The organism is Cellulosimicrobium sp. AB352, assembly GCF_049538415.1.
GTDB lineage: Bacteria > Actinomycetota > Actinomycetes > Actinomycetales > Cellulomonadaceae > Cellulosimicrobium > Cellulosimicrobium funkei.
The window spans coordinates 1-56837 of sequence record NZ_JBMVFX010000011.1; the positions used below are offsets into that span (position 1 = coordinate 1).

General features: G+C 75.3%; 54 protein-coding genes and 1 riboswitch (1 of these 55 running past the window's edge). Of the genes, 44 read left to right on the forward strand and 10 right to left on the reverse strand.

The genetic code is table 11. The features are described from left to right. Together ACPCUX_RS09595 and ACPCUX_RS09600 are read right to left on the reverse strand one after the other, a co-directional pair. Nucleotides 1-1899, reverse strand: a 1899-nt coding sequence (locus tag ACPCUX_RS09595; RefSeq protein WP_423388620.1) for a DUF349 domain-containing protein, incomplete at its 3' end; no start/stop codon positions are given. Then, nucleotides 1896-2645 carry a peptidylprolyl isomerase gene (locus tag ACPCUX_RS09600; RefSeq protein ID WP_144682666.1) on the reverse strand — a complete coding sequence of 250 codons (750 nt, stop codon included), beginning with the start codon at nucleotides 2643-2645 and terminating at the stop codon, nucleotides 1896-1898. The genes ACPCUX_RS09595 and ACPCUX_RS09600, both read right to left, overlap by 4 nt. A 212-nt stretch (nucleotides 2646-2857) precedes the next feature. On the opposite strand from ACPCUX_RS09600, the gene ACPCUX_RS09605 reads away from it, so the two are divergent. From ACPCUX_RS09605 to ACPCUX_RS09615, 3 genes are all read left to right on the forward strand, one after another. Continuing rightward, nucleotides 2858-3640 carry an MBL fold metallo-hydrolase gene (locus tag ACPCUX_RS09605; RefSeq protein ID WP_423388621.1) on the forward strand — a complete coding sequence of 261 codons (783 nt, stop codon included), beginning with the start codon at nucleotides 2858-2860 and terminating at the stop codon, nucleotides 3638-3640. A 61-nt stretch (nucleotides 3641-3701) separates the two neighbouring features. Beyond that, complete coding sequence (gene hisS / locus ACPCUX_RS09610; protein ID WP_423388622.1) at nucleotides 3702-5099, forward strand: histidine--tRNA ligase; 1398 nt, start codon at nucleotides 3702-3704, stop codon at nucleotides 5097-5099. A gap of 28 nt (nucleotides 5100-5127) precedes the next feature. Then, nucleotides 5128-5796, forward strand: a complete 669-nt coding sequence (locus tag ACPCUX_RS09615; RefSeq protein WP_423388623.1) for a M23 family metallopeptidase — start codon at nucleotides 5128-5130, stop codon at nucleotides 5794-5796. Nucleotides 5797-5813: 17 nt separating this feature from the next. On the opposite strand, the gene ACPCUX_RS09620 is transcribed toward ACPCUX_RS09615, so the two are convergent. From ACPCUX_RS09620 to ACPCUX_RS09630, 3 genes are read right to left on the reverse strand one after another with little or no spacing between them, the layout of a single operon-like run. Next, the gene (locus tag ACPCUX_RS09620) at nucleotides 5814-6602 is read right to left on the reverse strand and encodes an energy-coupling factor transporter transmembrane component T family protein (RefSeq protein WP_076404909.1); all 789 of its coding nucleotides are present in this window, start codon (nucleotides 6600-6602) and stop codon (nucleotides 5814-5816) included. Next, complete coding sequence (locus tag ACPCUX_RS09625; protein WP_423388624.1) at nucleotides 6599-8416, reverse strand: ABC transporter ATP-binding protein; 1818 nt, start codon at nucleotides 8414-8416, stop codon at nucleotides 6599-6601. The genes ACPCUX_RS09620 and ACPCUX_RS09625 overlap by 4 nt, the downstream gene beginning before the upstream one ends. Then, complete coding sequence (locus tag ACPCUX_RS09630; RefSeq protein WP_423388625.1) at nucleotides 8409-9122, reverse strand: ECF transporter S component; 714 nt, start codon at nucleotides 9120-9122, stop codon at nucleotides 8409-8411. The genes ACPCUX_RS09625 and ACPCUX_RS09630 overlap by 8 nt, the downstream gene beginning before the upstream one ends. A 103-nt stretch (nucleotides 9123-9225) precedes the next feature. Continuing rightward, a riboswitch (TPP riboswitch) is annotated at nucleotides 9226-9345 on the reverse strand. A 144-nt stretch (nucleotides 9346-9489) separates the two neighbouring features. Between ACPCUX_RS09630 and ACPCUX_RS09635 the strand changes: the two genes are divergently transcribed. Together ACPCUX_RS09635 and ACPCUX_RS09640 are read left to right on the forward strand one after the other, a co-directional pair. Further along, entirely contained in the window at nucleotides 9490-9927 is a 438-nt protein-coding gene (locus ACPCUX_RS09635; RefSeq protein ID WP_034650696.1) for a hypothetical protein, read from the forward strand. Between the two features lie 43 nt (nucleotides 9928-9970). After that, nucleotides 9971-11626 (forward strand): Rv2578c family radical SAM protein, encoded by a 1656-nt coding sequence (locus ACPCUX_RS09640; protein WP_144723136.1) that lies wholly within the window; start codon nucleotides 9971-9973, stop codon nucleotides 11624-11626. Between the two features lie 6 nt (nucleotides 11627-11632). On the opposite strand, the gene ACPCUX_RS09645 is transcribed toward ACPCUX_RS09640, so the two are convergent. After that, the gene (locus tag ACPCUX_RS09645) at nucleotides 11633-12100 is read right to left on the reverse strand and encodes a PPOX class F420-dependent oxidoreductase (RefSeq protein ID WP_423388626.1); all 468 of its coding nucleotides are present in this window, start codon (nucleotides 12098-12100) and stop codon (nucleotides 11633-11635) included. A 283-nt stretch (nucleotides 12101-12383) separates the two neighbouring features. Between ACPCUX_RS09645 and aspS the strand changes: the two genes are divergently transcribed. The 3 genes from aspS to ACPCUX_RS09660 all read left to right on the forward strand — a co-directional run bounded on the left by aspS (nucleotide 12384) and on the right by ACPCUX_RS09660 (nucleotide 14943). Beyond that, a complete protein-coding gene (gene aspS / locus ACPCUX_RS09650) occupies nucleotides 12384-14219 on the forward strand; it encodes an aspartate--tRNA ligase (RefSeq protein ID WP_409141751.1) in 1836 nt (611 codons plus the stop codon). A gap of 197 nt (nucleotides 14220-14416) precedes the next feature. Then, nucleotides 14417-14554: a hypothetical protein gene (locus tag ACPCUX_RS09655; RefSeq protein ID WP_158097192.1), complete on the forward strand. Its 138-nt coding sequence runs from the start codon at nucleotides 14417-14419 to the stop codon at nucleotides 14552-14554. After that, a complete protein-coding gene (locus ACPCUX_RS09660) occupies nucleotides 14551-14943 on the forward strand; it encodes a hypothetical protein (protein WP_085387988.1) in 393 nt (130 codons plus the stop codon). The genes ACPCUX_RS09655 and ACPCUX_RS09660 overlap by 4 nt, the downstream gene beginning before the upstream one ends. On the opposite strand, the gene ACPCUX_RS09665 is transcribed toward ACPCUX_RS09660, so the two are convergent. Both ACPCUX_RS09665 and ACPCUX_RS09670 read right to left on the reverse strand, forming a co-directional pair. Then, complete coding sequence (locus ACPCUX_RS09665) at nucleotides 14919-15677, reverse strand: response regulator transcription factor (RefSeq protein WP_061267267.1); 759 nt, start codon at nucleotides 15675-15677, stop codon at nucleotides 14919-14921. The genes ACPCUX_RS09660 and ACPCUX_RS09665 overlap by 25 nt on opposite strands. Before the next feature lie 90 nt (nucleotides 15678-15767). Beyond that, on the reverse strand, nucleotides 15768-18014 hold the full coding sequence (locus tag ACPCUX_RS09670; RefSeq protein ID WP_423388627.1) for an MMPL family transporter: 2247 nt from the start codon (nucleotides 18012-18014) through the stop codon (nucleotides 15768-15770). A gap of 121 nt (nucleotides 18015-18135) precedes the next feature. Here ACPCUX_RS09670 and ACPCUX_RS09675 point away from each other — a divergent pair, with 121 nt between their 5' ends. The 8 genes from ACPCUX_RS09675 (at nucleotide 18136) to ACPCUX_RS09710 (ending at nucleotide 26799) form a co-directional block, all read left to right on the forward strand. Further along, complete coding sequence (locus ACPCUX_RS09675) at nucleotides 18136-19629, forward strand: replication-associated recombination protein A (protein ID WP_043657024.1); 1494 nt, start codon at nucleotides 18136-18138, stop codon at nucleotides 19627-19629. A gap of 198 nt (nucleotides 19630-19827) precedes the next feature. Continuing rightward, nucleotides 19828-20454 (forward strand): 30S ribosomal protein S4, encoded by a 627-nt coding sequence (rpsD, locus tag ACPCUX_RS09680; protein ID WP_021483439.1) that lies wholly within the window; start codon nucleotides 19828-19830, stop codon nucleotides 20452-20454. Between the two features lie 247 nt (nucleotides 20455-20701). Further along, nucleotides 20702-21100: a DUF948 domain-containing protein gene (locus ACPCUX_RS09685; RefSeq protein WP_034650677.1), complete on the forward strand. Its 399-nt coding sequence runs from the start codon at nucleotides 20702-20704 to the stop codon at nucleotides 21098-21100. Next, nucleotides 21100-21459, forward strand: coding sequence for a hypothetical protein (locus ACPCUX_RS09690; protein WP_043657021.1), 360 nt, complete (start codon nucleotides 21100-21102; stop codon nucleotides 21457-21459). The genes ACPCUX_RS09685 and ACPCUX_RS09690 overlap by 1 nt, the downstream gene beginning before the upstream one ends. Nucleotides 21460-21525: 66 nt before the next feature. Continuing rightward, nucleotides 21526-24213 (forward strand): alanine--tRNA ligase, encoded by a 2688-nt coding sequence (gene alaS, locus ACPCUX_RS09695; protein WP_423388628.1) that lies wholly within the window; start codon nucleotides 21526-21528, stop codon nucleotides 24211-24213. Then, on the forward strand, nucleotides 24210-24746 hold the full coding sequence (gene ruvX / locus ACPCUX_RS09700) for a Holliday junction resolvase RuvX (RefSeq protein WP_423388629.1): 537 nt from the start codon (nucleotides 24210-24212) through the stop codon (nucleotides 24744-24746). Before alaS ends, ruvX begins: the two co-directional genes overlap by 4 nt. Beyond that, nucleotides 24743-25897 carry an endolytic transglycosylase MltG gene (gene mltG / locus ACPCUX_RS09705; RefSeq protein ID WP_423388630.1) on the forward strand — a complete coding sequence of 385 codons (1155 nt, stop codon included), beginning with the start codon at nucleotides 24743-24745 and terminating at the stop codon, nucleotides 25895-25897. The genes ruvX and mltG overlap by 4 nt, the downstream gene beginning before the upstream one ends. Beyond that, nucleotides 25894-26799 (forward strand): shikimate dehydrogenase, encoded by a 906-nt coding sequence (locus tag ACPCUX_RS09710; RefSeq protein ID WP_423388631.1) that lies wholly within the window; start codon nucleotides 25894-25896, stop codon nucleotides 26797-26799. Before mltG ends, ACPCUX_RS09710 begins: the two co-directional genes overlap by 4 nt. Before the next feature lie 567 nt (nucleotides 26800-27366). Here ACPCUX_RS09710 and ACPCUX_RS09715 read toward each other — a convergent pair. Next, entirely contained in the window at nucleotides 27367-28053 is a 687-nt protein-coding gene (locus ACPCUX_RS09715) for a prepilin peptidase (RefSeq protein ID WP_423388632.1), read from the reverse strand. A gap of 113 nt (nucleotides 28054-28166) precedes the next feature. On the opposite strand from ACPCUX_RS09715, the gene aroC reads away from it, so the two are divergent. Genes aroC through aroB form a run of 3 tightly spaced genes read left to right on the forward strand, consistent with a single transcriptional unit; the run spans nucleotide 28167 to nucleotide 31182 of the window. Continuing rightward, nucleotides 28167-29384 carry a chorismate synthase gene (gene aroC, locus ACPCUX_RS09720; RefSeq protein ID WP_085388771.1) on the forward strand — a complete coding sequence of 406 codons (1218 nt, stop codon included), beginning with the start codon at nucleotides 28167-28169 and terminating at the stop codon, nucleotides 29382-29384. Further along, nucleotides 29384-30010: a shikimate kinase gene (locus ACPCUX_RS09725; RefSeq protein ID WP_423388633.1), complete on the forward strand. Its 627-nt coding sequence runs from the start codon at nucleotides 29384-29386 to the stop codon at nucleotides 30008-30010. The genes aroC and ACPCUX_RS09725 overlap by 1 nt, the downstream gene beginning before the upstream one ends. After that, nucleotides 30007-31182 (forward strand): 3-dehydroquinate synthase, encoded by a 1176-nt coding sequence (aroB, locus tag ACPCUX_RS09730; RefSeq protein WP_423388634.1) that lies wholly within the window; start codon nucleotides 30007-30009, stop codon nucleotides 31180-31182. The genes ACPCUX_RS09725 and aroB overlap by 4 nt, the downstream gene beginning before the upstream one ends. A 16-nt stretch (nucleotides 31183-31198) precedes the next feature. On the opposite strand, the gene ACPCUX_RS09735 is transcribed toward aroB, so the two are convergent. Continuing rightward, nucleotides 31199-31966, reverse strand: coding sequence for a glycerophosphodiester phosphodiesterase family protein (locus ACPCUX_RS09735; protein ID WP_423388635.1), 768 nt, complete (start codon nucleotides 31964-31966; stop codon nucleotides 31199-31201). Nucleotides 31967-32163: 197 nt separating this feature from the next. Between ACPCUX_RS09735 and ACPCUX_RS09740 the strand changes: the two genes are divergently transcribed. The 25 genes from ACPCUX_RS09740 to ACPCUX_RS09860 form a co-directional block, all read left to right on the forward strand. Continuing rightward, a complete protein-coding gene (locus ACPCUX_RS09740) occupies nucleotides 32164-32619 on the forward strand; it encodes a type II 3-dehydroquinate dehydratase (RefSeq protein WP_423388636.1) in 456 nt (151 codons plus the stop codon). 60 nt (nucleotides 32620-32679) lie between these two features. Further along, complete coding sequence (locus tag ACPCUX_RS09745) at nucleotides 32680-33318, forward strand: hypothetical protein (RefSeq protein ID WP_211933582.1); 639 nt, start codon at nucleotides 32680-32682, stop codon at nucleotides 33316-33318. Continuing rightward, complete coding sequence (locus tag ACPCUX_RS09750) at nucleotides 33315-33797, forward strand: hypothetical protein (protein WP_206153989.1); 483 nt, start codon at nucleotides 33315-33317, stop codon at nucleotides 33795-33797. The genes ACPCUX_RS09745 and ACPCUX_RS09750 overlap by 4 nt, the downstream gene beginning before the upstream one ends. Before the next feature lie 107 nt (nucleotides 33798-33904). After that, nucleotides 33905-34468, forward strand: a complete 564-nt coding sequence (efp, locus tag ACPCUX_RS09755; protein ID WP_021482610.1) for an elongation factor P — start codon at nucleotides 33905-33907, stop codon at nucleotides 34466-34468. A gap of 33 nt (nucleotides 34469-34501) precedes the next feature. Continuing rightward, nucleotides 34502-34921, forward strand: a complete 420-nt coding sequence (gene nusB, locus ACPCUX_RS09760; RefSeq protein WP_021482611.1) for a transcription antitermination factor NusB — start codon at nucleotides 34502-34504, stop codon at nucleotides 34919-34921. Nucleotides 34922-35100: 179 nt separating this feature from the next. Continuing rightward, nucleotides 35101-35784, forward strand: a complete 684-nt coding sequence (gene pyrR / locus ACPCUX_RS09765) for a bifunctional pyr operon transcriptional regulator/uracil phosphoribosyltransferase PyrR (RefSeq protein ID WP_085387982.1) — start codon at nucleotides 35101-35103, stop codon at nucleotides 35782-35784. Beyond that, a complete protein-coding gene (locus tag ACPCUX_RS09770) occupies nucleotides 35781-36872 on the forward strand; it encodes an aspartate carbamoyltransferase catalytic subunit (protein ID WP_061267283.1) in 1092 nt (363 codons plus the stop codon). The genes pyrR and ACPCUX_RS09770 overlap by 4 nt, the downstream gene beginning before the upstream one ends. Then, complete coding sequence (locus tag ACPCUX_RS09775) at nucleotides 36869-38230, forward strand: dihydroorotase (protein ID WP_423388637.1); 1362 nt, start codon at nucleotides 36869-36871, stop codon at nucleotides 38228-38230. Before ACPCUX_RS09770 ends, ACPCUX_RS09775 begins: the two co-directional genes overlap by 4 nt. Next, the gene (locus tag ACPCUX_RS09780) at nucleotides 38227-38925 is read left to right on the forward strand and encodes a hypothetical protein (protein ID WP_423388638.1); all 699 of its coding nucleotides are present in this window, start codon (nucleotides 38227-38229) and stop codon (nucleotides 38923-38925) included. The genes ACPCUX_RS09775 and ACPCUX_RS09780 overlap by 4 nt, the downstream gene beginning before the upstream one ends. A gap of 44 nt (nucleotides 38926-38969) precedes the next feature. After that, a complete protein-coding gene (gene carA / locus ACPCUX_RS09785) occupies nucleotides 38970-40208 on the forward strand; it encodes a glutamine-hydrolyzing carbamoyl-phosphate synthase small subunit (protein WP_423388639.1) in 1239 nt (412 codons plus the stop codon). Nucleotides 40209-40210: 2 nt separating this feature from the next. Then, a complete protein-coding gene (carB, locus tag ACPCUX_RS09790) occupies nucleotides 40211-43582 on the forward strand; it encodes a carbamoyl-phosphate synthase large subunit (protein WP_423388640.1) in 3372 nt (1123 codons plus the stop codon). Further along, nucleotides 43579-44448 (forward strand): orotidine-5'-phosphate decarboxylase, encoded by an 870-nt coding sequence (gene pyrF, locus ACPCUX_RS09795; protein ID WP_085387981.1) that lies wholly within the window; start codon nucleotides 43579-43581, stop codon nucleotides 44446-44448. Before carB ends, pyrF begins: the two co-directional genes overlap by 4 nt. Before the next feature lie 89 nt (nucleotides 44449-44537). Next, entirely contained in the window at nucleotides 44538-45413 is an 876-nt protein-coding gene (locus ACPCUX_RS09800) for a tyrosine-protein phosphatase (protein WP_034653072.1), read from the forward strand. 266 nt (nucleotides 45414-45679) lie between these two features. After that, nucleotides 45680-45991: an integration host factor, actinobacterial type gene (mihF, locus tag ACPCUX_RS09805; RefSeq protein WP_021482878.1), complete on the forward strand. Its 312-nt coding sequence runs from the start codon at nucleotides 45680-45682 to the stop codon at nucleotides 45989-45991. Between the two features lie 25 nt (nucleotides 45992-46016). Continuing rightward, entirely contained in the window at nucleotides 46017-46706 is a 690-nt protein-coding gene (gene gmk, locus ACPCUX_RS09810) for a guanylate kinase (protein WP_423388679.1), read from the forward strand. 175 nt (nucleotides 46707-46881) lie between these two features. Further along, nucleotides 46882-47160, forward strand: a complete 279-nt coding sequence (gene rpoZ, locus ACPCUX_RS09815; protein WP_031316460.1) for a DNA-directed RNA polymerase subunit omega — start codon at nucleotides 46882-46884, stop codon at nucleotides 47158-47160. A 122-nt stretch (nucleotides 47161-47282) separates the two neighbouring features. Beyond that, on the forward strand, nucleotides 47283-48596 hold the full coding sequence (locus ACPCUX_RS09820; protein WP_423388641.1) for a bifunctional phosphopantothenoylcysteine decarboxylase/phosphopantothenate synthase: 1314 nt from the start codon (nucleotides 47283-47285) through the stop codon (nucleotides 48594-48596). 63 nt (nucleotides 48597-48659) lie between these two features. After that, nucleotides 48660-49856, forward strand: a complete 1197-nt coding sequence (metK, locus tag ACPCUX_RS09825; protein WP_034653075.1) for a methionine adenosyltransferase — start codon at nucleotides 48660-48662, stop codon at nucleotides 49854-49856. 145 nt (nucleotides 49857-50001) lie between these two features. After that, nucleotides 50002-52377: a primosomal protein N' gene (locus ACPCUX_RS09830; RefSeq protein ID WP_423388642.1), complete on the forward strand. Its 2376-nt coding sequence runs from the start codon at nucleotides 50002-50004 to the stop codon at nucleotides 52375-52377. Continuing rightward, nucleotides 52374-53093, forward strand: coding sequence for an HAD family hydrolase (locus ACPCUX_RS09835; RefSeq protein ID WP_423388643.1), 720 nt, complete (start codon nucleotides 52374-52376; stop codon nucleotides 53091-53093). The genes ACPCUX_RS09830 and ACPCUX_RS09835 overlap by 4 nt, the downstream gene beginning before the upstream one ends. 28 nt (nucleotides 53094-53121) lie before the next feature. Then, nucleotides 53122-53481, forward strand: coding sequence for a hypothetical protein (locus ACPCUX_RS09840; RefSeq protein WP_423388644.1), 360 nt, complete (start codon nucleotides 53122-53124; stop codon nucleotides 53479-53481). Nucleotides 53482-53583: 102 nt separating this feature from the next. Then, nucleotides 53584-54537, forward strand: coding sequence for a methionyl-tRNA formyltransferase (fmt, locus tag ACPCUX_RS09845; RefSeq protein WP_423388645.1), 954 nt, complete (start codon nucleotides 53584-53586; stop codon nucleotides 54535-54537). Beyond that, nucleotides 54534-56216, forward strand: a complete 1683-nt coding sequence (locus ACPCUX_RS09850; RefSeq protein ID WP_423388646.1) for an RsmB/NOP family class I SAM-dependent RNA methyltransferase — start codon at nucleotides 54534-54536, stop codon at nucleotides 56214-56216. The genes fmt and ACPCUX_RS09850 overlap by 4 nt, the downstream gene beginning before the upstream one ends. A 131-nt stretch (nucleotides 56217-56347) precedes the next feature. After that, on the forward strand, nucleotides 56348-56575 hold the full coding sequence (locus tag ACPCUX_RS09855; protein ID WP_031316417.1) for a helix-turn-helix domain-containing protein: 228 nt from the start codon (nucleotides 56348-56350) through the stop codon (nucleotides 56573-56575). Further along, a protein-coding gene (locus ACPCUX_RS09860; protein ID WP_423388647.1) for a type II toxin-antitoxin system HipA family toxin crosses the window boundary here: on the forward strand, nucleotides 56572-56837 show its 5' end (the start). It continues 1021 nt past the right edge of the window; the window shows 266 of its 1287 coding nt (coding positions 1-266); its start codon is at nucleotides 56572-56574; its stop codon lies beyond the right edge, outside the window. Before ACPCUX_RS09855 ends, ACPCUX_RS09860 begins: the two co-directional genes overlap by 4 nt.

Here is a 56837-nt window from a genome sequence, read left to right on the forward strand (position 1 = left end):
GTCCTCCGCCGCGCGGACGACCTGCTCGAGCCAGGAGCGCCGCGCGGCGAGCGCCGTCTCGGCCTCCTTGACCGCGCGCGCGTCCCCGCGGCTCTGCGCGGCGGCGAGGTCGGCCTCGAGCGCCTCGATCGCGGCCTCGAGCTGTGCCGCCGCACCCTCCGCGCGGGCGCGCGTCTCGGGGTTGCTCCGCGTCCACTGCGCCTGCTCGGCGTCGCGGACCGCGTTCTCGACGGCACGCAGGCGGCCCTCGACGCGCTGCAGGTCGCCGCGCGGCACGCGGCCGGCCTCCTCCCAGCGCTCCTGGAGGTCGCGCAGCGCAGCCTTGGCCGCGGCGAGGTCCTTGACGGGCACGAGCGCCTCCGCCTCGGTGAGCAGCGCCTCCTTGACCTCGAGGTTCGCCGCGTACTCGGCGTCCGTCGCGGAGTTCACCGCGTCGCGCGCCTGGAAGAACGTGTCCTGGGCGGCGCGGAAGCGGGCCCACAGCGCGTCGTCGTCCTTGCGGCTCGCCCGGCCCGCGGCCTTCCAGCGCGCCATGAGGTCGCGGTACGCGCCCGCCGTCGGGCCCCAGTCGGTGCTCGACGACAGCGCCTCGGCCTCTGCGACCAGCTTCTCCTTCGCGGCCTTGGCGGAGGCGTTGCGCTGCTCGAGCTCGGCGAAGTAGTGCCGGCGCTCGCGGTCGAACGCGGTGCGCGCGTGGCTGAACCGCTTCCACAGCGCCTCCTCGCTCGCGCGGTCGATGCGCGGTCCCGAGCGCTGGGCCTCCTTCCAGCGCTCCAGCAGCCCGCGCAGCTCCTCGCCCGCGGGCCGCCACTGCATGCGGCTCGGGTCGGTCGCGGCGATCTTCTCCGCAGCCTCGATGATCTCCGTGCGGGCCTCGAGAGCCGCGGCCTTCGCCGCGGCGCGCTCCGCCTCGAGCTGTGCGCGACGCTCGGCAGCGGCGCCGCGCAGCGACTCGACCTGCGCCCGGAGCCCGTCGAGGTCGCCGACCGCGGAGGGCTCCGCGGTCTCCTCGGTGAGCCGGGCGATCGTCTGGTCGATCTCCTTGACCGACAGGTCTGTGCTCGTCAGCCGCGCCTCGAACAGCGCGACCTTCGCCTGGAGGTCGAGGTAGCGGCGCACGTACAGCGTGAGGGCCTCGTCGGCGCCGACGCCCGGGAACTGCCCGACGGAGCGCTCGCCCGCGCTCTCGCGGACGTACACCGTGCCGTCCTCGTCGACCCGACCGAACGCGGCGGCGGCCTTGGCGGCGGCCGAGTCGTCGGCCAGCGCCGGGACGGCCGGGACCTCCGGCACGACGGCCGCTGCGGCGGGAGCGCCCGCGGCCGGGGCGGCCGGCTTGCGCGGTGGGTGCGGGAGCGCCGACGGCTTGGGCCGCGGCCCGGGACGCGGGGCGGCGGGCCGGGGTGCCGCCCCGGCGGGTGCCGTCGTCTCAGCGGGTGCCGTCGCCCCGGTGGTGGGAGCTGCGTCGTCGGCTGCGTCGGCGGCAGGCGCCTCCGCTGCCGCGGCAGCGGGCGTGTCGGTCTCGGCCTCGGCGGCGGGAGCGTCGTCGGCCGCGGGGGCCCCGGTCTGCTCGGCCGCGGGGGCGGTCTCGGCCTCCGCTGCCGGTGCGTCGGTCGCCTCGGCCTGGGCGGCAGGCGTGGCCTCCACCTGCTCGGCCGGGGCGGCGACCTCGGCCGCGGCGGAGGCGGGACCCTCGTCGGTGGCCTCGGTGGCCTCGGTGGCCTCGGTGGCCTCGGTGGCCTCGGTGGCCTCGGTGGCCTCGGTGGCCGAGGTGGCCTCGGTGGCCGAGGTGGCCTCCGGCGTCGGCTCCACGTCTGTCGCGTCGACCCGTCCGGTCTCGCTCGCCTCCGCGGGCTCCGGTGCCGGTGCGCTCGCCTGGTTCTGGGCGGGATCGCTCACTGGGTCTCAACTCCTTCGATGGTGACCGGGGTGGCGGGGGACCCGTCGCCGGATCCGTCCTGCGTCCCCGCGTCAGCGACTGCCTGGACGACGTCCAGGCCGGACGTGATGGTGCCGAACACCGTGTAACCACCCGCTGCGTCGGACGGGATGGTCGAGTCCTCGTAGACGAGGAAGAACTGCGAGCCCATCGAGTCGGCGTCCCCGCCCTGGCGGGCCATGGCGACGGTCCCCGCGGGGTAGACGTCGTCGGTGGGGGCGTTCTCGACGGGGCCGAACTTGTAGCCCGGGTCGCCCGTGCCGGTGCCCGTCGGGTCGCCGCACTGGAGCACGTAGATGCCCGACGTCGTGAGGCGGTGGCACGACGTGCCGTCGAAGTACCCGGACTCGGCGAGGGACACGAAGCTCGCGACCGCCTGCGGGGCGGCCGCGCCGTCGAGCGTGAGCGTGAGGTCGCCCGCGCTCGTGGTGAGCGTGGTGGTCCAGTCACGGCCCTCGGCGGCGGACGCGGGCGGCAGGGTGTGCTCGCCCGAGGGCGCCGCGCCCGTGTCGCCGCCCGGGTCGGTGCCGGGATCCTGGGTGGCGGCGAGCGCCCACCAGACGGCGACGCCGATCACGACGAGCGCGACGACGACGCCCACGATCGACCACGTGCGCTGGCGCTTCGCCCGGAGCTGGGCCACGTGACGGTCCCACTTCTCCTCACGACGACGCGCCTGCTCGCGCTCGCGACTCTTCGTCGACACCCCAGCTCCTTCGTCCGGCGCCGCGACGGCGCGCACGGTCGACCCCGGTGCTGCCGTGGTCGGTACGGGACAGTCTAGGCACCGAGAACCCTGGTGGCGGGTGGATTTGCCGCGCGCAGGTCACGGTCCGGTATCGACGGCGCCGCCCGCAACCCGCGCTGCGCCCGCCCGGAGCCGCCCCGCCGCCCGTGCCGCGGGCTACCCTCGCCCTCGTGGACCGACCTCGTGGCACGACGCCGACGCCCCCGGCCGAGCACGGCCCGATCCCGCCCGGACCGGCCGTGCACGTGGTGGTGGCGCCCGTCTTCGGCACGAACTGCACGGTGGTGAGCGCTCCGGGCGGCGACTGCGTCGTGATCGACGCGGGGGCGGGGGTCGCGGACGCCGTCGTCGCGCACGTCCGCTCCGCCGGCCTCGTGCCCCGCGCGGTGCTCGCGACGCACGGCCACGTCGACCACACGTGGGACGCCGCCGCGCTCGTCGACCGCTTCGGGGTGCCCGTCGTGCTGCACGCGGCCGACGCGTACCGGCTCGCGGACCCGTTCGGGAGCCTGGAGCACGGCGGGTCCGCCGCGAGCCGGCCGGGCGCCGTCGTGTCCGGCCCGCTCGGCGCGGCGCTCGCGGCGGCAGGCGCCGGGCCGCAGGACTACCGCGAGCCGGGCCGCGTCGAGACGTTCGACGTGCCCGCGGGCGGCGAGCGGGAGCTGCGCTGGGGCGGCGTCGCGCTGCGCGCGGTGGGCGCGCCCGGGCACACCGAGGGCTCCACGCTCTACCTGGTCGGCGAGCCGGGATCGGGCCTCGTGCTCAGCGGCGACGTCCTCTTCGCGGGCTCCGTCGGCCGCACCGACCTGCCGGGCGGGGACGGCGCGACGATGGCCCGCACCCTGCGCGACGTCGTCGCGCACCTGGACCCGGCCTGGGACGTGCTCCCGGGGCACGGCCCGGCGACGACGGTCGCGCGCGAGCTGGCGACGAACCCCTTCCTCGCCCGCTGAGCGCGGGTCCGGGGGCCGGACGATGCGGTCGTCGGTCCCGGTGTCTGGGAAGATCTGACCCATGGCCAGGCCCACACCCCTCTCCGGTTTCCCCGAATGGCTCCCCGACGGTCGGATCGTCGAGCAGCACGTCCTCGACACCCTGCGCCGGGTGTTCGAGCTGCACGGGTTCGCCGGGATCGAGACGCGCGCGGTCGAGCCGCTCGACCAGCTCCTGCGCAAGGGGGAGACGTCGAAGGAGGTCTACGTCCTGCGCAGGCTCCAGGAAGAGACGCAGGACGACGCCGCGGCCGGGTCGGCCGCGAAGGGCGACAAGCAGCTCGGCCTGCACTTCGACCTGACCGTCCCGTTCGCGCGCTACGTGCTCGAGAACGCCGGGCACCTCGCGTTCCCCTTCAAGCGCTACCAGATCCAGAAGGTGTGGCGCGGCGAGCGCCCCCAGGACGGGCGCTTCCGCGAGTTCACCCAGGCCGACGTCGACGTCGTCGGCGCGGGCGAGCTGCCCTACCACTACGAGGTCGAGCTGCCGCTCGTCATGGCCGAGGCCCTGGGCGCGCTGCGCGACATCGGGGTGCCCGAGGTCCGCGTCCTCGTGAACAACCGCCGGGTCGCCGAGGGGTTCTACCGCGGGCTCGGCATCGACGCGGTCGACGACGTCCTGCGCCAGATCGACAAGCTCGACAAGGTCGGCCCCGAGAAGGTCGCCGCGCTGCTCGAGTCCGAGGCGGGCACGACGCCCGAGCAGGCGCAGGCGTGCCTCGCGCTCGCGGGCATCAGCGGGAGCGACGCCGGCGTGGTCGACCGCGTGCGGGCGCTCGCGGCCGAGCACGGCGTGGAGAACGAGCTGCTGGAGACCGGGCTCGGCGAGCTCGGCGCGCTGATCGAGGCCGCGAGCGCGCGCGCCCCGGGCGTCGTCGTCGCCGACCTCAAGATCGCGCGCGGCCTCGACTACTACACCGGGTCCGTGTACGAGACCGTGCTCGTGGGCCACGAGCAGCTCGGCTCGATCTGCTCGGGCGGCCGCTACGACACCCTCGCGTCCGACGGCGCGAACACCTACCCCGGCGTCGGCCTGTCGATCGGCGTGTCCCGGCTCGTGTCGCGCCTGCTCTCCGCCGGCCTCGTGCGCGCGACGCGCGCGGTGCCGAGCGCCGTCGTCGTGGCCGTCACGAGCGAGGAGACGCGCGACGCCTCCGACGCGGTCGCGCACGCGCTGCGCGCCCGCGGGGTGCCGGTCGAGGTCGCGCCCGCCGCCGCGAAGTTCGGCAAGCAGATCCGCTACGCCGACCGGCGCGGCATCCCGTTCGTCTGGTTCCCCGGGCGCGTCGAGCACGACGGCACGCGCTCGCCCGACCAGGTGAAGGACATCCGCTCGGGGGAGCAGGTCGACGCCGACGCCGCGACGTGGGAGCCGCCCGCCGAGGACCGCTTCCCGCGCGTCGTGCCCGTGGAGGGCTGACCCGCCGCACCGGGGAGGGGAGGGCGACGTGACGCGACCGGTCGAGCTCGCCCTGCCCTTCCAGGGGACGTGGCTCGTGCGCAACAGCCCGGCGCGCCGCGTGCCGAGCCACGGCACCGACCTCTTCGCGACGACGTACGCGATCGACTTCGTCGCCGTCCGAGGGCGGCGCACCGCCGCCATGCGCGACTGGCGCACCGTGCTGAGCACCGAGCCGCCCGAACGGTTCGTCGCGTTCGGGCGGCCCGTGCTCGCCCCGGCGGCGGGCACCGTCGTCACGGTGCACGACGGCGAGCCCGACCACGAGGCCCGCCGGTCGCCCACCGCGCTGCTCGGCTACGCGCTCACGCAGGCGGCGCGGGCGCGCGGCGGTGCCGCGGCGCTCGCGGGCAACCACGTGGTGCTCGCCCTGGACCCGCCCGGCACGTACGTCGTCCTCGCGCACCTGCGCGCCGGGTCCGTGGCCGTCGTGCCCGGCCGACGGGTCGAGGCGGGCGACGAGCTGGGCCGGTGCGGGAGCTCGGGGAACTCGACGCAGCCGCACGTGCACCTGCAGGTCATGGACGCGCCGGACGCGCTCGCCGCCCGCGGGCTGCCGCTCGTCTTCCGGGGCTTCCGCGAGCGGTCCCGCGACGGCTCGTCGCGCGTCGTGGACCTCGGCGTCCCGGCGGAGGGCGCGGTCGTCGAGCCTGCGTGACCGCGGTCCGGCAAGCCTCACGCCGTGAGCGCGCCCAGCCCCGTGACCCAGCCCGCACGGACCCCGACGACGACCACCGCCGCGGCGACGGCGAGCACGACGACCGCGGCGACGACGTCGGGCACGCCGAGCGGGACGGGCCGCGCCGTGGTGCGTGGACCGGAGCCCAGGCCGCGCGACTCGAGCGCCACGGTCAGGCGCTCGGACCGGCGCACGGCGCCGACGAGGAGGGCGAACGCGGCGGTCCCGAGCGCGCGGGGGGACCGGGGGAGCGTGCCGGGCCGCCGCCGCGGGTCGCGCACGGCCTGCGCGCAGCGGATCGTGTGCCAGGCGTCGGGCAGCTCGACGAGCAGCCGGTGGGCCGCGAGCACCGCGTACGTCCACGTCAGGGGCAGCCGCCCGTGCTGGTGGAGGCTCGTCATGAGGTGCACCGGGTCGGTCGTCACCGCGACCGTGAGCGAGAGGGCGCCGACGAGCAGCGTGCGCACGGCGAGCCCGGCGCCGATCGTCAGGCCGTCGGAGCCGACGGTGACCGGGCCCAGGTCGACCGGGTCGCCGCCGGGCCGGGTGGCGACGTTGACGACCAGCAGGCTCGTCGCGAACACGAGGAAGGGCACGTGCGCCAGGGCGAGCGTGCGCACGGGGACGCGTCCCGCGACCAGCAGCGCCGCGACCGTGAGCACCCACCCGATCGCGGGGGTGTACGGGTCGGTGACGAGCAGCGCACCCGTCGACACGACGAGGACGGTCGCGAGCTTGACCGTCGGGTTCCAGCGCCCGAGGGGCGTGCTGTGCGGAGCGGTCACGGGGCGACCTCCGCGAGGGCTGCGGGCGCGGTCTCTGCGGGGTCGGCTGCGACGGCGCCGACGGTGGCGTCGAGCGCCCGGACGAGCGCGCCCGGGTCCACCCCGTGGCGGCGGCCCGTGCGGGCCCACCACGCGAGCAGGGGAGGACGGCGCAGGCGGGCGCGCCGGCACAGCGCGTCGTCGGCCAGCACGGTGGCGGGCGGCCCCAGCGCCACGAGCCGGCCGCCGACGACGACGGCGACACGGTCGGCGAGGGCCGCGACGAGCGCGAGGTCGTGCGTGACGACGACCACCGCGCCGCCCGCGTCGGCGCGCTCGCGCAGCGCGTGGGCGACGGCGTCCGCCTGGGCGCGGTCGAGCCCCGACGTGGGCTCGTCGGCGAGGAGGACGGGCGGGTCGAGCACCGTCGCCGTCGCGAGGGAAAGGCGCCGCTGCTCGCCGCCGGAGAGCCGGTACGGGTTCGCGTCGGCGAGGTGCGCGAGGGCGAACGCGTCCAGGGTGCGCGCGACGCGTCCGTCGACGCCGTCGAGCCGCGCGAGCCGGGCCGACCAGGCGACCTCGTCGCGGACCGTGCGCGCGAGGAGCTGGTGCTCCGGGTCCTGGAACACCATCGCGACGGGCGCACCGGGCGCCGTCGTGACCTCGCCCGTGGTCCGTTCGAGTCCCGCCAGCCCGCGCAGGAGGGTCGACTTGCCGCCGCCGTTCGGCCCCACCACCGCGAGCACCTCACCCGCGTGCACGTCGAGGTCGACGTCGCGCACCACCGGCGTCTCGTCCCGCCCGCGCCGCCGGTGGCCTGCCGCGGCACGGTGCACCGCGAGGCGTCGGGCACGCAGGGCGACCGGGCCGGCGTCCGCGGCGCGGGGGTCGACGGTGCGGGGGTCGGCGGTGCGCCCGAGGTTGACGAGCCAGGCGTCGGTCGCGGGTGCGCCGAGCGGGCCCGGGGCTCCGGCGCGCTCCAGCCGGATGTCGAGCGGCAGCCAGCACCCGAGCGCGGCGAGCGTGGCGGCGTGCGCGCGCAGGACGGCGGTCGTGGGGCCGTGCGCGACGACGCGACCGGTGTCGTCGAGCACGAGCGTCGCGGCCGGGAGTGTCCCGACGTCGTCGAGGCGGTGCTCGACGAGCACGACCGACCGGCCGGGGGTGTCGGGCGCGTCCCGTCCGGGCGCCCGGACGAGCCCGCCCACGAGCGTCCCGACCTCGTGCGCCGCCGCCGGGTCGAGGAACGCCGTCGGCTCGTCGAGGACCACGAGCTCGGGGTCGGCGACGAGCGCCGCCGCGAGGGCGACGCGCTGCGCCTCGCCCCCCGACAGCGCGTGGGTCGGCCGGTCGTGCAGGTGGTCCGCACCGACGGCGGCGAGCGCGGTGGCGGCGCGGGCGTCCATCGTGCGCGGGTCCGCCGCCCGGTTCTCGAGCGCGAACCGCAGCTCGTCGTCGACGCGGGCGAGGCAGAGCTGGTCGCCCGGCCGCTGCTGGACGAGGCCGACGCGCGCGGCGAGCGCCGCCGGGGTCGTGTCGCGCGGGTCGACGCCCGTCACGCGCAGGTCGCCCGTGACCGACCCCGGGAGCGTGTGAGGCACGACGCCGACGAGCGCACGCAGCAGCGTGGACTTCCCGCAGCCCGAGGGGCCGAGCACGAGCAGCCCGGTGCCCGCGGGGACGGTGAGCGTGAGGTCGTCGAGCACGCGCGTGCCGTCGTGGCCCACGGTGACGGTCAGACCGGCGGCGGCGACGGCGTCGGGCACGTCGCCGGGCACGTCGCCGGGCACGGCGTCCGGCGTGACGTCCGGTGCGGCGGTCGGTGCCTCAGCCACGGCGGTCGGCCCCGATCGCGAAGGCGTCGAGCGCGCCGGTGCGGGCGAGGGCGTCGCCGAGGAGGCGCGCCGCGATCCCGCACAGCACGACGCACGAGACGACCTGTACGCCGAGCCGGAGCATCGCGTAGTCCTGCCCGAGCCAGCCGAACCGGACCGCGTTGAACGCGTACGTGACGAGCGCCGCGCTGACGCCCGACGCGACGAAGACCCACCAGCCGTAGCGGCGGTACCGGGTGAGGGCGAAGGGGACCTCGGCCCCAACGCCCTGGACGAGCCCCACGAGGACGAGCAGCGGGCCGGCGGGCGACGCGAGGAAGACCACCTCGACGAGCGCCGCGAGCGTCTCGGTGAGGATGCCGACGCCCGGCTTGCGCACGATGTACGTCGCGAGGGGGCCGACGACGATCCACGCGCCCGCGAGCACGTTGGCGGCGAGGTCCGCGAGCGGTCCCATGGCGAGCTGGAGCGGGGCCCAGAGCTGCACGAACGCCCAGTAGACGAACCCGAACACGACCCCCAGCACGGCGACGAGGACCGTCTCGTGGAGGGTGAGGCCGCGGCGACGGGCACGGCTCGGGGGAGCGGCGACGGCCTCGTGGAGACCAGGGGCGGGCCGCGCGCCGTCGGGCACGCCGTCGGGCGTGGCGCCGGGCGTGGGGGTGGGCGGGGTCGCCCGGGGCGGCGTGGTGCGGGGCTCGGTCATGCGGTTCCCTCCGTCGGGCCCCCGGGGCGAGGGGTGCACGACGGCGCGCCACCGCGCCCCGCGCGGACGGCACGCGCGGGGCGCGGGCACGAGCGCGCAGGGGACGGTGACGTCCGCCCTGCTCCCTTCGCTGGTACGAACCAGATCAGGTTCCACGGGTCTGCAGGGGGGACGGGTGTCCGGCCTGCACTCTCAGCGCTCATGCGCTCCCCGGGGGCGTTCGGCCCGACCCTAGGGCCTGGACGCCCGCCGGACAATCCCGGCGTCTCACCCACCGGGACGCCCGGCCGCCGTGAGAAGGTGACGGCGACGAGGAGCCCGCGCGGACCGGGGACGGGCTCCGACCACGAGGGACGAGGCAGCGCGCATGACCCGAGACAACGATTCCGCCGCGGTCGCAGAGCTGGACCGCCTCGACGAGGCCGTGCGGAGCGCGCCCGCGGGCGACACGTCGGCGCAGATCGCGCTGTGGCGGCAGACGGTGCGCCTCGGCACGTGGTTCTTCATCGCGCGGGGGTCCGAGGACCAGCCCCGTCCGTACGCCGTCGCTGCGGACCAGGGGCCCATGATCTGCCTCTACAGCAGCGCCGCGCGCGCGGACGAGGCGGCCCGGGCGCTCGGTCTGGCGGACGACGAGACAGGCTCCGTGCCGCTGCTCGGGGTACCTGTGCCGGCGGCGATCGACTACGTCGCGTCCTTCGGCGCGGCCGGGGTCGTCGGTGTCGCGCTGGACCACCCGCGCATCGGCCACCACATCCCCCTCGGGAACCTGGCGCTGCTCAAGGCGTGGTCCGCCGACGGCTGACCCGCTCTTGACAGCGCGTTCGAACGTTTGTTCGAATGGCGCGATGCGGTGGGACGGACAGGTGCTCGGCGCGGACGACGGCGCGCTCCCCGGGCTGGAGCGGGTCGGCCTCGTCCGCAGCGTGCGCACGCCCGAGTTCGCGGGCATCACGTTCCACGAGGTCACGGCCAAGAGCGCGCTGTCCAAGGTGCCGGCGATGTCGCGCATGCCGTTCCGGTGGACCGTCAACCCGTACCGCGGGTGCAGCCACGCGTGCTCCTACTGCCTCGCGCCCGCCACCCCGGTGCTGCTGGCCGACGGCGCGCAACGGCCGATCGGCGAGCTGCGTGTCGGCGACGAGATCGTCGGCACCGTCCCGCACGGCGCGTACCGGCGCTACGTGCGTACCCGCGTGCTCGACCGCTGGACCACCCGCAAGCGCGCCTACCGCGTGACCCTCGCCGACGGCACGCGCCTCGTCGCGAGCGGCGACCACCGGTTCCTCACCGAGCGCGGGTGGCGCCACGTCGTCGGCGGTGCCGGGCACCGTGCCCGCCTGGCGCTCGGCGACGTACTCGTCGGGCCGGGCGCCGCGGCGCTCGCGGAGGGGCGGCCCGTCCTCGACGGCCAGGACGTCACCGGCGGCGAGGCGCTGCGCGTCGACTCCCTGGAAGCGCTCGACGGGCCGGGGGAGACGACGGAGCTGGTCGACATCACGACCGGCACGCGCGACTTCGTCGCCGCGGGGGTCGTGAGCCACAACTGCTTCGCCCGCCCCACGCACCAGTACCTCGACCTCGACGCGGGGGAGGACTTCGACCGGGAGGTCGTGGTCAAGGTCAACGTCGACGACGTGCTGCGGGCCGAGCTCGCCCGCCCGTCCTGGGCGCGCGAGGCCGTCGCGCTCGGCACCAACACCGACCCGTACCAGCGCGCCGAGGGTCGCTACCGCCTCATGCCCGGCATCATCGACGCGCTCGCCGGGTCGGGCACGCCGCTGTCCGTGCTGACTAAAGGCACGCTCCTGCGCCGGGACCTGCCCCTGCTCGTCGACGCCGCCTCGCGCGTCGAGGTCGGGATCGGCGTGTCCCTCGCGCTCCTGGACCCCGAGCTCCAGGCGAGCGTCGAGCCGGGCACGCCCTCGCCGCGCGCGCGGCTCGACCTCGTCCGCACGGTCCGGGAGGCCGGTCTGCCGTGCGGCGTCATGGTCGCCCCCGTGCTGCCGTGGCTCACCGACTCGACCCGCGCGCTCACCGAGCTGCTCGACGCCGTCAAGGACGCGGGCGCGACCGGCGTCACGGTGCTGCCGCTGCACCTCAAGCCCGGCACTCGCGAGTGGTACATGGGCTGGCTCGCGCGCGAGCACCCGCGGCTCGTCCCCGGTTACGAGCGCGTGTACGGCTGCGGCACGTACGCCTCGACGGCGTACCGGTCCTGGCTGTGGGACCGGGTGCGGCCGATGCTCGAGGCGCGCGGGTTCGCCGTCGCGGGGCACCGCGGCCCCGCGGGCGTCGAGGGCCGGTTCCGCCGCGGCGAGCCCGGCGACCGGCACCGCCGGCCAGGGCCGCCGACGGACGGCGCCTACCCGGCCGGCAGCCTCGCCGTCGACCCGGCGCCGCAGGACGCGCGCCACGGCCACGGCGGGGCGCTCGCGGGCATGCCCGTGGACGGCGGCGGGCTCGACGTCGTCGGCGGGGGAGTGGAGCAGGTCCTGTTCTGACCTGTCTCAGGCGTCGGCGAGGCGCGCCGGGAAGCCGCCCGTCGCCACCGGTCCCCAGCGCGTGATCGTCAGCCGCACGAGCGACTTGCCCTGGGTGACCATCGCGGCGCGGTACTCGTCCCAGTCCGGGTGCTCGCCGCCCACGGCGCGGTAGTAGTCGACGAGCGGCTCGACCGACTCGGGCAGGTCGATCACCTCCGCCTCGCCGTCGACCTGCACCCACGGGTCGGAGAACCGCTCGCCCAGGGACAGCAGCGACGCGCGCGGGTCGCGGCGCACGTTGACCGCCTTGGCGCGCTCCGGGTACGTCGACACGACGACCCGACCCGCGTCGTCGACCCCGTACGTGACCGGGCTGAGCTGGGGACGGCCGTCGGCGCGGGTGGTGGCGAGGACGCCGTCGTGCCGGGAGCGCAGGAACTCCTCGAGCTCGTCGCGCTCGACGCGCCGGTTCGTCGCGATGGTGCGTGCCACGGGTCACCCTCCTTCGTGCGGGCGGCGGGCCGGACGGCCCTGCCGCGGCCGGTCGGCCCGTGCGCGCCCGCAGGCGCCGCGCCGGTCCCGGCGGTGCCGCCACGGGACGTCGCGGCGGCACCGCCACGGTATCCGGTCGCCCCCGCCGGTCGAGAGCCGACCGTCGACCGCCTCCGGTCGGAGGTATCCGGTCGAGCCGCCCGCCCGCCCGCACTAGACTTCAGCGGACGCGCCCCCGCTCCGGGAGCGCGACCCCCCACCGCCCACCTGGAAGGAACCCTCCGTGCTGCGCACCCGAACGGCCGGCTCACTGCGGGCCGAGCACACCGGTCAGACCGTCACCCTCACGGGCTGGGTCGACCGTCGGCGCGATCACGGCGGCGTCGCCTTCATCGACCTGCGCGACGCCTCCGGCATCGCCCAGGTCGTCATCCGCGACGAGGCCGTCGCGCACCCGCTGCGCAACGAGTTCGTCCTCCAGGTCACGGGCGAGGTCTCGCGCCGCCCCGACGGGAACGAGAACCCGTCCCTGCCCACGGGCGAGATCGAGGTCGTCGCGACCGACGTCGTCGTGCTCAACACCTCCGAGGCCCTGCCGTTCCAGGTGTCGACGGCGCTCGCGGACACCGAGACGATCGGCGAGGAGGCGCGCCTCAAGCACCGCTACCTCGACCTGCGCCGGCCCGCCCCCGCGCACGCCCTGCGCCTGCGCGCCAAGGCGAACCAGGCCGCACGCCGCGTGCTCGACGCCGAGGAGTTCGTCGAGATCGAGACGCCGACGCTCACCCGCTCGACGCCCGAGGGCGCGCGCGACTTCCTCGTGCCCGCGCGCCTCGCGCCCGGCTCCTGGTACGCGCTGCCGCAGTCGCCCCAGCTGTTCAAGCAGCTCCTCATGGTCGCGGGCATGGAGCGCTACTACCAGATCGCGCGCTGCTACCGCGACGAGGACTTCCGCGCCGACCGCCAGCCCGAGTTCACGCAGCTCGACGTCGAGATGAGCTTCGTCGAGCAGGACGACGTCATCGCGCTCGCCGAGAAGATCCTCGTCGCGCTGTGGGAGCTCATCGGGTACACGATCCCGACGCCCATCCCGCGCATGACCTTCCACGACGCCATGCGGCTGTACGGGTCCGACAAGCCCGACCTCCGGTTCGGCAACCCCCTCGTCGAGCTCACGGACTACTTCCAGGACACCCCGTTCCGCGTGTTCCAGGCCGAGTACGTCGGCGCCGTCGTCATGGCGGGCGGGGCCTCGCAGCCGCGTCGCCAGTTCGACGCGTGGCAGGAGTGGGCCAAGCAGCGCGGCGCTCGCGGCCTCGCGTACGTGACGTTCGGCGAGGACGGCACGCTCGGCGGCCCCGTCGCGAAGAACCTGTCCGACGCCGAGCGCGAGGGCCTGCGCGACGCGACCGGCGCGCAGCCGGGGGACGCCGTGTTCTTCGCCGCGGGCAAGACGTCGGACTCGCGCGCACTGCTCGGCGCCGCGCGCCAGGAGATCGCGAAGCGGACGGGTCAGATCGACGACGACGCGTGGGCGTTCGTCTGGATCGTCGACGCGCCGCTGTTCAAGCCGACCGGTGAGGACGACGACGTCGACCTGGGCCACTCCGCCTGGACCGCCGTGCACCACGCGTTCACGTCGCCCACCCCGGACTGGGTCGACACGTTCGAGCAGAACCCGGGCGAGGCGCTCGCCTACGCCTACGACATCGTGTGCAACGGCAACGAGATCGGCGGCGGGTCCATCCGTATCCACCGTCGGGACGTGCAGGAGCGCGTCTTCGACGTCATGGGGATCGGGCCCGAGGAGGCGCAGGAGAAGTTCGGCTTCCTGCTCGACGCCTTCAAGTTCGGTGCGCCCCCGCACGGCGGGATCGCGTTCGGCTGGGACCGCATCGTCGCGCTGCTGACGAAGTCGGACTCCATCCGCGACGTCATCGCGTTCCCCAAGTCGGGCGGCGGGTACGACCCGCTGACGCAGGCACCGGCCCCGATCACGCCCGAGCAGCGCAAGGAGGCGGGCGTCGACGCGAAGCCCGCCGCCCCGTCGCGCGACGGCGGCACCGAGGGCGGCGCGGACGGCGACACGACCGGTGAGAGCGGGCGCACGGACGCCTGACCCCAGCACGCTCGACGCCGAGGGCGCGCCACCCTGCCGGGTGGCGCGCCCTCCGCGCGTCCGGAAGCTGTTGATCCCGCTGCCGCGAGCTCAGGATCTTGAGCAGATCCTGAGGTTTCGCTGCGCCGACGCGGCGGGTCCCTCGCGCCAGGGCGCGCAGGATCGATCCCGTCGGACACCACGAGAACGAGGCACTCATGACCGCCCTGCTCACCGACCGCGACGCGGTCGACGTCGTCGAGCCTGCGCCCCACGGCGCCCGGCTCGACCGTGATCGGTGCACGCCCGACGAGACCCGGGGCGTCCCGGGCCGCCACCACGGCCCCCGCACGTGAGGGAGGACCTGCGCCAGGCGTGGACGGCGCTCACGGACGACCTGGACGGCGACGTGCAGGCGGTCCGGCGCTTCTTCGTCGCGTACCGGGACCTCGTCGTCCCACGGGTCGACGCGGCGGCGGTCGCGCTCGCCCGGGGCGACGACGAGGAGGCGCGCAGCACGCTGCTCACGGTGCGGTCGACGTCGCTCATGGTCGGGGCCGCGGAGGTCGGGGACGCCGCCTCCGCGGTGCTCGACCGGCACCGCGCCGGGCACCGCACGACCGCGGACGAGGCGCGCGCGCTCGCGACGCTGCGGGCCGCCGCGCGCAGCGCGTGCGACGAGGTGGCGCTGCTGCTCGGCGACCCGCCGCCCGCCGTCGGTCAGCCCGTGGGGTCGAACCGGTAGCCGACGCCGCGCACGGTGCGGATCCACCGGGGCGACGACGGACCGTCGCCGAGCTTGCGGCGCAGGTTCGCGATGTGCACCTCCACGCTGCGCCGGTCCGCGTCCGTGACGTACGTGCCGGCGTCGTACTCCTCGCCCCACAGGACGCGGACGAGCTCGTTGCGGCTGACGACGCGACCCGCCGCCTCGACGAGCGCTCCCAGGAGGTCGTACTCGCTGCGCGTGAGGTGGACGGCCTCGCCGTCGACCGTGGCGGTGCGGCGCGGGACGTCCAGCAGGAGCCCGTCCGACCCCACGAGGGTCGGCTCGTGGTCCGCCGGGGCGGGCCGGGCGGCGTCGGCACCGTCCGACGGCAGGCCGCGTCGCGGGCGCCGCAGGAGGGCCTCGATCCGGGCGCGCAGCTCGCGCGGGCGGAACGGCTTCGTCTGGTAGTCGTCGGCACCGGCGTCCAGGCCCATGAGAGTGTCGATCTCGTCGGTGCGCGCGGTGAGCATCACGATGTAGGTGTCGGAGATCTGACGGATGCGCCGGCACACCTCGAACCCGTCGATGTCGGGCAGGCTCACGTCGAGGGTCGTCACGACCGGGTCGGTCCGCCGGACGAGCTCCACGCCCTCGACGCCGGTCGCGGCCGCCTCGGTGACGAAGCCTGCCTGACCGAGCACCGTCTGCAGGAGATCACGGATCTCCGCGTCGTCCTCGACGATGACTGCGGTGCGTGTGTTGTCCGCCATCCGTCTCCCCCCGTGCGACTGAGTCTGCCGCCTACCGTAGCCGCCCGCGGGAGTGCCCGCGCACGAACCGTCCCCGCCGGTCGGAGCGTCTCAGTGGGTGATCGCGAGCCGACGGTGCACCCGGCGCAGCGGCCCGGGTGCCCACCAGTTGTACCGCCCGAGCAGCGTCATCGTCGCGGGGACCAGCAGGAGGCGCACGATCGTCGCGTCGATGAGGACGGCGACGGCGAGCGCGAACCCGACCTCCTTGATGACGAGCAGGTCGCCGAACACGAAGCCCGCGAACACGACGACGATGATCGCCGCCGCCGACGTGATGATCCGCCCGGAGCGCTGCAGGCCCAGGCGGACCGCCTCGTCGTTGGAGAGCCCGGCGTCGTACAGCTCCTTGATGCGCGCGAGCAGGAACACCTCGTAGTCCATGGCGAGACCGAACGCGAACGCGACGACGAGCGCGACGACGTACGTCTCGATCCCGCCCACGGACGAGAAGTTCAGCAGCCCTTCGAGGTGACCGTCCTGGAAGACCCACACGAGGACCCCGAGCGAGGCGGCGAGCGACAGCGCGTTCGTCAGGAGCGCCTTCACCGGCACGACGACGGAGCCGGTCATGAGGAACAGCAGCACGAGCGTCGCGCCGACGACGATCCCCACGGCCCACCACACGCGCTCGCCGAGCGCCTCGAGGAAGTCGACCTGCCCCGCCGCCTGACCGGTGACCCACACCTCGAAGCCCGGGTCCGTCGCGCGGACCTCCCGCACGACCGACACGGCCTCCGGGCCACCGGCGTCGTCCGCGTCGACGTGCACGCCCACGACGGCGTACGACCCCAGCGGCACCGCGGGGTCGACGCTCTCGACGCCGTCGAGCGCCGCCACGTCGTCGGCCCACGCCTGGGCGTCCTTGACGCTCGCGTCCACGACGGCGACGACCTGGGCGCCCGCACTGGACGGGTACTGCGCGGCGAGCTCGTCCACGAACTCGCGCTGGGGAGAGCCCTGGGGGAGCAGCTCGATCCCGGAGTTCCGCAGCTGCAGCCCGAGCACCGGCAGCGCGAGGACCACGAGGAGCGCCGCGGTGGTGAGCAGCACCCACAGCGGGTGCCGCTGGACGCGCCCCGCGAGACGGGAGAACGCGCCCTCGTCCGACTGCACGTCCGCGGTCCGGGCGAGCACGCGGCGCAGGCCCGGGACCCGGCCGAGCAGCCCGGGGCGGGCGAGGCGACGGCCCGAGTACGCGAGCAGCGCCGGGACGAGGGTGAGCGCCGTCGCGACGGCCACGAGGACGACGCCGAGCCCGGCCGCGCCGACCGCGCGCAGGATGTCGGGGCGGAACACCATGAGCCCCGCGATGGAGATCGCGACCGTCAGCGCCGAGAACGCGACCGTGCGGCCCGCGGTCTCCATGGTGCGCACGAGCGCCGCGTGCACCACGCCGTCGCCGCGCCGCCGGCGCAGCGACGGGTCGTCGCCCGCCTCGATCAGCCGGTGCAGCTCCTCCCGGAACCGCGACACCACGAGCAGCCCGTAGTCGATGGACAGGCCCAGGCCGAGCAGGGTGACGACGTTGACGATGGAGGCGTCGACGTCGAGCACGTACGTCAGGCCCAGCAGCACCCCGAGACCGGCACCGATCGACGCGACGGCCCCGGCCATCGGCATCGCCGCGGCGAGGAACCCGCCGAAGACGAGCACCATGATGAGCAGCGCCACCGGGAGGGCGACGGCCTCACCCGTCGTGAGGTCCTCCTTCACCTGGCTCGTGATCGCCTCGACGATGAGCCCGTTCGACCCCACGAGGCCCGTCGCGTCGCCCGCCGCCTCCGGGGCGGCGTCCGCGAGCACGCCCGGCACGGCCTCGAGCTGCTCGACGACGCGGTCCGCGACCGCGTCGGTGCGCTCGGCGTCGAGGTCGGTGCGCAGGGTCACGACCGAGAGGAAGCCGCGCCCGTCCTGCGCGACGAGCGACTGCGCCGCCGGGTCCTCCACGCCGCCCGGGATCACGTACGGGTCGATGACCGTGTCCACGCCCTCGACGGCGACGAGGTCGGCATCGACCCCCGTCATCGCCTCCACGACCTGCGGGTCCGCCGGGTCGACGCCGGACACCAGGAGCGTGATCTCCGTCCCGCCCTCGTCGTTCTCCGCGAGGACCTGCGACGCCCGCTCGCTGTCCGAGCCCGGGATCGTCGGCGCGCCCGTCGTCACACGGTCGAACACGCTCTCCCCGTGGACGCCGAACAGCGCCAGCGCGAAGCCGAGCGCTGTCAGCAGGACCCACACGACGACGGTGAGACGCGGGTGGCGGGCGACACGACGACCGAGGCTCGAGAACACGAGCGCCAGCATCCCACCCGCCCGCGCCGCGTGTCAGATCCCCCGCGCCCCGGGGCCGGACGTTCACCCGACCTCCTCGACCCGGCACCGCCGCGTGGGCGGCGGTGCGTAGGCTCGAGCCATGTCCACCGGTGATCTCTTCGGCGGCGACCTCTTCGGTGCCGCCACGTCCGGCGCGCAGGGCACGCCGCGACCCGGACCGGGGGCCCCGCTCGCCGTGCGCATGCGCCCCGCCACCCTCGACGAGGTCGCGGGCCAGTCCCACCTCCTCGTGCCCGGCTCGCCCCTGCGGCGGCTCATCCGGTCCGGCAGCGAGAGCGACGCGTCCGGCGGCCGCGCCGCGCCCGGCTCCGTCATCCTCTGGGGCCCGCCCGGCACCGGGAAGACGACGCTCGCCTACCTCATCGCGACCGCCTCCGGCCGCCGCTTCGTCGAGCTCTCCGCCGTCACCGCGGGCGTCAAGGACGTGCGCACCGTCGTCGAGGACGCCCGGCGCCGCCTCGCCACCGGCGGCGAGGAGACCGTCCTCTTCATCGACGAGGTGCACCGCTTCTCCAAGTCCCAGCAGGACGCGCTCCTGCCCAGCGTCGAGAACCGTTGGGTCACGCTCGTCGCGGCGACCACGGAGAACCCCAGCTTCTCCGTGAACTCGCCCCTGCTCTCCCGCTCGCTCCTGCTCACGCTCCAGCCCCTCGGGGACGACGACGTCCGCGCCCTCGTGCGGCGCGCCGTCGCCGACGAGCGGGGGTTGGGCGGCCTCGTCGCGCTCACCGACGAGGCCGAGGACCACCTCGTGCGCCTCGCGGGCGGCGACGCGCGCAAGGCGCTCACCGTGCTCGAGGCCGCCGCGGGCGCCGCGCTGTCCGACGCCCCGGTGCCCGTGCCCACGACGGCCGTCCCGGCCGACGACGAGGCTGCGCTCCCCGAGGGTGCGGGGAGCGGCACGCCCGACGCGGGCCCCCCGCCGGTGCCCGTCGACCTCGACGCGGTCGAGCGCGCCGTCGACGTCGCCGCCGTGCGGTACGACCGCGACGGTGACCAGCACTACGACGTCGTGTCCGCGTTCATCAAGTCGATGCGCGGCTCCGACGTCGACGCCTCGCTGCACTACCTCGCCCGCATGATCGCGGCGGGGGAGGACCCGCGCTTCATCGCCCGCCGCATCGTCATCGCCGCCGCGGAGGACGTCGGCATGGCCGACCCCTCGGCACTACAGACCGCCGTCGCCGCCGCCCAGGCCGTCCAGCTCATCGGCATGCCCGAGGGACGCATCGTCCTCGCCGAGGCCGTCGTGCACCTCGCGACCGCCCCCAAGTCGAACGCCGCCTACCTCGGGATCGACGCGGCGCTCGCGGACGTGCGGGCCGGGAGGGCGGGGTCCGTCCCGCCGCACCTGCGCGACGCGCACTACCCGGGCGCCAAGCAGCTGGGGCACGGCGCGGGCTACCGGTACGCGCACGACGCGCCGCACGGTGTCGCGGCGCAGCAGTACCTGCCGGACTCCCTCGTCGGATCGCGGTACTACACGCCCACGGACCGCGGGTACGAACGGCAGGTCACGGAGCGCCTCGGGCGCATCCGCGACATCCTCGACCAGGACGGCCCCGCGCGCTGACGAGGGAGGGGACCACGGCGCCCCACGTGCGGTAGACTGCTCAGGTTGCCTTCGCGGCGACCACCTGGGACCTCGGCCCCGACCCCTCGCTTCTCCTCGCGGTGGAGCGCGCGGTCCATCGGCTGGTCCCGCACCCGGACCCGGTTCTCGGGACCAGGTGTGACGTCAGAACCCGAACGACAGGAATGAGATACCGCTGTGACGTCTGTCAAGCGCTCGCGCCGCCAGGTCCGCCTGAGCCGCGCCCTGGGCATCGCCCTCACCCCGAAGGCCGTCAAGCACTTCGAGAAGCGCCCGTACCCCCCGGGTGAGCACGGCCGCGCCCGCCGCCGCACCGAGTCGGACTACGCGGTCCGTCTCCGCGAGAAGCAGCGTCTGCGCGCCCAGTACATGCTCCGCGAGAAGCAGCTCGCGCGTGCGTACGAGGACGCCCGCAAGGACAAGGGCCTGACCGGTGAGGCGCTCGTCGAGAACCTCGAGATGCGTCTCGACGCCCTCGTGCTCCGCGCCGGCTTCGCCCGCACCATCCTGCAGGCGCGCCAGGCGGTCACGCACCGCCACATCCTCGTCGACGGCAAGATCGTGGACCGCCCGTCGTTCCGCGTGAAGCCCGGCCAGACCCTCCAGGTCAAGCCGAAGAGCCAGGCGACGACGCCGTTCCAGGTCGCGGCCGCGGGCGCGCACCGCGACGTGCTGCCGGCCGTCCCGGGCTACCTGGACGTCCAGCTCGAGAAGCTCAGCGCGGTGCTCACGCGTCGCCCGAAGCGCGCCGAGGTCCCCGTGCAGTGCGAGGTCCAGCTCGTCGTCGAGTACTACGCTCGCTGATTTCTGCCCCGGACGCCTCGCTCACCGCTTCGTCGGCGAGCGGGGCGTTCGTGCGTCCGGGCCGGTGCCTCGGCCCGCCCCCGCAAGGGCGCCGTCGTGCCGCGCCCGACGACGGTCCCCGCCCTGGTGCGGGTAGTGTTTCGCGGAGCCGTGGGTACGTCCGCGAGGAGCCCGCGGCGACGACCGTCCCGCGCGCACGGCGCGCGGGTGCCGCGCCCGCGGCACCGTGACTGGCACTGGAGGAAGAATGTCCCTGGGAGATGTGGCCGGCCTCATCGCAGCCGTCGCGTTCGTGCTGCTCGTCGGCCTGCTCGCGGTGCCGCTCCTCAAGCTCGGCCGCGTGCTCGACGAGGCGCGCGCGAGCATCAAGGAGGTCACCGACCACTCGGTGCCGATCCTCGACGAGGCCGCGACGACCGTCGCCACGACGAACAGCCAGCTCGTCAAGGTCGACACCATCACCACGTCGGCCGCCCAGGTGAGCGAGAACGTCTCCGCGCTCACGGGCCTGTACGCCGCCACGTTCGGTGCGCCGCTGGTCAAGGTCGCCGCGTTCACGTACGGCGTGCGCCAGGCTGCCGCGCGCTCGTTCGGCGGCCGACGGTCGTCGGGCAGCTCCGCGAGCCGCGCCGAGGGGTCGCGCTGATGCGCCGGGTCTTCTGGATCGGCGTCGGGGTCGCGATCACGGTCGTGGTCGTCGTGCGCGGCAAGAAGGTCCTCGCGCGCTACGCGCCGGCGTCGCTCGTGGACCAGGCGACGGAGCAGGTGAACGGCCTCGGCGAGAAGGTCGTCGAGATCGCCCGCGACTTCCGCACGGAGTTCGCGCTCGCGCGCGACGCCCGCGAGCAGGAGCTCATGGCGGCGCTGCTCGCCGAGGGCCAGGAGGACCCGGACGCCGTCCGCGCGCGTCGCGCGGCCGGACGCCACGCGCGCCCCGCCGGCGCCGACCGGCACGCCTTCGACGACACGGACGACGTCGAGGACCTGCTCGGTTACTCCTTCTAGGACGCCGAGCCCGCGGCGCCCACCGCACCACCCCGCACGACCACCGACCTCTTTCCGAAGGACATCATGCGCACCGCCGAGATCCGCAAGCGCTGGCTCGACTACTTCGCCGACCGCGACCACACCGTCGTGCCGTCGGCGTCGCTCGTCTCCCCGGACCCGTCCACGCTGTTCACCATCGCGGGCATGGTCCCGTTCATCCCGTACATGACGGGGGAGCAGACCCCGCCGTGGGACCGCGCGACGAGCGTCCAGAAGTGCGTGCGCACCCTCGACATCGACGAGGTCGGCAAGACGACGCGTCACGGCACGTTCTTCCAGATGAACGGCAACTTCTCGTTCGGGGACTACTTCAAGGAAGGCGCGATCACCTACGCCTGGGACCTCGTCACGGGCGCGCGCGAGGAGGGGAAGTACGGCTTCGACCCCGAGAGCGTGTGGGTCACCGTCTACCACGACGACGACGAGGCGCGGCAGCTCTGGAAGCGCATCGCCGGCCTGCCGGACGAGCGCATCCAGGCCCGCGGCAAGAAGGACAACTACTGGTCCACGGGCCAGCCCGGCCCCGCGGGCCCGTGCTCGGAGATCTACATCGACCGCGGTCCGGAGTTCGGCCAGGAGGGTGGCCCCGTCGTCGACGAGGACCGCTACCTGGAGATCTGGAACCTCGTCTTCATGCAGTACGCGATCGACGACGTGAAGTCCAAGGAGGAGTTCCGGATCGTCTCGGAGCTCGCGCGCAAGAACATCGACACGGGCATGGGCCTGGAGCGCGTCGCCTACCTGCTCCAGGGCAAGGACAACCTCTACGAGATCGACGAGGTGTTCCCCGTCATCACCGCGGCCGAGGCGCTCTCGGGCAAGCGCTACGGCGCGAACCACGAGGACGACGTCCGCATGCGCGTCGTGGCCGACCACGTCCGCTCGGCGCTCATGATCATGAGCGACGGCGTGCGCCCGTCCAACGAGGGCCGGGGCTACGTGCTGCGCCGTCTGCTGCGCCGCTCGGTGCGCGCGATGCGCCTGCTCGGCGTCGAGGACCGCGCCATGCCCGCGCTGCTCCCGGTGAGCCGCGACGCGATGGCGCCGTCGTACCCGGAGGTCGCGACGGACTTCGCGCGTATCTCCGACGTCGCCTACACCGAGGAGGACGCGTTCCGTCGCACGCTCACGGCCGGCACGACGATCCTCGACACCGCCGTGTCGCGGGCGAAGGCCGCGGCCGGCTCGGACGGGACGCCGCTGCTCGGCGGCGACCAGGCGTTCGCGCTGCACGACACCTACGGCTTCCCGATCGACCTCACGCTTGAGATGGCCGCCGAGCAGGGCGTCCAGGTCGACGAGAAGGCGTTCCGCGCGCTCATGACCGAGCAGCGCCAGCGGGCGCGCGCCGACGCGCTCGCGAAGCGCTCCGGCGGCGTCGACACGGCCGCGTACGAGTCGCTCGCGTCCGAGCTCGCGGCGCCCGTGGAGTTCCTCGGGTACACCGAGTCGTCCGCGGCGGTGCGCGTCGCCGGCCTGCTGGTCGACGGCGTCCCCGCCCCGGCCGCGACGGCCCCGGCGGACGTCGAGGTCGTGCTCGACCGCACCCCGTTCTACGCGGAGGCCGGTGGCCAGCTCGCCGACCACGGCACGATCGTGCTCGACGGCGGCGCGACCATCGAGGTCGACGACGTGCAGCGCCCGATCAAGGACCTGTCGGTGCACCGCGGCCGCCTGGTCGAGGGCACCGCGGCGCTCGGCGACCCGGGCACCGCGACGATCGACCGCGACCGCCGCAAGGCGATCAGCCGCGCCCACTCGGCGACGCACATGATCCACAAGGCGCTCCAGGAGTCGCTCGGCAAGGACGCGACGCAGGCCGGGTCGGAGAACGCGCCCAGCCGCATCCGCTTCGACTTCCGCCGCTCGTCCGCCGTGCCCTCGGGCGCGCTCTCGGAGATCGAGGAGCGGGTCAACACCCAGCTCCAGGAGAACCTCGAGGTCACGGACCAGCTCATGCCGATCACCGAGGCGCGCGCCCTGGGGGCGATGGCGCTGTTCGGCGAGAAGTACGGCGACACCGTGCGCGTCGTCTCGATCGGCGGCGACTGGTCGCGCGAGCTCTGCGCCGGCACGCACGTGCAGCGCACGGGCCAGCTCGGCCTCGTCACGCTGCTCGGCGAGTCGTCGATCGGCTCGGGCGTGCGGCGCGTCGACGCGCTCGTCGGAGACGGCGCGTACGGCTTCCAGGCGAAGGAGCACGCGCTCGTGGGCCAGCTCACGGGCCTGCTCAACGTGCGGACCGAGGAGCTGCCCGACCGCGTGAGCACGCTCGTGTCGCGCCTGCGCGACGCCGAGAAGGAGCTCGCCCAGCTCCGGCAGGCGCAGCTCCTCGCGGCGGCCGGCACGCTCGCCACCGGGGCGGAGCTCGTGGGCGGCACGCGCGTCGTCGTGCACGACGCCGGCGAGGTCGCGTCCGCGGACGACCTGCGCGCGCTCGCGCTCGACGTGCGCGGCCGGCTCGGCGAGGCGGAGCCTGCGGTCGTCGCCGTCGGCGGCGTCGCCAAGGGCCGCCCGCAGGTCGTCGTCGTGACGAACGCCTCCGCGCGCGCGGCCGGGCTGCGCGCCGGCGTGCTCGCCAAGGCCGCGGCCCAGACGCTCGGCGGCGGTGGCGGCGGCAAGGACGACATGGCCCAGGGCGGCGGCACGGACGTGTCCGCGCTGCCCGCCGCCCTCCGGGGCGTGCGCGACGGCGCCGCGGCCGGCGCGTGACCGGCCTGCCCGTGCAGCCCGCCGACGACGGGCGCGCCCCCCTCCCGCGGGGGGCGCGCCTCGGCGTCGACGTGGGCAGCGTCCGCGTCGGCCTGGCCGCGAGCGACCCCGACGGTCTCGTCGCGACCCCCGTCGAGACCCTCGCGCGCGACACCCGCGGCGGCGCGGCGGTCCCCGCCGACGTCGCCCGCATCGCGGCCGAGGTCGCGGAGCGCAACGCCGAGGTCGTGTACGTGGGCCTGCCGCGGCACCTCTCGGGCGGGGAGGGCACCGCCGCCCAGGGCGCGCGGGCGTACGCTGGTGCGGTGGCTCGCGTCGTCGCACCGGTGCCGGTGCACCTCGTCGACGAGCGGATGACGACCGTCAGCGCCCACCAGGCGCTGCACGCGTCGGGACGCGCCGGTCGCAAGCACCGGAGCGTCGTCGACCAGGCCGCCGCCGTTATCATTCTGCAATCCGCTCTCGAGGCCGAGCGGGGCGCGGGGGTGCGCGCCGGAGAACCTGTAGACCCGACAGGAGACCACCGACCGTGACCGACCTGTTCGAACGGCCCGCCGTCCAGGGCGAGCAGCAGCCCGCGCGCTCGTCGCGCTCGGAGCAGCGCGCCCGCCGGGCGGCGAAGAAGCGACGCCAGCGCCGGCGTCGTCGCGCCCTCGTGGTGCTGCTCGTCTCCCTCCTCGTGGTAGGCGGTGCGGGGTACCTGCTGCTCAACAACGCCTCCGACCTCTTCGGGTTCGACAACCCGCTCGAGGCCAAGGACTTCGAGGGACCGGGCACCGACCCGGTCGACGTCGTCATCGAGCCCGGCTCCACGGGCCGTGACATGGGTGCCGTGCTCACCGAGGCCGGCGTCGTCGCCAGCTCGGCGGCCTTCGCGAAGGCGTTCGACGAGAACCCGAACGCGGGGAAGATCCAGCCGGGCACCCACACCCTGCTCCTCGGCATGCCCGCGAAGGACGCCGTCGCGCGCCTGGTCGCGAACGACTCGCGCGTCGAGACCAAGATCACCATCCCCGAGGGCTACACGGTCAAGCAGATCCTCGAGAAGGCGTCCTCCGTGACGGACATCCCGGTCGCCGACTTCGAGGCCGCCATGGCCGACACTGCCGCGACGGGCCTGCCGGCGGAGGCGAACGGCAACTACGAGGGCTGGCTCTACCCGACGACGTACGTCCTCGAGCCCGGAGACGTGAGCCCTCAGGGGGTCATCCAGGGGATGGTCTCGCAGACGGTTATGAAGCTCGACGAGCTCGGGGTGGCAGCGGAAGACCGCGAGACCGTGCTCAACAAGGCATCGCTCATCGAGCGCGAGGCGAAGTACGCGCCGGACCGTCCGAAGATGGCGCGCGCGATCGAGAACCGCCTCGCGATCAACATGGCGCTCCAGATCGATGCGGCGGTCGCCTACGGCCTGGACAAGCCGGGGACCGAGCTCACGCGTGACGACACTCAGAACCCCGACAACCCCTATAACACCTACGTGCACAAGGGGCTGCCGCCGACCCCCATCGCCAGCCCAGGTGCCGAGTCGTTGGCCGCGGTCGTGAACCCTGAACCGGGTGACTGGATCTTCTGGACCGCCGTGAACCTCGAGACCGGGGAGACGAAGTTCGCCGTGACGTGGGACGAGCACGAGGCGAACGTCGCCGAGCTTCGTCAGTGGCAGGCGGAGAACGGCGGGTGAGCGCGAGGCGCGCCCCCCGACGGGCGGCCGTCCTCGGTCATCCCGTCGCCCACTCGCTGTCCCCGGTGCTCCACCGCGCCGCGTACGACGCGCTCGGCCTCGACGGCTGGACGTACGAGGCGATCGACACGACCGAGGAGCAGCTCCCGGCGCTGGTCAACGGGCTCGACGCGTCGTGGGCGGGCCTCAGCCTGACCATGCCGCTCAAGCACGCGGTGATCCCGCTGCTCGACCACGTCGACCCGCTCGCGAACGTCGTCGGCGCCGTGAACACGCTCGTCGTGCAGCCCACGGGCGGCCGGCGCCCGACGTTCGTCGGGACGAACACCGACGTGCACGGGCTCGTCGCCGCGCTCCGCGAGGGGCTGGGGGAGCGGGACGCGCGGACCGCCGTCGTGCTCGGCGCGGGCGCGACGGCCGCGTCCACGCTGGCCGCCCTCGCCGAGCTCGGGTGCACCACGCCCACGGTCCTGGTGCGCTCGCTCGGGCGCACCGGGACGCTGCAGCGCGCGGCGCACCGCATGGGCGTCGAGCCGCGCTTCGAGATCCTCGACCCGTCGTCCCCCGCGCTCGTCGCCCGCCTCGGGCAGGCCGATGCTGTCGTCGCGACCCTTCCGTCGCGCGCGGCCGACCCGGTGGCCGACGCGCTGGCGCAGGTGGCCGCGCGCGTGACGGGCGCGCTGCTCGACGTCGTCTACGACCCCCGGCCCACGGCGCTCTCGACGGCCTGGGCCGCGGCGGGAGGCACCGTGATCGGTGGCGAGCGCATGCTCCTGCACCAGGCAGCCGAGCAGGTGCGGCTCATGACGGGTCGTGTTGCGCCGCTCCTCTTGATGGCGCGGGAACTGGGGCGAGCTCTCGCGGACACGGACACTCCGTCGCCTGGTTCCGCGAGCAGTTGACGACGAGTTCAGTAGGGGGAAACGCTCGTCCGCGTTGGCTTCGAGTGCACGGCTGGCGCGTGTCATCTGGCGAAGTGTTTCCCGGCGTGTTCGTTCTGGTGGCAGCCTCTGACCAGCGGGCGTTGAATGCCGTCTTGCGATGGTGTCAGAGTTCTTTCACCCAAGTTGGAGGTTGCAGACCGTATGGTCGACTGATACGGTTCTCGCGACAAACTAGTTCAGGGGGAATGTGAATGTCGAAAATCTTGAGAGTGGCCGCAATCGCTTCACTGGCGGTGGGTCTTGCTGGAACAGGGGCAATTTCGGCTTCTGCGGGAGTGTCGACCGCGTACGGCGTGTCGGCAACTCGCCCGATTGCGATCGCCCACTGCGCTGCATCGCGAGTCATTCACTCGGCGCAGGGTCACGGTGTCGGCCCGTGCAAGTTCAAACTGCTCGGAGACGGTGACACCTACTGGAGCCACCTTTACTCCTACTAGCGCCCGTGCGTGACCAATTGCCGGCGCCATCCTCCGTGCGTGATTTCGGGGGATGGCGCCGGTATTTTCTATCTGTCTCGACGGGATTTCAAGAGCCTGGGAACGGGTAGTTGAGCAAGCCGACAGTTAGGCTGGTTCCCAGGAACATGAAGGGGCCAAAGGGGACGGCGGTGTCGCGGCGCGCGCGGCGCGTGACGACCAGCCCGAGTGCCCACACGCCGCCGAGCAGGAACGGCAGGACGAGTCCAGTGACCAGCTCGCCCCACCCGAGCCACGCGAGCGGCGTGCCGAGCATCCCCGCGAGCTTGACGTCGCCGAAGCCGAGGCCCGGTGGATACGCGATCCGGAGCGCGGCGTAGGCGCCGAAGCCCAGGGCACCCCCGACCAGCGCCCGTACGAGTGCGGCGCGGTCGCCGGTCCCGAGGGCGGCGACGGCGAGGAGCAGGACCGACCCGAGCCACGTCGGCAGGACGACGACGTCGGGCAGCCGGTGCGTGCGCGCGTCGACCACGGCCGCGAGCGTGCCAGCCGCGGCGACGAGCACGAGGGCGGGCGTCGCCCAGGAGGTCGCCGACCACCACGCCGCGCTGGCCGCCGCGAGGAGCGCGAGGACGCCCCCGGCCGGCCCGGCCACCCGGAGCTCCCGGCTCAGGGCCGCACCACGGCGCCGGAGCCACGACCGCGCGTCGTCGGCCTTCTCGTGTGCAGCCGCCACCGGAGCGTGGCCGCGCGACGGCGTGCCGTCGACCGCCGTCCCGTCCCCCTGCTGGACCATGCGCGGCACCGTAGCGCGTCCGGGCGGGGGCGCGCCGTCGTCGTCCACAGCCCTCCGGTCCGCACTGCGGGCGGCCGCCGGGACGTGCGCGCCGACGTGGGAGGATGGCGATCATGCTGCGTTGGTTGACATCGGGTGAGTCGCACGGCGAGGCGCTGGTCGGGATCCTCGACGGGCTGCCCGCGGGCGTCGAGCTCACGACGGACGACGTGCGCGCCGCGCTCGCGCGCCGCCGCCTCGGGTACGGCCGCGGTTCGCGGCAGAAGTTCGAGCAGGACGAACTGCGCGTCCTCGGCGGCCTGCGCCACGGCGTGACCCAGGGCGGGCCGCTGGCCATCGAGATCGCGAACTCCGAGTGGCCCAAGTGGGTCGACGTCATGTCGTCCGACCCGGTGCCGCCCGAGGCCCTGCTCGTCGACGCCGGGACGGGCGACGTCCGGGAGATCGCGCGCAACCGCCCGCTCACCCGGCCCCGCCCGGGGCACGCCGACCTCGTCGGCATGCGCAAGTACGGCTTCGAGGACGCGCGCCCCGTGCTCGAGCGCGCCTCGGCGCGCGAGACGGCGACGCGCGTCGCGCTCGGCACGGCCGCGGCGAAGTTCCTCGAGCAGGCGCTCGGCGTCCGGCTCGTGTCGCACGTCGTCGCGATCGGGCCGGTCGAGGTCCCCGAGGACGCGCCGGTGCCCGGCCCCGACGACGTCGCCGCGCTCGACGCCGACCCGGTGCGCTGCTTCGACCCGGACGCCGCCGCGGCCATGGTCGCGGAGATCGACGAGTGCCAGAAGGCGGGAGACACCCTCGGCGGCGTCGTCGAGGTGCTCGCGTACGGGGTCCCCTCCGGACTGGGCACCTACGCGCAGAGCGACCGTCGCCTCGACGCGCGCCTCGCCGCCGTCCTCATGGGGATCCAGGCAATCAAGGGCGTCGAGGTCGGCGACGGCTTCCGCACCGCGCGCCGCCGCGGGTCCGCCGCGCACGACGAGATCGAGCGCGGTGCCGACGGCCGCATCCACCGTCGCAGCAACCGCGCCGGCGGCGTCGAGGGCGGCATGTCGAACGGCGAGGTGGTGCGCGTGCGCGCCGCCATGAAGCCGATCTCGACGGTGCCGCGCGCGCTCGCGACGGTCGACGTCGTCACCGGCGACGTCGCCAAGGCCCAGCACCAGCGCTCCGACGTGTGCGCGGTCCCGCCCGCGGCGGTCGTCGCCGAGGCGATGGTCGCGCTCGTGCTCGCCGAGCAGGCGCTCGAGAAGTTCGGCGGCGACTCCGTCGCGGAGGTCCGCCGGAACGCCGAGGCGTACCTCGCCGCGATCCCCGAGCTGCAGCGCTGATGACGCCCGTCGCCCCGGGGACCCGCCCGGTCGTCGTGCTGGTCGGCCCGCCCGGCAGCGGGAAGTCGACCGTCGCGCGCCACCTGGCCGAGCTGCTCGGCCTCGCGCAGCGCGACACGGACGTCGACGTCGAGACCACGGCCGGGAGGCCGGTCGCGGACATCTTCGTCGACCACGGCGAGCCGCACTTCCGCGAGCTGGAGCGTGAGGCCGTGACGACCGCGCTCGCGACGCACGACGGCGTCCTCGCCCTGGGCGGCGGCGCGGTGCTCGACGAGCACACGCAGACCGCGCTCGCGGCGTACGTCGCCGCGGGCGGGACGGTCGTGTTCCTCGACGTGAGCCTCGCGCACGCCGCGCCGCGCGTCGGCCTCAACCAGGCGCGCCCGCTCCTGCTCGGCAACCCGCGGGCGCGCTGGGCCGCCCTCATGGAGGCGCGTCGCCCCGTCTACGAGCGCGTCTCTACGCTGCACGTCGTCACCGACGCGCGCACGCCCGCCCAGGTCGCGCGCGAGATCCGCGGGCACCTCGCGGGCGACGCCGTGCCCGGCACCCCGGGGCGCACGACGCCCGCACCCGCGCCGGCCGACCCCGCCGGCACCCCGGTCGAACAGGAGAACGCGTGACCCCCGACGCCACCACCCCCGCCCAGGACCCGGCCGCTGCCGCGCCGACGCGCGTCCGGGTCGCGGGCGAGCAGCCGTACGACGTCGTCGTGGGGCGCCACCTGCTCGGCGAGCTGCCCGCGATGCTCGGCGGCTCGGTGCGCCGGGTGCTCGTCGTGCACCCCGCGGCCCTCGCCGCGACGGCCGAGGTCGTCCACGAGGACCTCAAGGAGTCGGGCTACGAGGCATACGTCGCGGAGGTGCCGGACGCCGAGGAGGCCAAGACCGCTCAGGTGGCCGCGTTCCTCTGGGGCGTGCTCGGGCAGCTGGACTTCACGCGCACGGACGCGGTCGTCACGGTCGGCGGCGGCGCGACGACGGACCTCGGCGGCTTCGTCGCCGCGACCTGGCTGCGCGGCATCCGCGTGGTGCACGTGCCGACGACGCTCCTCGCGATGGTCGACGCTGCGGTCGGGGGCAAGACCGGCATCAACACCGCCGAGGGCAAGAACCTCGTCGGCGCGTTCCACCCGCCGGCCGGCGTCCTGTGCGACCTCGCGGCCCTGGAGTCGCTCGGGCGCTGGGACTTCGTCGCCGGGCTCGCGGAGGTCGTCAAGACGGGGTTCATCGCGGACGAGCGCATCCTCGAGCTCGTCGAGGAGCACGCGGACGCGCTCGCGGCGTGGGGCACCCGGCCGACGACGGACGAGACCTGGGCCGTCGTCGCCGAGCTCGTCGAGCGCTCGGTCGCGGTCAAGGCGCGCGTCGTGGGGGAGGACCTCAAGGAGGCCGGGCTGCGCGAGATCCTCAACTACGGGCACACGCTGGGCCACGCCGTCGAGCTCACCGAGCGCTACCAGTGGCGCCACGGCGCGGCCGTCTCCGTCGGCATGGTGTTCGCCGCCGAGCTCTCGCGCCTCGCCGGGAAGCTGGACGACGCCGTCGTCGACCGCCACCGCGCGATCCTCGGCTCGCTCGGGCTGCCCCTCACCTACCGGGGCGACCGGTGGGAGCAGCTGCTGTCCGCCATGCGCCGCGACAAGAAGTCGCGCGGCGACCTCCTGCGCTTCGTGGTGCTCGACGACGTCGCCCGCCCGACGCGCCTCGAGGGCCCGGACCCGACGCTCCTCGCCGCGGCCTACGCGGAGATCGCGGCGGACGCCCCGGCGGGCCGGGGGCCGATCGCCCTCTGACGGATCCTCGGCGGGGTCAGGCCCAGAGCCCCCGGCCGCGGAGCACGTCGCGCAGCACGTCCGAGCGGTCGGTCACGATGCCGTCGACCCCGAGGTCGAGCAGCCGGTGCATCGTCGGCGCGTCGTTGACCGTCCAGGCGTGCACCGCGACGCCGGCCCGGTGCGCGGCCCGCACGAACGCCGAGTCCACGACCCGGACCCAGCCCTCGCGCACCGGGACCTGGAGGCAGTCGACCGAGCGGGCCGCGAGGCGGGCGAGCGCGTCCGCCCGCGCCCGCCCCGCGAGCAGCATGCCCACCACCGCGCCTCGCGCGCCGGACACGGTCACGGGGCGCGAGAGCCGCGCCACCGTCGCCTCCCGCCGCGACGCGGCGAACGACGCGACGCACACGCGGTCGTGCGCGCGCGTGCGCTCGATCGCGCGCGCGACGGGCTCGGCCGCCGCGGCCGACTTGACGTCGACGTTCACGCGGAGGTCCGGCCACGTCCCGAGGACGTCCTCCAGCGACGGCACCGGCTCCCGGCCACCGATCCGGGCGGTGCGCACCGTGCGCCACGGGAGGTCGGCCACCAGGCCGCGCGCGTCGGTCGTCCGGTCCAGCGAGGCGTCGTGGAGCGCCACGGCGACGCCGTCCGACGTCGCGTGCGCGTCCGTCTCGACGTACCGGAGCCCCAGCTCGCGGGCCGACGCGAACGCCGCCATCGAGTTCTCGAGACCGTCGCGCGAGAAGCCGCGGTGCGCGAGCGCCGCGAACGGGGCGTCGAGGTAGCGCGTCGCGCTCATGCTGCTGTCCGCGGACGCGCGCCGGACGGCGCGGGGACGGGCGCGAAGGGCAGGTGCGGGTGCCGTGCCGGAGGTCGGGGGCGGGCAGCGCTGAGGGTCACCCCGCCAGCCTGCCCGAGGCCGTGGTCCGTCGCCCGTCGGGAGCGGCCCCGGACGTGTCGCCGTCGCTCGCTCCGGCACGGCTAGGCTCGGGCGCCATGGAACGCGTGCTCGTCCTCAACGGACCCAACCTCGGCCGGCTCGGCGTGCGCGAGCCGGAGATCTACGGCTCGGCCTCGATGGCGGACCTCCGCGAGTCGGCGACGACGTGGGGGAGCGCGCTCGACCTCGCCGTCGACGTGCGGCAGACCGACGACGAGTCCGAGCTCGTCGGCTGGCTGCACGAGGCCGTCGACGCGCGGGCCCACGTGGTGCTCAACCCGGCCGCGTTCACGCACTACTCCTACGCGGTGCGCGACGCCGCCGCGCAGGTCACGACGTCCGGCCTGCTGCTGGTCGAGGTCCACCTCAGCAACCCGGCGGCGCGCGAGGCGTTCCGCAGCCACTCCGTCGTGGGGGCGGTCGCGACCGGCACGGTCGCGGGCTTCGGGTTCGACTCCTACCGGCTCGCGCTCGAGGCCGTGGCCGCGCGCCTGCGCCAGACCCGGGCTTGATCTGCTCTTATCAAGCCTCTGGGCTTGATGGTTGGCGAACAAGGTTTTAGCCTTGATGTCATGTACGTACTGACCGTCGACCAGCGGGGGAGCACCGGTCGTCCCGACCGCGTCCCCGAGGTGCTCGCGCGGCTCGACGAGATGCTGGCGGGCCGCGGCGGCGTCGTCGTCCCGTTCGCCCGGACGGTCGGCGACGAGGTCCAGGGCGTCCTCGACGACCCGGAGGCCGTCGTCGAGGTCGTGCTCGACCTCCTGCGCGACGGCGGCTGGAGCGTCGGCCTCGGCGTCGGGCCGGTCGACGAGCCGCTGCCCGCGGTCTCGCGCGAGGCGTCGGGCACGGCGTTCGTGCGCGCCCGCGAGGCGGTCGAGCAGGCGAAGTCGCGCGCGGCCACGGCGCCCGTCGCCGTTCGCGGGGAGCCCGCGGCGCGCGCCGCGGAGGTCGAGGCGCTCCTGCGCCTCCTCGCGGCCGTCGTGGACCGGCGCACCGCGCCCGGGTGGGAGGCCGTCGACGCGCTGGCGCGTGTGGGTGGGACCCAGAAGGATGTGGCTCGCGCGCTCGGCGTGTCCGAGCAGGCGGTCAGCCAGCGGCTGCGCACCGCGCTGTGGCCCGAGGAGGCGGCGGCGCGGCCCGTGGTCGCGAGGCTGCTGGGCGAGCTCCACGAGGGGCCGCCGGCGGATCGGCAGGAGGAGAAGGCGTGACGGACCCGGTGACGGTCGTGCTCGTGGTGCTCGTCTGGGTGGTCGCGCTCGCCGCGAGCGTCCTCGGCGGCGGCCCCGTGACCCAGGGGGTCCTGCGCGCGGCGGCGCGTGCGGGCGGCTCCGCCGCCCCGGGCCGCGCCGGCCGGCCGCGGCGTGGTGCCCCGGCGGACCCGGCGGCCGTCCCGGTGCCCCCGCCGCCCCCTCCGACGACGGGGCCGATCGGGACGGAGGCCGTCAAGGCCCTGCGCGGCGGGACGTGGATCGGGATCCTCGAGCGGTTCGCGATCACCGGCTGCCTCCTCGCGGGCGAGCCGGGCGGCATCGCCTTCGTCGTCGCGATCAAGGGCCTGGGCCGCTACCCCGAGCTGCGTGAGCACCCCGTCGCGTCGGAGCGCTTCGTCATCGGGACGCTCGCCTCGATGTGCTGGGCGGCGACCCTGGGCGTCGTGGCGAACGCGGTCCTCGCCGCGCTCCGGTAAGATCGTCAAGGCCCATTTCCGCATCCCGCTCTCGTGGCCCCGTCGTGCCGTCCCGGCACGCGGCAGCGCGTCGACGGGACCGCTGACCCTCCGACAGGAAGACGAACGTGGCGACCACCAACGACATCAAGAACGGCACCGTGCTGCGACTCGACGGCCAGCTGTGGACCGTGATCGAGTTCCAGCACGTCAAGCCCGGCAAGGGTGGCGCGTTCGTCCGCACCAAGATCAAGAACGTCATGACGGGCAAGACGATCGACAAGACGTTCAACGCCGGCCTCAAGATCGAGACCGCCAACGTCGACCGCCGTGACTTCCAGTACCTGTACCAGGACGGCGCGGACTACGTGTTCATGGACACCTCGACGTACGACCAGATCACGGTCGGTGCCGAGATCGTGGGCGACGCCAAGGACTACATGCTCGAGAACCAGAACGTGCTCATCGCGTCGAACGACGGCCAGCCGCTCTACATCGAGCTGCCCGCCTCGGTCGTCCTCGAGATCACGTACACCGAGCCGGGCCTGCAGGGCGACCGCTCGACGGGCGGCACCAAGCCCGCGACGCTCGAGACGGGCGCGCAGATCCAGGTCCCGCTCTTCCTCGAGCAGGGCACCAAGGTCAAGGTCGACACGCGTGACGGGTCGTACCTCGGCCGCGTGAACGACTGACCGCCGGCACCGACGGACAGACGACGGACTGACATGGCCGCACGCACCAAGGCGCGCAAGCGCGCGCTCGACGTCCTCTTCGAGGCGGAGCAGCGTCACGTGGACCCGACGACCCTCCTCGCGGAGCGCGTCGCCGACCCCGGGACGGCGCAGACCGCGCTGCCGCAGTACGCGGTCGACATCGTCGAGGGCGTGCTCGCCCACCGCGAGCGCATCGACGAGCTGCTCGAGACGTACTCCCACGGGTGGACGCTCGAGCGCATGCCCGCCGTCGACCGGGCGCTGCTGCGCATCGGCGGCTGGGAGATCCTCTTCAACGACGACGTCCCGGACGTCGTCGCGATCGACGAGGCCGTCGACCTCGCGCGCTCCCTGTCGACCGACGACTCGCCGTCGTTCGTCAACGGGCTGCTCGCGCGCATCGTCGAGATGAAGCCGACGATCACGGCCTGACCGCGGCGCCCGGCCGCGGCCGGGCGCCGCCTCGCGCGGCGTCGGTCACGGGTGTGACCGACGCCGCGTCCCACCGGGCGGGACGCGCACCCGGCCGCCGGACCACCGGCGGTAGGGTGGGTGACCGTCAGACATCCTTTAAGGCCCGTCCTGTGAGGCGGGGAAGGAGGTCGCCGGACATGAGCTCTGGCGCTGCTGTGCCCACACCATCCGCACCCCGGCCGGGGTCCGACCCCGAGACGGGTCCGACCGCCGGGACCGTCGTCCTCACGGCGGCGGACATCTCCCGCGCGCTGACGCGCATCGCCCACGAGATCGTGGAGCGCAACAAGGGAGCCCACGACCTCGTCCTCCTCGGCATCCCGACGCGCGGCGTCCCGCTCGCGGCCCGGCTCGCCGAGCGTCTCGCCGCGATCGAGGCAGACGGCGCGCCCGACCCGCACGCGATCGTCGGCGAGCTCGACGTGACGATGTACCGCGACGACCTGCACCGTCACCCGACGCGCACGATCGGCGCGACGCGCCTGCCCGCGTCGGGGATCGACGGCAAGGTCGTGGTCCTCGTCGACGACGTCCTGTACTCCGGCCGCACGATCCGGGCCGCGCTCGACGCGATCAGCGACCTCGGCCGCCCGCGCGCGGTGCAGCTCGCGGCGCTCGTCGACCGCGGCCACCGGGAGCTGCCGATCCGCCCCGACTTCGTGGGCAAGAACCTGCCCACGTCGACGTCCGAGCGCGTGAGCGTGCGCCTCGCCGAGATCGACGGCGCTCCCGCGGCGGGCGACGCGTCCGCCGACGCGGTGGTCATCCGGCCCGCTGCTGCGCAGCCGGGCTCCTCCGAGGACGGGGAGGCCCGCGCATGAGGCACCTGCTCTCGACCCAGGACCTCGGGCGTGCCGACGCGATCCGCATCCTCGACACGTCCGCCCAGATGGCCGCGACGCAGTCCCGCGAGATCAAGAAGCTCCCGACGCTGCGCGGTCGCACGGTCGTCAATCTCTTCTACGAGGACTCCACGCGCACGCGCATCTCCTTCGAGACCGCCGCGAAGCGGCTGTCCGCGGACGTCATCAACTTCTCGGCCAAGGGGTCGAGCGTGTCCAAGGGCGAGTCGCTCAAGGACACCGCGCTGACGCTCCAGGCGATGGGTGCGGACGCGGTCGTCGTGCGGCACCAGGCGTCGGGCGCCCCGCACCTGCTCGCGCACGCGGGCTGGCTCGACGCGGCCGTGGTCAACGCGGGCGACGGCATGCACCAGCACCCGACGCAGGCGCTCCTCGACGCGTACACGCTGCGCCGCCACCTCACCGGGACGGGCCTGACGTCGCCGGGCGCGAGCGGTCCCGACGACGCCGCGGCGCGCGGCGCGGGCCTCGACGGGCGCCACGTCGCGATCGTCGGCGACGTGCTGCACTCGCGGGTCGCGCGCTCGAACGTCCACCTGCTGCACACGCTCGGGGCCCGCGTGACGCTCGTCGCGCCGCCCACGCTCCTGCCGGTCGGCGTCCAGACGTGGCCGTGCGAGGTCTCCTACGACCTGGACGCGGCCCTCGCGGGAGACACGGCGCACGGCGGCCCCGACGCCGTGATGATGCTGCGCGTGCAGCGCGAGCGCATGAGCGGCGCCGGCGCGGGGGGCGGGGCCTTCTTCCCGAACCCGCTCGAGTACAGCCGCAAGTACGGGCTCGACGCTCGGCGCCTCGGGCTCCTCGCCGAGCACGCCGTCGTCCTGCACCCCGGCCCCATGAACCGCGGCCTCGAGATCTCCGCGCAGGCGGCGGACTCGCCGCGCGCGGTGATCGTCGAGCAGGTCGCGAACGGCGTCGCCGTGCGCATGGCCGTGCTCTACCTCCTCCTCGCGGGCAGCGACGAGGCCGACGCCGCGGCGTCGGCCGCGCCCCTGCCCTCCGCCCAGCCCGTCCCCGCCGTCGAAAGGGTCTCCGCCTCGTGAGCAGCGCCGCAACCACCACGTACGTCTTGCGCGGCGCGCGCCCGCTGGGCGGCGACCCCGTCGACCTCGTCCTCGCGGACGGCGTGGTCGCCGAGCTCGCCCCGGTCGGCACCGCGCGCGCCGCGGACGACGACGGCACGGTCGTCGTCGACGCGACGGGCCTCGTCGCCCTTCCCGGGCTTGTCGACCTGCACACCCACCTGCGCGAGCCGGGGCGCGAGGACGCCGAGACGATCGCGTCCGGCACCCGCGCCGCGGCGGCGGGCGGCTTCACGGCCGTGCACGCGATGGCGAACACGACCCCGGTCGCGGACACGGCGGGCGTCGTCGAGCAGGTGTGGCGCCTCGGGCGCGACGCGGGCTGGGTCGACGTGCACCCCGTGGGCGCCGTCTCCGTCGGGCTCGCGGGCGAGCAGCTCGCCGAGCTCGGCGCGATGGCCGACTCCGCGGCCCGCGTGCGGGTGTTCTCGGACGACGGGAAGTGCGTCGACGACCCGATCCTCATGCGCCGCGCCCTCGAGTACGTCAAGGCGTTCGACGGCGTCGTCGCCCAGCACGCGCAGGAGCCGCGCCTCACCGAGGGCGCCCAGATGAACGAGGGCGTCGTGTCGGCCGAGCTGGGCCTCGCGGGCTGGCCCGCGGTCGCCGAGGAGGCGATCATCGCGCGCGACGTGCTCCTCGCGGAGCACGTGGGCTCGCGCCTGCACGTGTGCCACCTGTCGACCGCCGGCTCGGTCGAGATCGTCCGCTGGGCCAAGGGCCGCGGGATCGACGTCACGGCCGAGGTCACGCCGCACCACCTCGTGCTCACCGACGACCTGGCGCGCGGCTACGACCCGACGTTCAAGGTCAACCCGCCGCTGCGCACGGCAGCGGACGTCGAGGCGGTGCGCGAGGGCCTGGCCGACGGCACGATCGACATCGTCGCGACCGACCACGCGCCGCACGCGCGCGAGGACAAGGACTGCGAGTGGGCCGCGGCCGCGTTCGGCATGACGGGCCTCGAGACGGCGCTGAGCGTCGTGCAGCAGACCATGGTCGACACGGGCCGCATGACGTGGGCCGACGTCGCGCGCGTGCTGTCGAGCGCGCCCGCGCGCATCGGCCGCATCGACACGGGGGAGCGCGCGCAGGGCCGCCCGCTCGAGGTCGGCGAGCCCGCGAACGTCACGCTCGTCGACCCGGCCGCGCGGCGCGTGGTCGACGGCGCCGGGCAGGCCACCGCGAGCACCAACACGCCCTTCCAGGGTCGCGAGCTGCCCGGTGCGGTCGTCGCGACGTTCCTGCGGGGCCGGGCCACCGTGCTCGACGGCGCGCCCGTCGAGGCGGTCGCGGCCGGTCAGGGGGTGGGGGCGTGAACCTGCCGCAGCCCGTCGCGGCCGGGATCTGGGTCGTCCTCGGCGTCGTCCTGCTGACGCTCGTGCTCGTCGGCCGTCGCCGGCTGGTGCGCCGCTCCGCGGGCTTCGTCCCGACGCCGCCCGTCGTGCCGGCGGAGGCCGCGCGCGGCGGCGTCGTGCTCGGCCCGCTCGACGCGCTGTACGTGTCGAGCACGCTCGCGGGCGACTGGCTCGCGCGCGTCGGCGCCCACGGCCTCGGCGACCGGGCGCAGGCCCAGGTCACCGTGCACGACTCCGGCCTGCACGTAGCGCGCCGCGGCGCCGACGACGTGTGGGTCCCCGCGGCGGCCGTCGAGGACGTCGCCCTTACCCCGGGCATGGCGGGGAAGTTCGTCGGGAAGGAGGCCATCGTCGTGGTGACGTGGTCCGTCCCGGCCGAGCCGGTCCCCGCCGACGCCCCCGAGGCCCCGGCGCACCCCGAGGTCCGGCTGGACACCGGCCTCATGCCGCGCCACGACCACGACGTCCCGCGTCTCCTGGAGGCCGTGCGCGACCTCGCCGGCCGCCCCCGGAGCGCGGGCGCCGACGGCACCCGCGAACGACGAACCGGGGCGCCGAGCAGCGCCACCGACGCACCCACCGACCAGGACGGCCCGGCGCCGACGCGCGAGAGCGCGGCACCCGGCACCGACGAGAACGACGAGGAAGCACCTTGACCGCCTCAGCGAACGCAGTGAGCTCACCGACCGCAGTCACCTCGGTGACCGGCGCACCCGCCCCCGACCGGGCCCTGATCGTCCTCGAGGACGGCACGGTGCAGCCCGGCCGCGCGTACGGCGCGCGCGGCACCACCGTCGGCGAGATCGTCTTCAACACCGGCATGACCGGCTACCAGGAGACCCTCACCGACCCCTCCTACCACCGGCAGATCGTCGTCATGACGGCCCCCCACATCGGGAACACGGGCGTCAACGACGAGGACCCGGAGTCCGGCAAGATCTGGGTCGCCGGGTACGTCGTGCGCGACGCGGCCCGTCGCGCGTCGAGCTGGCGCGCGCAGCGCACCCTCGACGAGGAGCTCGCGGCCCAGGGCGTCGTCGGCATCAGCGACGTCGACACGCGCGCCCTCACGCGCCACCTGCGCGAGCTCGGCGTGATGCGCGCGGGCATCTTCTCCGGCGACGCGCTCGTGCGCGACGGCTACCCGCGCACCGTGGAGGACCTCGTGGCCGAGGTGAAGGCGGCGCCCGCGATGGCCGGCGCCGACCTCGCCCGCGAGGTGAGCACGGACACGGCGTACGTCGTCGAGCCCTTCGAGGGGACGACGCCGGACGGCGAGCCCGTCGCCACCGTCGTCGCCGTGGACCTCGGCATCAAGTCGATGACGCCCCAGCGCCTCGCCCAGCGCGGCGTGCGCGTGCACGTGGTGCCCGCGGCCTCGACGATCGCGGACATCGAAGCGTACGCGCCCGACGGCGTGTTCTTCTCCAACGGCCCGGGCGACCCGAGCGCCGCGACCCACGAGGTCGAGCTGCTGCGCGGCGTCCTGGACCGCGGCACGCCGTTCTTCGGCATCTGCTTCGGCAACCAGATCCTCGGGCGCGCGCTCGGCTACGGCACGTACAAGCTCGCCTACGGCCACCGCGGCATCAACCAGCCCGTCATGGACCGCCGCACCGGCAAGGTCGAGGTCACGGCGCACAACCACGGGTTCGCGGTCGACGCGCCGCTCGACGGCGAGTCCGTCGCCCCGCACGACGGCGGCCGCTACGGGCGCGTCGTCGTGTCCCACGTCGGGCTCAACGACCAGGTGGTCGAGGGGCTCGAGTGCCTCGACCTGCCCGCCTTCTCCGTCCAGTACCACCCCGAGGCCGCGGCCGGCCCCCACGACGCCGCGTACCTCTTCGACCGCTTCGTCGAGCTCATGACGTCGCGTCGCGCCGCCGACGCGGCGGGCGCGGGCTCCGACGCCGTCGAGCAGACCACCAAGGAGAGCTGACCGTGCCTCGCAGAACCGACATCTCCAGCGTCCTGGTCATCGGGTCCGGCCCGATCGTCATCGGCCAGGCGTGCGAGTTCGACTACTCCGGCACCCAGGCGTGCCGCGTGCTCAAGGAGGAGGGCCTGCGGGTCGTCCTCGTGAACTCGAACCCGGCGACGATCATGACCGACCCCGAGTTCGCCGACGCGACCTACGTCGAGCCGATCACGACCGAGGTCCTCACGTCGATCATCGCCAAGGAGCGCCCCGACGCGCTGCTGCCGACGCTCGGCGGTCAGACGGCGCTCAACGCCGCGATCGCGCTCGACGAGGCCGGCGTCCTCGCCGAGTACGGCGTCGAGCTCATCGGCGCGAACATCGCGGCGATCCAGAAGGGCGAGGACCGCCAGCAGTTCAAGGACGTCGTCGAGACGTGCGGCGGCGAGTCCGCGCGCTCGGTCATCGTCCACACGGTCGACGAGGCGATCGCGGCCGCGGGCGACCTCGGCTACCCGATGGTCGTGCGCCCGTCGTTCACGATGGGCGGCCTCGGCTCGGGCTTCGCGTACGACGAGGACGAGCTGCGCCGCATCGTCGGACAGGGCCTGCACTACTCCCCGGTGACGGAGGTGCTCCTCGAGGAGTCGATCCTCGGCTGGAAGGAGTACGAGCTCGAGCTCATGCGCGACAAGAACGACAACGTCGTGGTCGTGTGCTCCATCGAGAACGTCGACCCCGTCGGCGTGCACACGGGCGACTCGATCACGGTCGCGCCCGCGCTCACGCTCACCGACCGCGAGTACCAGAAGCTGCGCGACATCGGGATCGCCGTCATCCGCGAGGTCGGCGTCGACACGGGCGGCTGCAACATCCAGTTCGCCGTCGACCCGGACACGGGCCGCGTCATCGTCATCGAGATGAACCCGCGCGTCTCGCGGTCGTCCGCGCTCGCGTCCAAGGCGACCGGGTTCCCCATCGCGAAGATCGCGGCGAAGCTCGCCGTCGGCTACACGCTCGACGAGATCCCCAACGACATCACGCAGGTCACGCCGGCCTCGTTCGAGCCGACGCTCGACTACGTGGTCGTCAAGGTGCCGCGGTTCGCGTTCGAGAAGTTCCCGGCCGCGGACCCGACGCTCACGACGACCATGAAGTCGGTCGGCGAGGCGATGGCGCTCGGGCGCAACTTCACGGAGGCGCTCGGCAAGGCGCTGCGCTCGATCGACAAGGGCGGCTCGGTCTTCCACTGGGACGGCGAGCCCGTCTCCGGCGCGGAGCTCGACGCGCTGCTCGTGCGCATCGCGCGCCCCACGGAGAACCGGATCATCGGCGTCCAGCAGGCGCTGCGCGCCGGGGCGAGCGTGGAGCAGGTGTTCGAGGCCACGAAGATCGACCCGTGGTACCTCGACCAGATCCAGCTGGTCAACGAGGTCGCGGCGGCCGTCGCCGACGCGCCCGCGCTCACGGAGGACGTGCTGCGCGAGGCGAAGAAGCACGGCCTGTCCGACGCGCAGGTCGCGCGTCTGCGCGGCATGGGCCCGGCGGGCGAGGCGACGGTGCGCGAGGTCCGCTACGCGCTCGGCGTCCGGCCCGTCTACAAGACGGTCGACACGTGCGCGGCCGAGTTCGCCGCCCGCACGCCGTACCACTACTCGTCGTACGACCTGGAGACCGAGGTCGCCCCGCGCGAGCGCGAGGCCGTGATCATCCTCGGCTCGGGCCCGAACCGCATCGGCCAGGGCATCGAGTTCGACTACTCGTGCGTGCACGCGGCCCTCACGCTGCGCGAGCGCTACGAGACGGTCATGGTCAACTGCAACCCGGAGACGGTCTCGACCGACTACGACACGTCCGACCGTCTCTACTTCGAGCCGCTGACGTTCGAGGACGTGCTCGAGGTCTACCAGGCCGAGCTCGCCGCGGGACCGGTCAAGGGCATCATCGTCCAGCTCGGCGGCCAGACGCCGCTCGCGCTCGCGCAGCGCCTCGCCGACGCGGGCCTGCCGATCCTCGGCACGAGCCCCGAGGCGATCGACGCCGCCGAGGACCGCGGCGAGTTCGGCCGCGTGCTCGTCGAGGCGGGCCTGCCCGCCCCGGCGTTCGGCACGGCGCGCTCGCTGGACGAGGCGAAGGACGTCGCGGCCGGCATCGGGTACCCGGTGCTCGTGCGCCCGTCCTACGTGCTCGGCGGGCGCGGCATGGAGATCGTGTACTCGGCCGAGCAGCTCACGGGCTACGTCGAGCGCGCCCTCGTGGCGGCCGCGGCGGAGGACCGCACGGCCGGGACGCTGCCCGCGCCGCTGCTCATCGACCGGTTCCTGGACGACGCCATGGAGATCGACGTCGACGCGCTCTACGACGGCACCGAGCTCTTCCTCGGCGGCGTGATGGAGCACATCGAGGAGGCGGGCATCCACTCGGGCGACTCGGCGTGCGTCCTGCCGCCGGTGTCGCTGTCGGAGCAGGAGATCGAGCGCATCCGCCGCTCGACCGAGGCCATCGCGAAGGGCGTCGGCGTGCGCGGCCTGCTCAACGTGCAGTACGCGCTCGTCTCCGACGTGCTCTACGTCCTGGAGGCCAACCCCCGCGCGTCGCGCACGGTGCCGTTCGTCTCGAAGGCGACGGGCACGTCGCTCGCGAAGGCCGCGGCGCGCGTCATGGCGGGCGAGTCGATCGCGGAGCTGCGCGCCGCGGGCGTGCTGCCCGCCGACGGCGACGGCGGCACGCTCCCGCTCGACGCGCCGATCGCGGTCAAGGAGGCGGTCCTGCCGTTCAAGCGCTTCCGCACCGCGGACGGTGTCGTCGTCGACACGGTGCTCGGCCCGGAGATGCGCTCGACGGGCGAGGTCATGGGCTTCGACCGCGACTTCCCCCACGCGTTCGCGAAGTCGCAGGCCGCCGCGTTCGGCGGGCTGCCGACGTCGGGCCGCGTGTTCGTCTCGGTCGCGGACCGCGACAAGCGCTCGATCGTCTTCCCGGTCAAGCGCCTCGCGGAGCTCGGCTTCGAGATCCTCGCGACGGACGGCACGTCGAGCGTGCTGCGCCGCAACGGCATCGCGTCGCGCGTGGTGCGCAAGTTCTCCGCGGGCCGCGGGGCGGACGGCGAGCCGACGATCGTCGACCTCATCACGGCCGGCGAGGTGGACATGGTCATCAACACGCCGTCCGGTCAGGGCGCGCGCGCCGACGGCTACGAGATCCGCGCGGCCACGACGGCGGCCGACAAGCCGATCGCGACGACGGTCGACCAGCTCGCCGCCGCGGTGCAGGGCATCGAGGCCGTCCTCGCCGGGCCGTTCGCGGTCGCGAGCCTCCAAGAGCACATGGCGGGCGAGGGCCTGACCGACGGCGTCGAGCTGCCCGCTCCCGCCGCGGAGCGGGTGGGCGCGTGAGCGCGGGCTTCGGCGCGCGCCTCGCGGCGGCGACGGCGGACCACGGGCCGCTGTGCGTGGGCATCGACCCGCACCCGGGCCTGCTCGCGGACTGGGGCCTGCCCGACGACGCCTCCGGGCTGCGCGAGTTCGGCCTGCGGGTCGTCGAGGCGGTCGGGGGCCGCGTGGCCGCGGTCAAGCCGCAGTCGGCGTTCTTCGAGCGCCACGGGTCGCGCGGCGTCGCGGCGCTCGAGGAGGTCCTCGCGGCGGCCCGTGCCGCCGGGACGCTGACGATCATGGACGCCAAGCGCGGCGACATCGGCTCGACCATGGCCGCGTACGCCGACGCGTACCTGCGCGACGGCTCGCCGCTCGCGGCGGACGCGCTGACCGTGTCGCCGTACCTGGGGTTCGGATCGCTGCAGCCCGCGGTGGACGCGGCGCTGGAGACGGGGCGCGGCCTGTTCGTGCTCTGCCTGACGTCGAACCCCGAGGGCGCCGAGGTGCAGCACGCGCGCCGGGGCGCCGGGGCGGGCGTGGAGTCCGTCGCGGCGCACGTCGCGCGCGAGGCGGCCCAGGTGAACGCCCCGGTCGTCGCCGCGGGCGACGCGCTCGGGCCGGTCGGGCTCGTGGTGGGCGCGACGATCGCGGACGCCGCGGCGCGCACCGGCACGGACCTCGCGGCCGTGCGCGGGCCGCTCCTGGCGCCCGGCGTGGGCGCGCAGGGCGCGGGCGCGGCCGAGCTCGCCGCCGTGTTCGGCGACGCGCGGCGCCAGGTGCTCGCGTCGTCGTCGCGCGGGGTGCTGCGCGCCGGGCCGGACGCGGACGCGCTGCGCGCGGCGGCCCGCGCCGCCACGGACGAGGCGGCGCAGGCCCTGCGCGGCTGAGCCCCGCACCTCCCGGGACCGGGCCGGCACCCTCGCGGGTGCCGGCCCGGTCGCCGTCGTGCCCCGCGGTCGCGTGCCAGACTGCGCCCATGACCTCCCGCGACGAGACGACCGACCCCGCCCCGACCGCTGCCGGTACGCCTCCGGAGCTGCCCCCGCCGGGAGCCGTGCCGGGTGCCCTGGACGTGCCGGGCACGTGGAACGCGCGCGACGTGGGCGGTCGGGCGGTGCCGGCCGGTCACGACGAGCCGCTGCGGACGGGCGTGCTGCTGCGCACGGCGAGCCTGTCCCGGCTCACCCCCGCGGGCCAGGCCGCGCTCGTCGACCTGGACGTGCGGACGGTCGTGGACCTGCGCGGCGGGGACGAGCTCGCGCGCGACGGCGCGGACGCCGTCCCGGGCGGCGTACGCGTGCTGCGCCGGGGCATGGACCCGACGCCGGGCCTGGTCGACGGGGGAGCGGGCGCGGGCGCCTCGGCGGACCCGGCGGCGCTCGTCGCGGGCCTGCTCGCGGCCGACGACCCGGCCGCGGTCGCGCGGCGCCTCATGCACGGCGTGTACGCGACGTTCGTCACGGACCCGGGCATCCGGGAGACGGTCGGCCACGTCCTGGCGGACGTCGCCGCGGCCGACGGCGCGAGCGTCGTGCACTGCTCGGCGGGCAAGGACCGCACGGGCTGGGTCGTGGCCCTCGTGCAGTACGTCGCGGGGGTCTCGGAGGAGGAGCGCATGGCCGAGTACCTCGCGAGCGCGGCGGCGGCCGAGGGGCTCGCCGCGCTCGTGCCCCCGCTACCGGGGCTGTCGCCCGAGGCGCTGGCGCCGGTCCTCACCGTCGAGCCCGCGTACCTGGAGGGCGCGTGGGAGCTCGCGGTGCGCGAGCACGGGAGCATCGACGACTACCTCGTGGCGTGCGGCGTGACGACGGCGGTGCGCGACGCGCTCGTGGCGCGCCTCGTGGCGTCCTGAGCCGCCCTCGATCCGCGTCCCGCCCTCGTTCCGCCGTCGTTCCGGGCCCGCCGCCGGGGCCGTTGCGCAGACCGTCCCGGGTACGGCCGCGGACGACGCGCCATGCCCAGTCGTTGCCCGATCGCCCGAGGCTCGCTACTTTCGAGGGGTCGGCTCCGTGCGTCGGCGCAGGTCGCCCGGGTGATCCACCCGGTCGGGGCTCCACCTGCGGGCACGCCGGGACGACTGAGTGGGCCCATCCGCCTGACGACGAGTAGGTGACTTGCGTGGCACTTCCACCCCTGACCCCAGAACAGCGCGCGGCGGCGCTCGAGAAGGCCGCGGAGGCACGACGCGTGCGCGCCGAGGTGAAGAACCGGCTCAAGTACTCCCAGGGCTCCCTGAAGGAGGTCATCGAGCGCGGCCAGACGGACGACATGATCGGCAAGCTCAAGGTCGTCTCGTTGCTGGAGTCCCTGCCCGGCGTGGGTAAGGTGAAGGCTCGGGCGATCATGGAGGAGATCGGGATCGCCGAGACACGTCGTGTCCGCGGCCTCGGCCCCCACCAGTCCGCGGCGCTCATCGAGAGGTTTGGCTGACATTTCCGCGCACCCGTCCGAGCCGATGCCGTCCGTCCCCGCCGGGGAGACCACGGGGCCGGCGTCGCCGCCCGTCGTCCCCGGCCCCGCCCGCCTGACCGTCCTGGCCGGCCCGACCGCCGTCGGGAAGGGCACGGTGTCGGCCGACATCCGGGCCCGCTACCCGGAGGTGTGGTTGTCCGTGTCGGCGACGACGCGCGACCCGCGGCCGGGCGAGGTGGACGGCGTGCACTACCTGTTCGTCGGCCCGGACGAGTTCGCGCGCATGGTCGCGGACCGTGAGCTCCTGGAGTGGGCCGTCGTGCACGGGCGCAACAGCTACGGCACGCCCCGGCGCGCGGTCGAGGAGAAGCTCGCCGCGGGCGTGCCGGCGCTCCTGGAGATCGACCTCCAGGGTGCGCGCCAGGTCCGCGCGTCGATGCCCGAGGCCCGGTTCGTGTTCCTGGCGCCGCCGAGCTGGGACGAGCTCGTGCGTCGCCTGGTCGGCCGCGGCACGGAGGACGCGGAGGAGCGGGAGCGCCGTCTGACGACGGCCCGGGTCGAGCTCGCGGCGGAGTCGGAGTTCGACCACGTCATCGTCAACGACGAGGTGCACCGCGCGACGGACGAGCTGGTGCGCGTCATGGGGCTCGAGCCCCGTCCCGTCCCGGCGGAGTGCTCGTCCCCGGCGTCGTCCCCCGTGCCGTCCGGGCACGGTGAGGGGCACAGCGAGTAGACTGTCCTGCGGTGCCCGTGCGCGGGCGTTCCCCCGTGGGCCCGAGGCCCGGTCGGCGGCCCGTCCTGCGACGTGGTGCCGCGGCCGCCCGGTCCCGGACGGGGGCGCCGTGCGCGCCGCCGCCATCGACCAGCTGCAGCGCCCGCTGCAGACCCTTGAACCCACGGAGCGAACTGTGTCCGGAACCGTCGCCGCCCCCGAGGGCATCACCGACCCGCCCATCGACGACCTGCTCGAGCACGTCGACTCGAAGTACGCGCTGGTCATCTACTCGGCCAAGCGTGCGCGCCAGATCAACGCGTACTACTCGCAGCTCAGCGAGGGCCTGCTGGAGAACGTCGGGCCGCTGCTCGAGACGCGCAACCAGGAGAAGCCGCTCTCGATCGCGATGCGCGAGATCAACGCGGGCCTGCTGACGATCGAGGCCGAGCCCGACGAGGCCCCCGAGGCCTGAGCCCGCACGCCGCGCACCTCCACCGGAGGGCGCGGCGTTCGTGCGTCCGCGCCCGGGTGCGCGGGCCCCCTGTCCCGCCGCGTCCGGCGACGGGTCTGAGCCGGACCTCCAGGAGGAACGACATGCGGATCGTGCTCGGTGTGAGCGGCGGGGTCGCGGCGTACAAGGCCGTGCTGCTGCTGCGGCTGCTGCGGGAGCAGGGCCATCGGGTGCGGGTGGTGCCGACGGCGTCCGCCCTGCGCTTCGTGGGCGCGCCCACGTGGGAGGCGCTCTCGGGCGAGCCGGCCACGGACCAAGTGTTCGAGGACGTCGAGCACGTGCCGCACGTCGCCCTGGGCCAGGGTGCCGACCTCGTGGTCGTGGCGCCCGCCACGGCGGACCTGCTGGCGCGCGCGGCGGCCGGGCGCGCGGACGACCTGCTGACCTCGACGCTGCTCACCGCGCGCTGCCCGGTGGTCATGGCGCCCGCGATGCACACGGAGATGTGGGAGCACCCGGCGACGGCCGCGAACGTGGCGACGCTGCGGGCGCGGGGCGTGCACGTGATCGAGCCGGCGTCCGGCCGGCTCACGGGGGCGGACACCGGACCCGGCCGCCTGCCCGAGCCGGACGAGATCGCGCGCGTCGCGCTCGCCGTCGTGGAGGACGCGTCCCGCGCGACCGCCGCCGACGCGGGCGCGGAGCCGGGCCACGGGCCGGGCCGCGGGCCGGCGCAGGATCTCGCGGGTCGGCGCGTCGTGGTGTCGGCGGGCGGCACGCGCGAGCCGATCGACCCGGTGCGGTTCATCGGCAACCGGTCGAGCGGGCGTCAGGGCGTCGAGCTCGCGCGGGCCGCGGCGGCGCGCGGCGCGCACGTCACGCTCGTGGCGGCGAACCTGTCCCCGGACGTGGCCGCGCTCGTGCGCGCGCCCGGGGGCGTGCCCGACGCCGTGGTGGAGGTCGAGACGACGGCGCAGCTGCGCGACGCGGTGCGGTCGGCGGCGGCCGGGGCGGACGTCGTCGTCATGGCGGCGGCCGTCGCGGACTTCCGCCCGGCCCACGCGCCCGACGCGAAGATCAAGAAGGTGCCGGGCCAGGGGCCTGAGCCGATCGCGCTCGTGGAGAACCCGGACGTGCTCGCCGAGCTCGCCCGCGACCGGCTGCGCCCGGGCCAGGTGGTGGTCGGCTTCGCGGCGGAGACCGGTGACGCGCACGGGTCCGTGCTCGACCACGGCCGGGCCAAGGCGCGGCGCAAGGGCGCGGACCTGCTCGTGGTCAACGCCGTGGGCGAGGGGCGCGGGTTCGCGGTCGACGCGAACGACGTGACCGTGGTCGACGGCGCGGGGGACGTCGTCGCGACGGCGAGCGGGTCGAAGGGCGAGGTCGCGGACGCGGTGTGGGACGTCGTCGTGCCGCGCGTGGCGCCGCCGGTCGAGCGGGCCGGGGCGGGCGAGTGACCCGCGTCTCGTCTCGCCTGCCGGATACGCTCGCTCACCTTTCGGGACAGTAGGCTGTGCGCCATGGCTGAGCTGCGTCTCTTCACGTCCGAGTCCGTCACCGAGGGGCACCCGGACAAGGTCTGCGACCAGATCTCCGACGCGATCCTCGACGCGCTCCTCGCGCAGGACCCGACGTCCCGCGTGGCGGTGGAGACGATGGTCACCACGGGCCTGGTGCACGTCGCCGGCGAGGTGACGACCGACGCGTACGTCGAGATCCCGCAGATCGTGCGCGACGTCGTGCGCCGGATCGGGTACACGTCGTCGGTGATCGGCTTCGACGCGGACTCGTGCGGCATCTCGGTGTCGATCGGCCAGCAGTCGCCGGACATCGCGCAGGGCGTCGACAAGAGCCTCGAGGAGCGCGACGACCAGGGCGACCACGACCCCCTCGACGCGCAGGGCGCGGGCGACCAGGGCCTGATGTTCGGGTACGCGAGCGACGACACGCCGAGCCTCATGCCGCTGCCGGTGTGGCTCGCGCACCGTCTCGCGGAGCGCCTGGCGGCGGTGCGCCGGGACGGCACGGTGCCGGGCCTGCGCCCGGACGGCAAGACGCAGGTCACCGTCGGGTACGACGGTGACCGCGCGGTCAGCCTCGACACGGTGGTCCTCTCGACGCAGCACGACCCGGACGTTCGTCAGGACGAGCTGCACCGGCAGGTCGCGGCGCAGGTCGTGGCCCCCGTGCTCGACGCCGCGGGCCTCGACCTCGACGTGCGCGCGACGCGCCTGTTCGTCAACCCCACCGGCACGTTCGTCGTGGGCGGCCCGCAGGGTGACGCGGGCCTGACGGGCCGCAAGATCATCGTCGACACGTACGGCGGCATGGCCCGCCACGGCGGGGGCGCGTTCTCCGGCAAGGACCCTTCGAAGGTGGACCGCTCGGCCGCGTACGCGACGCGCTGGGTCGCGAAGAACGTCGTCGCGGCGGGTCTGGCGCGGCGCTGCGAGGTGCAGGTCGCGTACGCGATCGGCAAGGCGCACCCCGTCGGCCTGTACGTGGAGACGTTCGGCACGGAGAAGGTCCCGGTCGAGCGCATCACGGCCGCGATCCGCGAGGTGTTCGACCTGCGCCCGGCGGCGATCATCCGCGACCTGGACCTGCTGCGTCCCATCTACGCCCCGACGGCGGCCTACGGGCACTTCGGGCGCGAGCTCGAGCAGTTCACGTGGGAGCGCACGGACCGCGTCGCGGACCTGCAGTCCCAGGTGTGAGGAGCGTCGTCGCGCCGGTCGCGGGCGACGACCGCGCACGGGGACGGCGCGGCGCCGCGGGTGCCGGGCGCGCTGCCCGGTGCATCGTCGTGAGCGAGGTCGTGAGCGCGCCGGTCGTGACGGCGGCGCGTGGTTCGATGGCGTCGTGAGCGAGCCGGAGGACACGACGCGGGCGGTGCAGGACACCCTGCTCACCGTCGCGCCCGCCGCGCCCCGTCGGGGGCCCGCGCCGCCGGCGTCGCACCAGATCGCCGCGCACCTGCCGGTGGCGCGCCTCGCGCTCGACCTCGCGCCCCCGCACCTGGACCGCCCCTTCGACTACCTCGTGCCCGCCACGATGTCCGACGACGCGCGCCCGGGGGTGCGGGTCAAGGTGCGGTTCGCGGGCCGGGACGTCGACGGGTACGTCCTGGAGCGCCTCGACCGCTCGGACCACGACGGGCGCCTGCTGCCGCTGCGGCGCGTCGTGTCGGCCGAGCCCGTGCTGGCGCCCGCCGTCGCCCGGCTCGCGCGGGCGGTCGCCGACCACTACGCCGGCACGCTCTCGGACGTGCTGCGCCTCGCCGTGCCCCCGCGGCACGCGCGCGCCGAGCAGTCCTTCGCGGCACGGACGGCCCCCGGCGCGGTGCCCTCGCCAGGAACTGCCCCGGCCGGGGACGCCCCGGTCGCCACGCGCGCGGGCGCCGTCGCCGCCGAGGCGGCTCCTGCGGGTCCTCCCGTCGCCGAGCCCGTCCCCGCGCCTGCCGAGCCCGTTCCCGCGTCGGTACCCGCTGCGGCGCGGGCACCGCACCAGGAGTCCGTGTGGGCCCCGTACCGGGCCGGCGCCGCCTTCCTCGCGCACGTCGCGGGCGGCGGGTCGCCCCGGGCCGTGTGGACCGCGCTCCCCGGGCTCGCGCCCCCGGCGCCCGAGGCGGTGCCCGAGGTGGTCCCCGAGGGTCGGCGCGGCGGGGGCCGCTCGCGCAAGGAGCCCGACGCGCTGCCCGTCACGCACTGGGCGGCCGCGGTCGCCGAGGCGGTGCGCGCGGCCCGGTCGGGCGGGCGGGGCGCGCTCGTCGTCGTGCCGGACGCGCGCGACGTCGACCAGGTCTGCGCGGCGCTCGCGGCCGCCGGGCTGCCCGCGTGGGACGCGGCGACCGGGGGCGAGGTGGTGCGGCTGACGGCCGACGAGGGGCCCGCGCCGCGCTACCGCGCGTTCCTCGCGGTGCTGCACGGGGACGCGCGCGTCGTCGTGGGGACCCGTGCGGCGGCGTTCGCGCCCGTGGTCGACCTCGGGCTGGTGGTGTGCTGGAACGACGGCGAGGACACCCTCGCGGAGCCGCGCGCTCCGTACCCGCACGCGCGCGAGGTGCTCGCGCTGCGCAGCGACCAGGAGGGCGCGGCGTTCCTGCTGGGGTCGCACGGGCGCACGGTCGCGGCGCACGCGCTCGTCGTACGGGGCTGGGCGCACGAGCTCGCGGCGCCGCGCGACGTCGTGCGGGCCCGGGCGCCGCGCGTGCGGGCGCTGACCTCGGTCGAGCTGGCGGCGGAGGGACCGGGCGCCGCGGCGCGCATCCCGACGGCCGCGTGGCGCGCGGCGCGTGCGGCGCTGGAGCAGGGGCCGGTGCTGGTGCAGGTGCCGCGGTCGGGGTACGTGCCCGTGGTGGCGTGCGCCCGGTGCCGCACGCCCGCGCGCTGCACGGTGTGCCACGGGCCGCTCGCGCTGTCCGGCCCGCAGGCGACGCCGCAGTGCGCGTGGTGCGGGGCGCTCGCGGGCGGGTGGTCGTGCGCGGAGTGCCACTGGACGGGGCTGCGGTCGGTGCGCGTGGGCTCCCAGCGCACCGCGGAGGAGCTGGGCCGTGCGTTCGCGGGGGTCCCGGTGCAGGTGTCGGGTGCCGCGGCGGCGGGCGGGGTGCTGGGGGCGGTGTCCGCGCGCCCCGCGCTCGTGGTCGCGACGCCGGGCGCCGAGCCGGTCGCCGAGGGCGGGTACGCGGCGGCGTTGCTGCTGGACGCGGCGGTGAGCACGGCGCACGTCGGGCTGGACGTGGCGCAGGACGCGCTCGCGCGCTGGCTCGCCGCGGCGGCGCTCGTGCGGCCTGCGACGGAGGGCGGGCAGGTGCTGCTCGTGGGCGACGCCGCGCCCGCGCCGACGAACGCGCTCGTGCGCTGGGACCCGGCGCTCCTTGCGGACCGTGAGCTGGACGAGCGGGTGGAGCTGTCGCTGCCGCCGGCGGTCCGGGTGGCGGCGGTGACGGGCGACCGTCCCGCGGTCGCGGCGGTGCTGGGCCGGGTGGGGCTCGCGGGCCCGGAGACGGTGCTCGGTCCGGTCGAGGTGGCGGCGTCGCCTCGCGGGCGGGGTGCCGACGGGGTGGACGGCGCGGCGCCCGGGCTGGTCGACGCCCCGCCCGTGCGGGCGGTGGTGCGGGTCCCGGTGCGCGACGGCCGGCTGCTGGCGCGCGAGCTCGGCGCGTCCGTCGCGGTCCGGTCCGCGCGGCGCGAGCCGGGTAGCGTGCGGGTGGAGCTCGACCCGAAGGAGATCCTGTGACGCACCGCCCCGCGCCCGACGCCCCGACCGTCGCCCCCCTCGTCGACGCGTCCGCCGACGCGAACCCCGACCGGGACCCGGCACCCGCCGCCCGCGAGATCGACGCCGTGCTGTACGACTTCGGCAACGTCCTGGTGGGCTGGGACCCGTACGGCGCGTACGACGGCGTCGACCGGCGGGACGTGGACGCGTTCTTCGCCGACGTGGACTTCCGGGTGCTCAACCACGAGCGGGACGCGGGTGCGACGTGGCAGGACGCGCGCGACCGCGTGGCGGCGACCCACCCGCACCACGTCGCGCTCCTGGACCGGTACGTCGAGCGGTTCCCCGCGACGCTCACCGGCCCGGTCGAGGGCTCCGAGGAGCTCGTGCGCGAGCTGCGTGACCTGGGCCTGCGGCTGTACGGCCTGACGAACTGGTCCGCGGAGCTCTTCGGGCACGCCGCGCCGGCCGCTCCGGCCACGGCCCTCATGGAGGACGTGCTGGTCTCGGGGCGCGAGGGGCTGGCCAAGCCCGACCCGGCGATCTTCGCGCTCGCGGTCGAGCGGTTCGGTCTCGACCCGGCCCGGACGTTGTTCACCGACGACAGCCCGGCCAACGTCGAGGCCGCGGCGCGTCTCGGGCTGCGCACCCACCTGTTCGAGGGCACGGCGGGGCTGCGCGCGGCGCTGCGCGACCTGGGCGTGCCGGTCGGCCCCGAGGGCGCTGGGTCGTGACGGGCGCCGGGTCGTGACGGGTGCCGGGGTGCCGCGCGCGCTCACGGCCCGTGAGCGCGACGTGCTCGTCTGGATGCTCCGCCACGGGTGCCGCGGTGAGGCGGTCGCGCCGGATCGGGACGCGGCCGACCGTGGGCGCTGGCTCGCCCAGGTCGAGGCGGTGCGCGTGCACGGCGCGTGCGCGTGCGGGGCCTGCCCGACGATCGACCTGGGGGACGACGACGGTCCCGTCTCCGCGCAGGGCCCGCGCGTCGTGCTGGAGGCGGGCACGGACCGCTTCCTCCTGCTGCTGTTCGTCGACGACGACCGGCTGAGCTGCCTCGAGCTCGCTCCCGTGGACGACGAGGCGTTCCCCGCCTTCCCGCCGGTCGCCACGCTGGCGACCTGACCTCCGGGCCCGTACCGGGCGCCTGCGCATTCCGGGCGCCCGACCCGTGCACGGGGCCGCTCCCGGGTCTGCCGCCCTGCCCGGCCACCTAGAATCGGGCCCATGCGCCTGCTGTTCGCGGGGACCCCGGATACCGCGGTCCCGTCCCTCGACGCCCTCCTCGACTCCCGCCACGAGGTGGTCGCCGTGCTCACGCGCGCCGACGCGCCGTCGGGCCGCGGACGGCGCCTGACCCCCAGCCCCGTCCGCGTGCGTGCCGAGGAGGCCGGGATCCCGGTCCTCACGGATCGGCCCCGCGGCGAGGAGTTCGTCGCGCGCCTCGCCGCGCTCGACGTCGACGCGGCGCCCGTCGTCGCGTACGGGGAGATCCTGCGCCCCGACGTGCTCGCCGTGCCGCGGCACGGGTGGGTCAACCTGCACTTCTCCGTCCTGCCCGCCTGGCGCGGCGCGGCGCCCGTGCAGCGCGCGATCATCGCGGGCGACGAGGTGACCGGGGCGACGACGTTCCTCATCGAGGAAGGGCTGGACTCGGGGCCCACGCTCGGCACCACGACCGAGACGATCCGCCCCCGGGACACCGCGGGCGACCTCCTGGGCCGTCTCGCCGTCTCCGGTGCCGGCCTCCTCGTCGCCACCCTCGACGCCCTCGAGGACGGCACCCTGCGCCCGCAGCCCCAGCCCGCCGACGGCGTCTCGCACGCCGCCAAGCTCACGACCGCCGACGCGGAGGTCCGCTGGGACCACCCGGCGCTCGCGGTCGACCGTCTTGTGCGCGGCTGCACCCCGGCACCCGGGGCGTGGACGACCCTCCCCGGCGCCGACGGCACGCCCGCGCGCCTCGGGCTCGGCCCGGTCACCCTGCGGCCCGACGTCGTCGACCTCGCCCCCGGGCGCGTGCGCGCCGGGAAGAAGGAGGTGCTCGTCGGGACCGCGACCCACGCCGTCCAGCTGGGGGAGGTGGCGCCCGTGGGCAAGAAGCACATGGCCGCCGCGGACTGGGCGCGCGGTGCCCGGCTCGACGACGCCACGGTCCTCGGTGCGGAGGCCGCCCGATGAGCGCCGAGCGCCGCGACCGCGGCGGTTCGAACGCGCGTTCGAACGAGAACAGGCGACCGCAGGGCCAGGAGAGCGCCGCGTCGAACAAGCGTTCGAGCGGTGGTGGCCAGGGTGGGGGCAAAAACTCGAACGCACGTTCGAATTCTGGAGCGGCGCCGGCCGGCGGGGGAGACGAGCGCCGCGACGCCCGGGGGCGCCAGCGCGGCGCCGCCCGCTCCCGCGGCGAGGTGCACCGCGGCTCCGCGGCACCCTCCCAGCGCCGCAAGGGCACCGACCCCGCACGGGCCGTCGCGTACGACGTCCTGCGCCAGGTCGACGGCTCCGACGCCTACGCCAACCTCGTCCTGCCGCCCCTGCTGCGCGAGCGCGGCATCCGCGGGCGCGACGCCGGCTTCGCGACCGAGCTCGCCTACGGCACGCTGCGCCTGCGCGGCCGCTACGACGCGATCCTCGCGCACTGCCTCGACCGTCCCCTCGACCGCCTCGACCCGCCCGTCCTCGACGTCCTGCGCCTCGGCACCCACCAGCTCCTCGCCATGCGCGTCCCGCAGCACGCCGCCGTCTCCGAGACCGTCGGCCTCGCCCGCGAACGCACCGGCGCCGGCAGCGCCCAGCTCGTCAACGCCGTCCTACGCCGCGTCGCGCGCACCCCCCTCGACGACTGGCTCACGACCCTCGCCGACGACGCCCCCGACCCCCTCGCGGCGCTCGCGGCCACCCAGAGCCACCCCGTGTGGATCGCCCGCGCCCTGCGCGACGCCCTCGCCGGCAACGGACGCCCCGTGGACGAGCTCGACGCCCTCCTCGCCGCCGACAACGACGCCCCCCGCGTCACGCTCGTCGCGCGTCCCGGCCTCGCCGACCCCCACGAGCTCGCCGACGGCGACGGCCGCGTCACCCCCGCCCGCTGGGCGCCCACCGCGCTCACCCTCGACGGCGGCGACCCCGCCGCGTTCGGCGCCGTGCGCGACGGCCGCGCCGGCGTCCAGGACGAGGGCAGCCAGCTCGTCGCCCTCGCGCTCGCCGCCGCACCGCTCGCCAGACCGCAGCCCGGCTCCACCGGCGACGACGCGCGCTGGCTCGACCTGTGCGCCGGCCCCGGCGGCAAGGCCGCGCTCCTCGCGGCGCTCGCGGCCGAGCGCGGGGCACGCCTCGTCGCCAACGAGGTCCAGCCGCACCGCGCACGCCTCGTGGAGAAGGCGCTCGCCGCCGTGCCCGCGGACGCCGTGGAGGCCGTGCGCACGGGCGACGGGCGCGCCGTCGGGCAGGACGAGCCGGGCGCGTACGACCGCGTGCTCCTCGACGCCCCCTGCACGGGCCTCGGGGCCCTGCGCCGCCGACCCGAGTCCCGGTGGCGCCGCACCCCGGCGGACCTCGCGACCCTCACCGGGCTCCAGCGCGAGCTCCTCGACTCCGCGCTCGACGCCGTCCGGCCCGGGGGAGTGGTCGGGTACGTCACGTGCTCGCCCCACCTCGCCGAGACCCAGGTCGTCGTCGCCGACGTGCTGCGCCGTCGCGACGACGTCGAGGTCCTCGACGCCCCGGCCGTCGTGCGCGACGTCGTGCGCCCGGAGGTGCGCGACACCGTCGACCTCGGGGACCGTCAGGACGTCCAGCTCTGGCCGCACGTCCACGGCACCGACGCCATGCACCTCACGCTCCTGCGCCGCACGGTGTGAGTGCCGCGCCCCGCGTCGCGATGTCGTCATATCTCGACAACGCGGGGGTGTCAGAGTAACCTGACACCGTGTCGTGTCAGGGAATCCCGACGCGGCAGCACGTCAGGGCACCCCACGGCAGGAGAGCGAGCATGGCCGACACCTGGACCACCCCCCGCAGCCCCCGCGACCTCGGCGCCTACCTCAGCCGCGTCCGCCGAACCCGCGGACTCACCCAGGCCCAGGTCGCCGACGAGCTCGGCATCACCCGCCAGTACCTCTCCGAGCTCGAGAACGGCGTCGAGAACCTCTGGGTCCAACGACTCTTCGAGCTCCTCGACACCCTCGACGTCGACCTGCGACTCCAGGAACGCCGATGACCACCCTCACCGCCTGGCTCTACGGCAACCCCGTCGCCACCCTCGCACCCACCGGCCTGCGCACCACCGACGGCACACCCCGCGTCACCCTCACCTGGACCACCGACGCCCTCGACCGCTGGGGGCACGACGCCCGCGTCCTGTCCCACCTGCTCCCCATCACCCCACCCGACGAACCCCCGCCCCACCCCGCGCGCGTCGCCGCCTGGCTCGACGGACTCCTCCCCGAGGGCCGCACCCGCGACGCCATGGCCATCGACGC

What these genes read in the sequence shown, in the direction of transcription:
- ACPCUX_RS09635 (WP_034650696.1), top strand. Translation starts at nt 9,490, where the DNA reads ATGACCCGAGACAACGATTCCGCCGCGGTCGCAGAGCTGGACCGCCTC.
- ACPCUX_RS09725 (WP_423388633.1), top strand. Translation starts at nt 29,384, where the DNA reads ATGACGCCCGTCGCCCCGGGGACCCGCCCGGTCGTCGTGCTGGTCGGC.
- ACPCUX_RS09630 (WP_423388625.1), bottom strand. Translation starts at nt 9,122, where the DNA reads ATGACCGAGCCCCGCACCACGCCGCCCCGGGCGACCCCGCCCACCCCC.
- ACPCUX_RS09820 (WP_423388641.1), top strand. Translation starts at nt 47,283, where the DNA reads ATGCGGATCGTGCTCGGTGTGAGCGGCGGGGTCGCGGCGTACAAGGCC.
- hisS (WP_423388622.1), top strand. Translation starts at nt 3,702, where the DNA reads ATGGCCAGGCCCACACCCCTCTCCGGTTTCCCCGAATGGCTCCCCGAC.
- pyrR (WP_085387982.1), top strand. Translation starts at nt 35,101, where the DNA reads ATGAGCTCTGGCGCTGCTGTGCCCACACCATCCGCACCCCGGCCGGGG.
- ACPCUX_RS09640 (WP_144723136.1), top strand. Translation starts at nt 9,971, where the DNA reads ATGCGGTGGGACGGACAGGTGCTCGGCGCGGACGACGGCGCGCTCCCC.
- ACPCUX_RS09665 (WP_061267267.1), bottom strand. Translation starts at nt 15,677, where the DNA reads ATGGCGGACAACACACGCACCGCAGTCATCGTCGAGGACGACGCGGAG.
- alaS (WP_423388628.1), top strand. Translation starts at nt 21,526, where the DNA reads ATGCGCACCGCCGAGATCCGCAAGCGCTGGCTCGACTACTTCGCCGAC.
- metK (WP_034653075.1), top strand. Translation starts at nt 48,660, where the DNA reads ATGGCTGAGCTGCGTCTCTTCACGTCCGAGTCCGTCACCGAGGGGCAC.
- ACPCUX_RS09850 (WP_423388646.1), top strand. Translation starts at nt 54,534, where the DNA reads ATGAGCGCCGAGCGCCGCGACCGCGGCGGTTCGAACGCGCGTTCGAAC.
- ACPCUX_RS09690 (WP_043657021.1), top strand. Translation starts at nt 21,100, where the DNA reads ATGCGCCGGGTCTTCTGGATCGGCGTCGGGGTCGCGATCACGGTCGTG.
- fmt (WP_423388645.1), top strand. Translation starts at nt 53,584, where the DNA reads ATGCGCCTGCTGTTCGCGGGGACCCCGGATACCGCGGTCCCGTCCCTC.
- ACPCUX_RS09685 (WP_034650677.1), top strand. Translation starts at nt 20,702, where the DNA reads ATGTCCCTGGGAGATGTGGCCGGCCTCATCGCAGCCGTCGCGTTCGTG.
- ACPCUX_RS09770 (WP_061267283.1), top strand. Translation starts at nt 35,781, where the DNA reads ATGAGGCACCTGCTCTCGACCCAGGACCTCGGGCGTGCCGACGCGATC.
- ACPCUX_RS09735 (WP_423388635.1), bottom strand. Translation starts at nt 31,966, where the DNA reads ATGAGCGCGACGCGCTACCTCGACGCCCCGTTCGCGGCGCTCGCGCAC.
- gmk (WP_423388679.1), top strand. Translation starts at nt 46,017, where the DNA reads ATGCCGTCCGTCCCCGCCGGGGAGACCACGGGGCCGGCGTCGCCGCCC.
- ACPCUX_RS09855 (WP_031316417.1), top strand. Translation starts at nt 56,348, where the DNA reads ATGGCCGACACCTGGACCACCCCCCGCAGCCCCCGCGACCTCGGCGCC.
- ACPCUX_RS09745 (WP_211933582.1), top strand. Translation starts at nt 32,680, where the DNA reads ATGTACGTACTGACCGTCGACCAGCGGGGGAGCACCGGTCGTCCCGAC.
- ACPCUX_RS09655 (WP_158097192.1), top strand. Translation starts at nt 14,417, where the DNA reads ATGACCGCCCTGCTCACCGACCGCGACGCGGTCGACGTCGTCGAGCCT.
- ACPCUX_RS09675 (WP_043657024.1), top strand. Translation starts at nt 18,136, where the DNA reads ATGTCCACCGGTGATCTCTTCGGCGGCGACCTCTTCGGTGCCGCCACG.
- aroC (WP_085388771.1), top strand. Translation starts at nt 28,167, where the DNA reads ATGCTGCGTTGGTTGACATCGGGTGAGTCGCACGGCGAGGCGCTGGTC.
- ACPCUX_RS09715 (WP_423388632.1), bottom strand. Translation starts at nt 28,053, where the DNA reads ATGGTCCAGCAGGGGGACGGGACGGCGGTCGACGGCACGCCGTCGCGC.
- ACPCUX_RS09740 (WP_423388636.1), top strand. Translation starts at nt 32,164, where the DNA reads ATGGAACGCGTGCTCGTCCTCAACGGACCCAACCTCGGCCGGCTCGGC.
- nusB (WP_021482611.1), top strand. Translation starts at nt 34,502, where the DNA reads ATGGCCGCACGCACCAAGGCGCGCAAGCGCGCGCTCGACGTCCTCTTC.
- ACPCUX_RS09800 (WP_034653072.1), top strand. Translation starts at nt 44,538, where the DNA reads ATGACCTCCCGCGACGAGACGACCGACCCCGCCCCGACCGCTGCCGGT.